This window comes from Streptomyces sp. LUP47B (assembly GCF_001746295.1).
Taxonomy (GTDB): domain Bacteria; phylum Actinomycetota; class Actinomycetes; order Streptomycetales; family Streptomycetaceae; genus Streptomyces.
On the sequence record NZ_MJAH01000015.1, the window covers coordinates 303217 to 360569 of the forward strand.

47 protein-coding genes and 1 tRNA gene (1 of these 48 running past the window's edge) are annotated in these 57353 nt (G+C 70.7%); 22 read left to right on the forward strand and 26 right to left on the reverse strand.

Going from position 1 to position 57353, the window contains the following annotated elements:
- Positions 1 to 1360: the 3' portion of a prolyl oligopeptidase family serine peptidase gene (locus BFN33_RS36865; protein WP_069764540.1), read on the forward strand. 464 nt of this gene lie to the left of the window's left edge; only the last 1360 of its 1824 coding nucleotides appear in the window; its start codon lies off the left edge, out of view; its stop codon occupies positions 1358 to 1360.
- 187 nt (positions 1361 to 1547) lie between these two features.
- On the opposite strand, the gene BFN33_RS36870 is transcribed toward BFN33_RS36865, so the two are convergent.
- Entirely contained in the window at positions 1548 to 3407 is a 1860-nt protein-coding gene (locus BFN33_RS36870) for an NAD(P)-binding protein (RefSeq protein WP_069764541.1), read from the reverse strand.
- Positions 3408 to 3642: 235 nt separating this feature from the next.
- On the opposite strand from BFN33_RS36870, the gene BFN33_RS36875 reads away from it, so the two are divergent.
- Both BFN33_RS36875 and BFN33_RS36880 read left to right on the forward strand, forming a co-directional pair.
- On the forward strand, positions 3643 to 4665 hold the full coding sequence (locus BFN33_RS36875; RefSeq protein ID WP_069764542.1) for a permease: 1023 nt from the start codon (positions 3643 to 3645) through the stop codon (positions 4663 to 4665).
- Complete coding sequence (locus BFN33_RS36880; protein ID WP_069764543.1) at positions 4662 to 5372, forward strand: TIGR03943 family protein; 711 nt, start codon at positions 4662 to 4664, stop codon at positions 5370 to 5372. The genes BFN33_RS36875 and BFN33_RS36880 overlap by 4 nt, the downstream gene beginning before the upstream one ends.
- A gap of 3 nt (positions 5373 to 5375) precedes the next feature.
- Here BFN33_RS36880 and BFN33_RS53395 read toward each other — a convergent pair whose 3' ends face one another.
- The gene (locus BFN33_RS53395; protein ID WP_176742544.1) at positions 5376 to 5819 is read right to left on the reverse strand and encodes a hypothetical protein; all 444 of its coding nucleotides are present in this window, start codon (positions 5817 to 5819) and stop codon (positions 5376 to 5378) included.
- Positions 5820 to 6127: 308 nt separating this feature from the next.
- Here BFN33_RS53395 and BFN33_RS36885 point away from each other — a divergent pair, with 308 nt between their 5' ends.
- The gene (locus BFN33_RS36885) at positions 6128 to 7345 is read left to right on the forward strand and encodes an amidohydrolase family protein (RefSeq protein WP_069764544.1); all 1218 of its coding nucleotides are present in this window, start codon (positions 6128 to 6130) and stop codon (positions 7343 to 7345) included.
- A gap of 196 nt (positions 7346 to 7541) precedes the next feature.
- On the opposite strand, the gene BFN33_RS55630 is transcribed toward BFN33_RS36885, so the two are convergent.
- Both BFN33_RS55630 and BFN33_RS36890 read right to left on the reverse strand, forming a co-directional pair.
- Positions 7542 to 7703, reverse strand: coding sequence for a hypothetical protein (locus BFN33_RS55630; protein ID WP_176742545.1), 162 nt, complete (start codon positions 7701 to 7703; stop codon positions 7542 to 7544).
- A gap of 273 nt (positions 7704 to 7976) precedes the next feature.
- On the reverse strand, positions 7977 to 11993 hold the full coding sequence (locus BFN33_RS36890; RefSeq protein ID WP_069764545.1) for an AAA family ATPase: 4017 nt from the start codon (positions 11991 to 11993) through the stop codon (positions 7977 to 7979).
- Positions 11994 to 12345: 352 nt separating this feature from the next.
- Here BFN33_RS36890 and BFN33_RS36895 point away from each other — a divergent pair, with 352 nt between their 5' ends.
- A complete protein-coding gene (locus BFN33_RS36895) occupies positions 12346 to 12705 on the forward strand; it encodes a metalloregulator ArsR/SmtB family transcription factor (protein WP_069764546.1) in 360 nt (119 codons plus the stop codon).
- Positions 12706 to 14074: 1369 nt separating this feature from the next.
- Positions 14075 to 16654 (forward strand): magnesium-translocating P-type ATPase, encoded by a 2580-nt coding sequence (mgtA, locus tag BFN33_RS36900; RefSeq protein WP_069764547.1) that lies wholly within the window; start codon positions 14075 to 14077, stop codon positions 16652 to 16654.
- 12 nt (positions 16655 to 16666) lie between these two features.
- Here the strand turns inward: mgtA and BFN33_RS36905 are convergent, their stop codons facing one another.
- Positions 16667 to 16897: a hypothetical protein gene (locus tag BFN33_RS36905; protein WP_176742554.1), complete on the reverse strand. Its 231-nt coding sequence runs from the start codon at positions 16895 to 16897 to the stop codon at positions 16667 to 16669.
- Between the two features lie 120 nt (positions 16898 to 17017).
- Between BFN33_RS36905 and BFN33_RS36910 the strand changes: the two genes are divergently transcribed.
- Genes BFN33_RS36910 through BFN33_RS36920 form a run of 3 tightly spaced genes read left to right on the forward strand, consistent with a single transcriptional unit; the run spans position 17018 to position 19094 of the window.
- Positions 17018 to 17344 (forward strand): hypothetical protein, encoded by a 327-nt coding sequence (locus BFN33_RS36910; RefSeq protein ID WP_069764548.1) that lies wholly within the window; start codon positions 17018 to 17020, stop codon positions 17342 to 17344.
- Positions 17344 to 18594: a putative T7SS-secreted protein gene (locus tag BFN33_RS36915; protein ID WP_069764549.1), complete on the forward strand. Its 1251-nt coding sequence runs from the start codon at positions 17344 to 17346 to the stop codon at positions 18592 to 18594. Before BFN33_RS36910 ends, BFN33_RS36915 begins: the two co-directional genes overlap by 1 nt.
- The gene (locus tag BFN33_RS36920; protein ID WP_069764550.1) at positions 18591 to 19094 is read left to right on the forward strand and encodes a hypothetical protein; all 504 of its coding nucleotides are present in this window, start codon (positions 18591 to 18593) and stop codon (positions 19092 to 19094) included. The genes BFN33_RS36915 and BFN33_RS36920 overlap by 4 nt, the downstream gene beginning before the upstream one ends.
- Positions 19095 to 19103: 9 nt before the next feature.
- On the opposite strand, the gene BFN33_RS36925 is transcribed toward BFN33_RS36920, so the two are convergent.
- The 4 genes from BFN33_RS36925 to BFN33_RS36940 form a co-directional block, all read right to left on the reverse strand.
- A complete protein-coding gene (locus BFN33_RS36925) occupies positions 19104 to 19376 on the reverse strand; it encodes a hypothetical protein (RefSeq protein WP_069764551.1) in 273 nt (90 codons plus the stop codon).
- 10 nt (positions 19377 to 19386) lie between these two features.
- Positions 19387 to 20091 (reverse strand): DUF5994 family protein, encoded by a 705-nt coding sequence (locus tag BFN33_RS36930; protein ID WP_069764552.1) that lies wholly within the window; start codon positions 20089 to 20091, stop codon positions 19387 to 19389.
- Positions 20092 to 20130: 39 nt separating this feature from the next.
- A complete protein-coding gene (locus BFN33_RS36935; RefSeq protein ID WP_069764553.1) occupies positions 20131 to 20478 on the reverse strand; it encodes a hypothetical protein in 348 nt (115 codons plus the stop codon).
- A gap of 199 nt (positions 20479 to 20677) precedes the next feature.
- Positions 20678 to 20938, reverse strand: a complete 261-nt coding sequence (locus BFN33_RS36940; protein ID WP_057612314.1) for a hypothetical protein — start codon at positions 20936 to 20938, stop codon at positions 20678 to 20680.
- A 1058-nt stretch (positions 20939 to 21996) separates the two neighbouring features.
- On the opposite strand from BFN33_RS36940, the gene BFN33_RS36945 reads away from it, so the two are divergent.
- Both BFN33_RS36945 and BFN33_RS36950 read left to right on the forward strand, forming a co-directional pair.
- Positions 21997 to 22329 (forward strand): helix-turn-helix domain-containing protein, encoded by a 333-nt coding sequence (locus tag BFN33_RS36945; RefSeq protein WP_069764554.1) that lies wholly within the window; start codon positions 21997 to 21999, stop codon positions 22327 to 22329.
- A 59-nt stretch (positions 22330 to 22388) separates the two neighbouring features.
- Entirely contained in the window at positions 22389 to 23177 is a 789-nt protein-coding gene (locus BFN33_RS36950) for a hemolysin III family protein (RefSeq protein ID WP_176742546.1), read from the forward strand.
- A 238-nt stretch (positions 23178 to 23415) separates the two neighbouring features.
- Here the strand turns inward: BFN33_RS36950 and BFN33_RS36955 are convergent, their stop codons facing one another.
- From BFN33_RS36955 to BFN33_RS36970, 4 genes are all read right to left on the reverse strand, one after another.
- Positions 23416 to 24657: a PP2C family protein-serine/threonine phosphatase gene (locus BFN33_RS36955; protein ID WP_069764556.1), complete on the reverse strand. Its 1242-nt coding sequence runs from the start codon at positions 24655 to 24657 to the stop codon at positions 23416 to 23418.
- 934 nt (positions 24658 to 25591) lie between these two features.
- A tRNA-Pro gene (locus BFN33_RS36960) sits at positions 25592 to 25665 on the reverse strand.
- A 34-nt stretch (positions 25666 to 25699) separates the two neighbouring features.
- The gene (locus BFN33_RS36965; protein WP_069764557.1) at positions 25700 to 26485 is read right to left on the reverse strand and encodes a Pr6Pr family membrane protein; all 786 of its coding nucleotides are present in this window, start codon (positions 26483 to 26485) and stop codon (positions 25700 to 25702) included.
- Between the two features lie 95 nt (positions 26486 to 26580).
- The gene (locus BFN33_RS36970) at positions 26581 to 27507 is read right to left on the reverse strand and encodes a metallophosphoesterase (RefSeq protein ID WP_069764558.1); all 927 of its coding nucleotides are present in this window, start codon (positions 27505 to 27507) and stop codon (positions 26581 to 26583) included.
- A 349-nt stretch (positions 27508 to 27856) separates the two neighbouring features.
- Between BFN33_RS36970 and BFN33_RS36975 the strand changes: the two genes are divergently transcribed.
- On the forward strand, positions 27857 to 28321 hold the full coding sequence (locus BFN33_RS36975) for a GatB/YqeY domain-containing protein (RefSeq protein ID WP_059209103.1): 465 nt from the start codon (positions 27857 to 27859) through the stop codon (positions 28319 to 28321).
- Between the two features lie 93 nt (positions 28322 to 28414).
- Here the strand turns inward: BFN33_RS36975 and BFN33_RS36980 are convergent, their stop codons facing one another.
- Positions 28415 to 30682, reverse strand: coding sequence for a transglycosylase domain-containing protein (locus tag BFN33_RS36980; RefSeq protein WP_069764559.1), 2268 nt, complete (start codon positions 30680 to 30682; stop codon positions 28415 to 28417).
- 506 nt (positions 30683 to 31188) lie between these two features.
- Between BFN33_RS36980 and wblA the strand changes: the two genes are divergently transcribed.
- On the forward strand, positions 31189 to 31527 hold the full coding sequence (wblA, locus tag BFN33_RS36985; RefSeq protein WP_020118772.1) for a transcriptional regulator WblA: 339 nt from the start codon (positions 31189 to 31191) through the stop codon (positions 31525 to 31527).
- A gap of 17 nt (positions 31528 to 31544) precedes the next feature.
- On the opposite strand, the gene BFN33_RS36990 is transcribed toward wblA, so the two are convergent.
- Positions 31545 to 32960 carry an ArsA family ATPase gene (locus BFN33_RS36990; protein ID WP_069764560.1) on the reverse strand — a complete coding sequence of 472 codons (1416 nt, stop codon included), beginning with the start codon at positions 32958 to 32960 and terminating at the stop codon, positions 31545 to 31547.
- Entirely contained in the window at positions 32957 to 33934 is a 978-nt protein-coding gene (locus tag BFN33_RS36995; RefSeq protein WP_069764561.1) for an ArsA-related P-loop ATPase, read from the reverse strand. The genes BFN33_RS36990 and BFN33_RS36995 overlap by 4 nt, the downstream gene beginning before the upstream one ends.
- Positions 33935 to 34052: 118 nt before the next feature.
- On the opposite strand from BFN33_RS36995, the gene BFN33_RS51490 reads away from it, so the two are divergent.
- The 4 genes from BFN33_RS51490 to BFN33_RS37010 all read left to right on the forward strand — a co-directional run bounded on the left by BFN33_RS51490 (position 34053) and on the right by BFN33_RS37010 (position 36932).
- Positions 34053 to 34217, forward strand: coding sequence for a DUF4177 domain-containing protein (locus BFN33_RS51490; protein WP_086724107.1), 165 nt, complete (start codon positions 34053 to 34055; stop codon positions 34215 to 34217).
- A complete protein-coding gene (locus tag BFN33_RS37000; protein ID WP_069764562.1) occupies positions 34214 to 34684 on the forward strand; it encodes a RidA family protein in 471 nt (156 codons plus the stop codon). Before BFN33_RS51490 ends, BFN33_RS37000 begins: the two co-directional genes overlap by 4 nt.
- 551 nt (positions 34685 to 35235) lie before the next feature.
- Positions 35236 to 36105, forward strand: coding sequence for an NUDIX hydrolase (locus BFN33_RS37005; protein WP_069764563.1), 870 nt, complete (start codon positions 35236 to 35238; stop codon positions 36103 to 36105).
- On the forward strand, positions 36102 to 36932 hold the full coding sequence (locus tag BFN33_RS37010) for an MBL fold metallo-hydrolase (protein WP_069764564.1): 831 nt from the start codon (positions 36102 to 36104) through the stop codon (positions 36930 to 36932). Before BFN33_RS37005 ends, BFN33_RS37010 begins: the two co-directional genes overlap by 4 nt.
- On the opposite strand, the gene BFN33_RS37015 is transcribed toward BFN33_RS37010, so the two are convergent.
- On the reverse strand, positions 36925 to 37749 hold the full coding sequence (locus BFN33_RS37015; protein WP_069764565.1) for a nucleotidyltransferase domain-containing protein: 825 nt from the start codon (positions 37747 to 37749) through the stop codon (positions 36925 to 36927). The two genes, BFN33_RS37010 and BFN33_RS37015, sit on opposite strands and share 8 nt — an antisense overlap.
- A 777-nt stretch (positions 37750 to 38526) precedes the next feature.
- On the reverse strand, positions 38527 to 39201 hold the full coding sequence (locus tag BFN33_RS37020) for a Crp/Fnr family transcriptional regulator (RefSeq protein WP_069764566.1): 675 nt from the start codon (positions 39199 to 39201) through the stop codon (positions 38527 to 38529).
- A 336-nt stretch (positions 39202 to 39537) separates the two neighbouring features.
- Between BFN33_RS37020 and nth the strand changes: the two genes are divergently transcribed.
- From nth to BFN33_RS37035, 3 genes are all read left to right on the forward strand, one after another.
- The gene (nth, locus tag BFN33_RS37025) at positions 39538 to 40458 is read left to right on the forward strand and encodes an endonuclease III (protein ID WP_069764567.1); all 921 of its coding nucleotides are present in this window, start codon (positions 39538 to 39540) and stop codon (positions 40456 to 40458) included.
- Between the two features lie 211 nt (positions 40459 to 40669).
- Positions 40670 to 41359, forward strand: a complete 690-nt coding sequence (locus BFN33_RS37030; protein ID WP_069764719.1) for a CoA pyrophosphatase — start codon at positions 40670 to 40672, stop codon at positions 41357 to 41359.
- A 119-nt stretch (positions 41360 to 41478) separates the two neighbouring features.
- A complete protein-coding gene (locus BFN33_RS37035; protein WP_069764568.1) occupies positions 41479 to 42678 on the forward strand; it encodes a MarP family serine protease in 1200 nt (399 codons plus the stop codon).
- A gap of 22 nt (positions 42679 to 42700) precedes the next feature.
- Here the strand turns inward: BFN33_RS37035 and BFN33_RS54745 are convergent, their stop codons facing one another.
- From BFN33_RS54745 to BFN33_RS50510, 7 genes are all read right to left on the reverse strand, one after another.
- Entirely contained in the window at positions 42701 to 42886 is a 186-nt protein-coding gene (locus tag BFN33_RS54745) for a hypothetical protein (protein ID WP_079141194.1), read from the reverse strand.
- Positions 42887 to 43013: 127 nt separating this feature from the next.
- On the reverse strand, positions 43014 to 43955 hold the full coding sequence (locus tag BFN33_RS37040; protein ID WP_069764569.1) for an alpha/beta fold hydrolase: 942 nt from the start codon (positions 43953 to 43955) through the stop codon (positions 43014 to 43016).
- Positions 43952 to 44455, reverse strand: coding sequence for a phage holin family protein (locus tag BFN33_RS37045; protein WP_069764570.1), 504 nt, complete (start codon positions 44453 to 44455; stop codon positions 43952 to 43954). The genes BFN33_RS37040 and BFN33_RS37045 overlap by 4 nt, the downstream gene beginning before the upstream one ends.
- Positions 44456 to 44517: 62 nt before the next feature.
- Positions 44518 to 45936 carry a Na+/H+ antiporter NhaA gene (gene nhaA, locus BFN33_RS37050; protein ID WP_069764571.1) on the reverse strand — a complete coding sequence of 473 codons (1419 nt, stop codon included), beginning with the start codon at positions 45934 to 45936 and terminating at the stop codon, positions 44518 to 44520.
- A gap of 180 nt (positions 45937 to 46116) precedes the next feature.
- On the reverse strand, positions 46117 to 48075 hold the full coding sequence (gene acs / locus BFN33_RS37055; protein ID WP_069764720.1) for an acetate--CoA ligase: 1959 nt from the start codon (positions 48073 to 48075) through the stop codon (positions 46117 to 46119).
- Between the two features lie 422 nt (positions 48076 to 48497).
- A complete protein-coding gene (locus BFN33_RS37060) occupies positions 48498 to 50909 on the reverse strand; it encodes a SulP family inorganic anion transporter (RefSeq protein WP_069764572.1) in 2412 nt (803 codons plus the stop codon).
- Between the two features lie 1337 nt (positions 50910 to 52246).
- Complete coding sequence (locus tag BFN33_RS50510; protein ID WP_256122959.1) at positions 52247 to 53380, reverse strand: ATP-binding protein; 1134 nt, start codon at positions 53378 to 53380, stop codon at positions 52247 to 52249.
- A gap of 101 nt (positions 53381 to 53481) precedes the next feature.
- On the opposite strand from BFN33_RS50510, the gene BFN33_RS37075 reads away from it, so the two are divergent.
- Complete coding sequence (locus BFN33_RS37075) at positions 53482 to 54306, forward strand: oxidoreductase (protein WP_069764575.1); 825 nt, start codon at positions 53482 to 53484, stop codon at positions 54304 to 54306.
- Between the two features lie 335 nt (positions 54307 to 54641).
- Here BFN33_RS37075 and BFN33_RS37080 read toward each other — a convergent pair whose 3' ends face one another.
- Complete coding sequence (locus tag BFN33_RS37080; RefSeq protein ID WP_069764576.1) at positions 54642 to 55475, reverse strand: HAD family phosphatase; 834 nt, start codon at positions 55473 to 55475, stop codon at positions 54642 to 54644.
- A 611-nt stretch (positions 55476 to 56086) separates the two neighbouring features.
- Between BFN33_RS37080 and ssd the strand changes: the two genes are divergently transcribed.
- Positions 56087 to 57199, forward strand: coding sequence for a septum site-determining protein Ssd (gene ssd, locus BFN33_RS37085; RefSeq protein ID WP_069764577.1), 1113 nt, complete (start codon positions 56087 to 56089; stop codon positions 57197 to 57199).
- Positions 57200 to 57353 lie beyond the last annotated feature (154 nt).

The window sequence follows — 57353 nt, forward strand, 5'->3', positions numbered from 1 at the left end:
GGTGGAGATCTACCGGCACCGCGAGTCGGCGGGCGTCGGCGACCTCTCCCACGACGGCTCGCTGATCGCGGTCGAGCACACCGAGCACGGCGACGCCATGCACTCGGCGTTGCGCGTGCTGCGCCCCGACGGCACTGCGGTCGCCGAGCTCGACGACACCAAGGGCGGCGCCGAGGAACTGGGCCTGGAGGTCCTGGGCTTCGCTCCGGTCGACGGCGACACCCGGCTGCTCATCGGCCATCAGCGGCGCGGCCGTTGGGAGCCGCTGGTGTGGGACGTGGCCACGTGCGAGGAGACCGACCTCGACCTGGACCTGCCCGGAGACGTGGGCGCCGAGTGGTATCCGGACGGCACAGGCCTGCTCATCGCGCACAGCTTCGAGGCGCGCAGCGAGCTCTTCCGGTACGACCTGGCGAGCGGCAAGCTCGAGAAGGTCCCGACCCCGCCCGGTTCGGTGTCCGGGGCGACGGCCCGCCCCGACGGCAGCGTGGAGTACCTGTGGTCCTCGGCCGCCGAGCCGTCGGCGGTGCGCTCGACGACGGGTGAGGTGGTTCTGGACCCGCCAGGTCTGAAGTCGCCTGGCTCGGTGCCGGTGGAGGACGTATGGGTGGACGGCCCCGGGGGCCGCATCCACGCCTTGGTCCAGAAGCCCGCCGGCACGACGGGGCCACTGCCGACGGTCTTCGACATCCACGGCGGTCCGACCTGGCACGACAGCGACTCGTTCGCGGCGGCTCCGGCGGCGTGGGTGGACCACGGGTACGCGGTCGTCCGGGTCAACTACCGCGGCTCCACGGGGTACGGGCGGGCGTGGACCGACGCGCTCAAGCACCGGGTCGGACTGATCGAGCTGGAGGACATCGCGGCGGTCAGGGAATGGGCGATCGGCTCCGGTCTCGCCGACCCCGAGCGGCTGATCCTCACCGGGGGTTCCTGGGGCGGCTACCTCACGCTCCTCGGCCTGGGCACCCAGCCTGAGGCGTGGGCCCTGGGAATCGCGGCGGTGCCGGTCGCGGACTATGTCACGGCGTTCCACGACGAGATGGAAGCGCTGAAGGCGATGGACCGTACGTTGCTGGGCGGCACGCCGGAGGAGGTGCCGGAGCGCTTCGAGGCGTCGTCTCCGTTGACGTACGTGGACCAGGTCAAGGCTCCGGTGTACATCTCGGCGGGCGTCAACGACCCGCGGTGCCCGATCCGTCAGGTCGACAACTATGTGAAGCGGCTGGAGTCGAGGGGGGCGGTGCACGAGGTGTACCGGTACGACGCGGGTCACGGGTCCCTGGTGGTGGACGAACGGATCAAGCAGGTGAAGCTGGAACTGGACTTCGCGGAAAGGCATTTGGGGTCGCGGCGGTAGGTATTTGGTCTGCGGGTTCGTTGTGGCTGGTCGCGCCCGCGCGGCGGGGCCGCTGATGTCACAGCCCCGCGCCCCTGGGTGGGTACAGCTCGGCCGACTTCGAGTGCACCCACTCAGGGGCGCGGGGAACTGCGCGACCAGCCCCCACCGCCCCGCAGCCGCGTAACAACCTGACCCGGCGGTATGGCTACGTACCCGCCCGGCCCCTGCGCCCCAGCAACTCCGCCAGCCCCCGCCGGGTCGCCGCCAGCACCACCCGGTCCGCCGCCTGCAGCACATACGTGTCCGGCAGGTCCCACGCCAGTCCCGGAGCGTCCCCGGACTCCTCCCGCGCCAGCACCCGCCAGGATCCCGCCCGGAACGCCTCGCCGACCGTCCGACCCTCCAACTGGGGATGGCCGCCCACATCCACCGCCGCGAACAGCAGCACCCGCCGCTCGACCGGGAACGCCCCCAGGATCTGGCGCCCCATCATCGCCCCGGCGAAGGCGGGAGCCGCCAGATGGGAGACACTCCGGCTCCGGGTGGAGGCCCGGGGGTGGGCGGCCCGCAGCGTCCGGTACACGGCCGTCGCGAAGTCGTCGTCGTACAGCCGCAGCACCACCCGCAGATCGGGCCGCACGGCCCGTGCGTACAGCACGGCCTCGAGATTCGTCGTGTCCGCGCTGGTCACCGCGAGCAGCGCATGGGCCCGGTGGATCTTGGCGGCCTCCAGGACCCCTTCCTGGGTGACGTCACCGAGCACCACCGGCACCCGCAGCCGTCGGGCCGTGGCGAGTCCCCGGGCCTCGGGGTCGGACTCGACGCAGACCACGGGGATGTTCAGCTCCCGCAGCCGCGTCAGCACCCGGGTGCCGATCTTGCCGAGCCCGAGCAGCACGACATGTCCGCCGAGGCCACGGGGCGGTTTGCGCAGGGAGGACGCGGTGCGGAAGGTGCCGAGCGCTTCCAGGACCGCCGCGAGGAGCACCGGAAGGAGCAGCAACCCGGCGAGTCCGGACAGCAGTTGCAGGATCTGCCGCCCGACGGACTCCCCGATCGCGGGGTCGTCGATCGCGAACAGATCGAGCAGGGTCAGATAAAAGGCGCGCAGCGGATGGATCCCGGTCACCAGCCAGAGCGCGACGGCGAGCGCGAGCACGCATCCCACCATCCCCGCCAGCGACCACCGCAGCCGCCGCGAGAACAGCGAGGCGAACCACGGCATCACACCCCGCCCGTCAGGTAAGGAGGGTCCGGCGTAGGACACCTGCTCCAGCACGACGGTCGCGCGCCCGCCGCCGGCCCGTACCGCCGCCGCGTCCGGCAGCAGCGTCGGCCCCTGGTCGACGCCGGGCCCGGCACTGTCGGTCGGTGAGAGCAGGGCGAGCGTGGCAAGACCCGGGTCGGCGCTCGTCCCGTCCCCGGACGGCGGCCTTTCGACCGCCCGCAGCAGCAGGCCGCCGGTCTGGAGCACCTTGCTGGTGCCGGTCAGGGCGGTGGCGGCCAGCGCGGGCGCGGCCGTGTCGGCGTCGGAGAGCACGGTCGTGGACGCGTCGAAGCCGGTGCCGTCGGCCGAGCCGCCCGCCCCCTCGCCGGAGGCCAGCGCGGCGGCCTGGTCGAGGAGTTCCTCGATGTGCTGGCCGAGGCGCCGGTTGTACAGCCGCAGCACGAGCCGCAGCCGGGGGTTGAGGCGGCGGGCGGTGAGGGCGGCACGGATGTTGGTCTCGTCGTCGTCGTACACGAGCGCGAGCGCGTGCGCCCGCTCCACGCCGGCCTCGGCGAGCGCGGCCTCGGTCGGCTCGGCGGCCTCCATCAGCCGTACGCCGCCCGGCGGTTCGGCAGCAGGGACCGTACCGGCGTTGCCGCCGCCCCCGTTGCCGGTCAGGCCGGCGGCCGCCGTCACCACCCGGTCGAGCAGCGCGGACGCGGCTCGGGCCCGCACGACCACCGGTGGCCGCACGGACCGTTCGGAGGCCGGCACGACGAGCGTGACCTGCTCGCCGTAGACCCCTCTGAGCTCGGCCGCCAGCCGGTGCGCGAGCCCGTCGTCCCCGCACACCACCATGTGCGCGGCCGTGTCGCCCGGCAGCCCTGGACTCTGGTTCGGAACGCTCCCCACAAGGGAGAAGAGTGCCTCACCGTGACGCGTGGTGCCACGGCCGGGGCCCCGGGTGATGTCATGTGATGGCCAACCTTCCCCAAGGAATCCCCAAACCCCCGCGCACACTGAACAAACGGACCTGCACCGCCGTACGCACCAGCAGGGGAACCAGCACCTCACCACCGGAGGGATCCCGGCCGTGGCCGTCACCAAAGCACCCCCGCGCACGCGGGACACCGGCGAGGACCCGCGCCCGGCACCGGACCCGGAGGCGCGGCGCCTCAGCTCCCCCCTCCTGCTGACCCTGCTGATGCTTCTGGTGGTGCTGGGCCAGGGCCCGATCCGCGAGGCGCTGGGCGCGCCGGTCATGCAGAGCTGGATGACGGTGTTCGTCGCCGTGCTCGTCCAGGCGCTGCCCTTCCTGGTGCTCGGGGTGCTGCTGTCGGCGGCGATCGCGGTGTTCGTGCCGCCGTCCTTCTTCGCCCGCGCTCTGCCGAAGAACCCCACCCTCGCGGTGCCGGTGGCCGGGATGGCGGGCGTGGTGCTGCCGGGCTGCGAGTGCGCGTCCGTGCCGGTGGCCGGAGCGCTGGTGCGCAGGGGCGTCACCCCGGCCGCGGCGCTCGCCTTCCTGCTCTCCGCCCCGGCGATCAACCCGATCGTGCTGACGGCGACCGCCGTCGCCTTCCCCCGCAACCCCGAGATGGTCGTGGCCCGGCTCGTCGCGAGCCTGCTGGTGGCCTGCGTGATGGGCTGGCTCTGGCTGCGCCTCGGCCGCACCGACCTGTTGAAGACGCCGGCCCGTCACGACTACGAGGGGCAGGGCAAGGGCGCCGCCTTCTGGGGCTCGGTGCGGCACGACGTGATGCACGCGGGCGGCTTCCTGGTCGTCGGCGCGATGGCGGCGGCGACCCTGAAGGCCGTGGTCCCGCAGACGTGGCTGCGTACGGCTGCGGAGAACCCGGTGATCGCCGTGCTGGCCCTGGCGGCCCTCGCCGTGGTGCTGTCGATCTGCTCGGAGGCGGACGCGTTCGTGGCGGCCTCGCTCACCCAGTTCTCGCTCACCGCGAAGCTGACCTTCCTGGTCGTCGGCCCGATGATCGACCTCAAGCTGTTCGCCATGCAGACGGGCACCTTCGGCCGCGCCTTCGCCCTGCGCTTCGCCCCCGCCACCCTCGCGCTGGCGATCGTCGTGTCGGTCCTGACCGGGCTGGTGATGCTGTGAACCGGCAGGCACAGTCGGCGGTCCTGTTCGTCCTCGGCGCGGCCCTTCTGCACGCGGGCGCCACCGACCTCTACCTCCGCTACGTCAAGGCGGGTCTGCGCCCGCTGGTCCTCGCGGCCGGTGTCGTCCTCATCGCGACGGCGCTGGCGACGGCCTGGTACGAGTGGCGGGCCAGAGCCAAGGAGGAGGAACACGCCCACCGTGAACCCCGGGTCTCCTGGCTGCTGGTCCTGCCCCTCTTCGCCCTGATCCTCGTCGCCCCGCCGGCCCTCGGCTCCTACAGCGCGATGCGCACGGGTACGGCCCTGCAGCAGTCGTACGGCTACACGAAGCTCCCGAAGAGCGGACCGGTGCCGCTCAGCCTCGCCGACTACGCGGGCCGGGCCGTCTACGAGCACGGCCGGGGTCTCGACGGACGGCAGATCGTCGTCACCGGGTTCGTCGCCCTGGACCACTCCGGCGCGCCCTACCTGGTCCGCATGGCCCTCAACTGCTGTGCGGCGGACGCCCAGCCGGTCAAGATCGGCCTCACCGGGAAGATCCCGCCGGTCCTCAAGCCGGACGGCTGGCTCCAGGTCACCGGCACCTACACGGCCAAGCGGACCAAGGACACGGTGAACGGCGGTCCGATCCCGTACCTCGAGATCACGCAGGCCAAGCCGGTCCCGACGCCGCACGACCCGTACGACGAGACCTGGAACAACTGACGCTCAGCCCTTCAGCGAGGCGAACGCCTCGTCCAGCAGCGCGACGAGGTCGAGGCGTCCGTCGGAGGCCGTCCAGTACTCCAGGGCGATGTTCAGGCAGTTCAGCGCGGCGCCGGCGCGAGCGGCCAGGGCGGGCCGCCAGCTGTGCTGTTTCTCCAGGTGGCGGGCGCGCAGGGACGGCGTGTCGTAGACGAGCCGGGTGGTGGCCAGGGCGCCGGCCGGGTCCTCGTGGTAGCGCCCGATGGGAGATCCCCGGCCGCCAGCGAACCCAGGAACACCCCGACCTCGCCCAGCACCGCCGCATCCGCCGCAGACGCCCGCAGCCGGTCCCGGATCGCCACTCCGGACGGGTCGGGCACCACGAACGACGCCGCCAACTCCCGCAGCCCGCCCACCCGCTCCCCTCCCGCCAGGCCGAAGACCCCTCTCACGGCAGTCAACGAGCAACCTCGGAAAAGGTCACCCGTTCGCCCCCAGTACTCCCGTTCCCCTCAGGGCCTCGAGCCCAGACACCCCCTGGCGGCAGCGAAGATCCCCGGCGCACCGCAGACGACCGGCCCACCCATCCGGCCCCGTCACTCACTCAAGCCTGACTCCCGCTCACTACGTCGCCAGCAGTTCCGAACCCCTCCGAGCGCGGGGCGCTGCCGCGGAGGCGTCGGCGTCACGCCCACCCGCCCGGCCCTTGCCCCTGCGGGAACCTCCCCCTAGCCTGCAATCTGACGATCCATCAGATACCGGCTAGGGGGCAGGCAATGGCCGTCACCACCGAGAGCGGAACCCGGGACATCCCCAAAGTCATCAGCGTGGACGATCACGTGATCGAGCCCGCGCACCTCTTCGAGACCTGGCTTCCGGCGAAGTACCGGGACAGGGGGCCGAAGCCGCTCACCGCCGGCATCGGGGACCTCGCGTACGTCGGCGGGAAGTACCGGTTCACCACCGACCCCGAGGGTCAGATGACGGACTGGTGGGAGTACGAGGGCGACCTCTTCCCGTACAAGCGGATCATCGCGGCCGTCGGCTTCTCGCGGGACGAGATGACCCTCGACGGGATCACCCGCGAACAGATGCGGCGGGGCTGCTGGGATCCGAAGGCCCGCGTGGCGGACATGGAGATGAACCATGTCGAGGCATCCCTCTGCTTCCCCACCTTCCCCCGCTTCTGCGGGCAGACCTTCGCCGAGGCCAAGGACAAGGAGGTCGGGCTCGCCTGTGTGCGCGCCTACAACGACTGGATGGTCGAGGAGTGGTGCGGGGACAGCGGGGGCCGGCTGATCCCGCTGTGCCTCATCCCGCTGTGGGACATCGACCTCGCGGTCACCGAGATCCACCGCAACGCCGCACGGGGCGTACGGGCCGTCACCTTCAGCGAGATCCCGACCCACCTGGGGCTGCCGTCGATCCACTCCGGCTACTGGGACCCGTTCTTCGCGGCCTGCGAGGAGACCGGGACGGTCGTCAACATGCACATCGGCAGCAGCTCCCAGATGCCGGCCGCGTCCCCCGACGCCCCGCCGGCCGTGCAGGCCTCCCTCTCCTTCAACAACGCCATGGCCTCGATGATGGACTTCCTCTTCTCCGGGGTCCTGGTGAAGTTCCCGCGGCTCAAACTGGCGTACAGCGAGGGCCAGATGGGCTGGATCCCGTACGCCCTGGAACGCGCCGACGACGTCTGGGAGGAGCACCGGGCGTGGGGCGGCGTCAAGGACCTGATCCCGGAGCCGCCGTCGACGTACTACTACCGGCAGATCTTCTGCTGCTTCTTCCGCGACAAGCACGGCATCGAGGCCATCGAGACCGTCGGCGTGGACAACGCGACCTTCGAGACCGACTACCCACACGTCGACTCGACCTGGCCGCACACCAAGAAGGTCGCGTGGGAGCACGTGGCCGGGCTGTCCGAGGAAGTGACCTACAAGCTGCTGCGGGGGAACGCGATCCGGATGCTGGGGCTCGGCTTCGACAAGTGAGCCAGGAGGCCCACCGCGAGGCGTCCGGCGCCCGTGTCCACGTGGGCCGCCTGGCTTTCCTGCTTGCGGTACAGAGGCCGGCGGTCTCGGAGGCCGGCAGGGGTACCAGGCGGACGCGGAGGGTCGCCGGGTGCACCCGCGTGAGCAAGTCGTTCGCCGCCCAGTGGTCGAGTACGGCGCCCCGATCGGCCCAGCCCTACTCGGGGTCCACGGGGAAGCCGTCCGGCGGCCGGTCCAGCGCCCGTGAGGTCGCCCGGCCGAGTGTGGGATCCGCCTCCAGCGCGGCCAGGTCCGGGCGACCGCGCCCCGGGGTGAGCAGGTCGCCGGCGTGCAGGACCTTCACGTACGGCCCCGTCACGTGCGTGGGCGCGATGGTGCGGGCGATATGGCCCGCCGGGGCGGGGGCTGATGGAGGGTCATCCGCGGGCGTCAGGGACGTGCGGGCGCACCTCGTCCGTCCGGACGTGAGGCGTAGGCAGTCGGCAGGGAAGGGCATGAAAAGACCCGACCGCTGGCGACGGGGGATGCACCAGCGGTCGGGCTGTGGCCAAGACTAACAAGGCCGCAGGAACAGCGGGAGCGGACTGCTCGGCTGCGGGGAGGAGTTGTGATCGGGATCACGTGATGCGCCTCAGTCGCACGGAGGATCGTACGAGAGCCGCGGCAGGTACTCCTCCCAGGCCCGGCGGGTCAGAACGTTCGACGTCGTGGCGCAGATACGGCTGATCGCGTCGTCGACGTCCAGGTCCCACAGCCGGATGGTGTCCCCGCCGCTGGAGACCCCGAGCATGCGGCTGTCGGGGCTGAAGGAGAGGAAGCTGCCGGTCTTGGCGCTGGGGCTCATCGACTGCCCGATGGGGCCGGCCTCGGACGGGTCGGCCACGTCCCAGAGCCGGACCGTGTTGTCGTTGCCGCCGCTCGCCAGCGTGGTGCCGTCACGGCTGTACGTCAGCGACGCGACCGCCTCGGTGTGCCCGGTGAGTGCCGCGCCCGTCTGCTCGGCGTGCGCGGGGTCGGTCACGTCCCACAGCCGGACCGTGTCGTCGTTGCCGCCGCTGGCCAGGGTGTGCCCGTCCGGGCTGAAGGCGAGCACGTTGACGGGCCCGGTGTGCCCGGTGAGCGGCTCGCGGAGCGAGGTCGGCCGGGCCGGGTCCGTCACCTTCCACAGCCGGATCGTGCCGTCGGCGCTGCCACTGGCCAGGGTCCGGCCGTCCGGGCTGAAGGCAAGGCCGTCGATGTACCCCTTGTGGCCGGCGATCGGGCCGTGGGAGACCGGGTGGGCCGGGTCGGTGACGTCCCACAGCTGAAGGTTGCGGCTGTCGTAAGCGGTGGCCAGGGTGCGTCCGTCCGGGCTGAACGCGAGTGCGTCCGGACCCATGAAACGGGAGCGCAGGACGAGTGCCGGACCGTAGGGGACGGGGTGGGCCGGGTCGGTGACGTTCCACAGGTGGACCCGGCCGGTGGTGAGCACCGCGAGGGTGCGGCCGTCGGGGGAGAAGAGCACCTGGGAGTCCGGATCGCGCGCCACGGGTGTGAACGGCTTGCCCAGGGCCACCGGCCGGGCCGGGTCCGTCACGTTCCACAGCCGGATCCGCCCGTCCCGCCCGGACGTGGCGAGCACCTCGCCGTCCCGCCGGAACGCCCCGCTGCTGCCCACCAGGTCTCCGGCCGGGATCGACCACAGGCGCACCTTGCTGTCGCCGCTGCCGGTGGCGAGGGTCCGGCCGTCGGGGCTGAAGCCCAGCGCGTACATCTCCCCGCTGCTGCCGGCGAGGGGCTCCCCGATCTGCGAGGGGTACGCCGGATCGGTGATGTTCCACAAGCTCGCCGTGCTGTCCGCGCTGGCGGCGGCGAGCATGCTCCCGTTCGGGCTGAAGGCCACGGACCAGATGGGACCGGTGTGCCCGGTGAGCGGCGAGCCGACAGGACGCGGATCGGCCGGTTCGCTCACGTCCCACAGCCGGACGCTGTTGTCCGCGCTGCCGCTGGCGAGCACGGTGCCGTCCGGGCTGAAGGCGACCGAGTGCACCAGGCCGGTGTGACCGGACAGGACCCGTTCGTACGGCCGTGGCCTGCGCGGATCGGTGGTGTTCCACAGCCGGATCGTCTGGTCGTCGCCCCCGGCTGCCAGCATGTGTCCGTCCGGGCTCCACGCCACGGACCGTACGGCGGCCCCGGCCCCGGTGAGCTCCGCGGGAGGCTGTTTCCCGTCACGCATGTTCCACAGCCGTACGGTCCTGTCCTCACCGGCGGAGGCCAGGGTGCGCCCGTCCGGACTGAAGGCGATCAGGTAGATCGTGCCGAGGTGACCGGTCAGGGGAGCGCCGAGCGGCTTCGGCGAGCGCGGGTCGCCGATGTCCCACCGCCGGATCGTCCCGTCGTCGCCTGCGCTCGCCAGCGTCCTGCCGTCGGGGCTGAAGACCGCGCTGCTCACCCAGCTCGTGCCGCCGGAGAGGGGCTTGCCCAGCGCCTTGGGGCGGGACCGGTCGCTGACGTCCCACAGCCGCACGGTCCGGTCGTAGCCGGCGGTGGCGAGGAGCTTGCCGTCCGGGCTGAACGAGGTGAGGTAGACGGCCCCGGTGTGGCCGGTGAGCGGGGTGGCCAGCGGGGCGTTGACGATGGAGATGAGCCGGGTGTTGGTGCCCTCGTCGGCGGGCCTGAGGCCGTGTGCGACCAGGTCGATCCGGGCGGACAGCGACGGATCCGTGTACTGGACGCGGTCCGCCTCCGCGACGACCTGCTCGAACACGGCGTCGTTGCGCTGCTGCCAGGCGACCACCGCCGAACCGACGGCCACCATCGCGAGGACCACCAGGGCCGACACCGCGCTCCGGGCGATCAGGACCGTACGCCGGCGCAGCCGGACCGAGGCGGCCAGGAACTCCACACCACTGCGGGTCAGGTAGGTGTCCCCGGCGGACTTCGCCCAGGTCCGCGCCTGTTCGAGCCGCGACCCCCGGTACAGCAGCGACGAGTCGCGGTTGGAGCCCTCCCAGGAGCGGCCGTCCTCCTCGATGCGCTGGCGCAGCAGATGGTCGCTGCGGTCGTCGTCGATCCACTCGCGCAGCCGCGGCCAGGCCGTCAGCAGGGCCTCGTGGGTGATCTCCACGGTCTCCGCGTCCAGCGTCACCAGCCGGGCCCGCACCAGCGCTTCGAGGGACTCCTCCGTCTTGCCGGGGTCCGTCGACTCCGCGGTCAGCCGGCGCCGGGTGCCGCGCCTGCGGGTGGCCTGGGTGTCCTCGCCCAGGCGTACGAGGCGGAGCAGCAGCAGCCGGGCCGCCGTACGCGCCGCCGGGTCCAGAGCGGACCAGGCCCGCTCGGCGGTCGCCGCGACCGCGCCCTGGATGCCACCGGCCGCGCGATAGCCGGCCAGGGTCAGCCGGCCCGCCTTGCGGCGCTGCCAGGTGGAGAGCAGGGCGTGCGAGAGCAGCGGCAGCATGCCCGCGCCGTGCTCGCCCACGGCCCGGAAGGCGTGGGAGGTGCCCCCACCGCGCGGACCATCGGCGCCCACCTCGCGGATGATCAGCTCCGCGAGCCCCGGTTCCAGCTCCAGGCCCACGGCCCGGGCCGGACCGGTCACCGCCTCGCGCAGCTCCCCGCCGGTCAGCGGTCCGAGCACCATGTGGCGGTGCTGGAGCGCGTCGGCCAGCTCGGGATGGTCGAGGCAGCGCTCGTAGAAGTCGGCGCGGATGCCGAGGAGCACGAGGGCGGGCGCGGCCTCGTCCGGGCCGGCGGGCGTGCAGGCGGCGTGCAGGACCTGGACGAACGTACGCCTGGCCGTCTCGTCCGAGCAGAGCGTGAACGCCTCCTCGAACTGATCCACGATCACCACCGGCCGGGCGTTGGCGGCCTCGCGCTGAGCCCACGAGGCGACCGCTTTCCGGACGGCGGGCGCGAATTCAGGAGGATGGTCGGGTCCGTGAGCTTCCGCGCCGTCCGCGCCGTCTGCGTCGTCTGTGCCGGTCACAACGGCTTCCAGCCCGGGTATACGGCGGGTCAGTTCCGCGAGCGGGTCGGCGCCCGGCACGAGCTGGAGGATGGGGCGGTCGCCGGACTCGCCGTCGCCGTCGAGCGCGCCCTCCTCCAGGGCCGTCACCAGACCGGCGTTGAGCAGGGAGGACTTGCCCGCGCCCGAGGCGCCCACGAGCATCACCAGACCGCCCGTGCCGGTCTCGGCCGCCGAGGCCAGAAGCTTGACGAGTGCCTGCGTGCTCCGCTCCCGGCCGAAGAACCAGCGGGCGTCCTCCTGCCGGTAGGAGGCCAGACCCCGGTACGGGCAGACCCCGGCGGGGGCCTCCGGCTGGGGCCCCTCGTCCTCGTCCGGAGCCAGCGCGCGCTCCCACAGCCGCTGCCACTGGCCGAGGTCGTACAGACCGGCGGAGACGGGGGTGGGACTGATACGCCGTGCTTCGGGAATGAGGATGTGCAGCACGGCCGCGAGGGCGGTGAACTGAGCGGGCACGTTCCGGGCCCGCCGCCAGTCGCTGATCCGCTGCGCGGACACCCGGACGGGGCGCCCCCGCTCGTCCACACGCTGGAGCCGGCCGACGCCTTCCGACACCCGCTTGAGGGGCGGATTTCCCGCCTCTCGGTACAGCAGGGCGAGACGTTCCGCGAAGGCCGTGCGTGCCCCTGAGTCGGAACTCAAGGTTCCACCCCTTACTTCCCTCGCGGTTGAATCCGGACCGGAAAAGTCACTTTATACGGCTGACCTGCGGTAACGCACCGCTTCCGGCACCGGAACCTCCTCTGTGGGCCCCCTGGCTGGCAGGATCATGACCTGCGGCTCAACCATCGGGCGACGCCAGGACAGGCCACCAGCCCGGTGCCCCGCATTCCACCCAGCGCGCCGTACGTTCTCGGTCAATTTCCGTCCACAGGTCACTCGCTTCCTCCGGTACCGGTCCCCACGAGGGGAGGGACCGGTACCGGACGAAGCGGGACGATCACTGCGCCGCCCCTACACTTGGGCGAACGTTTCCATGTGACGGGAGAGGGCTGTGGCGAAGATCGTCGGCGGTTTCCAGGACCCGTCGTCGGAGGTGCTCGCCGAGGCGGCCGCGGTGTTCGGACTCCTCGCGTCCGCCGCCCGGCTGCACATCATGTGGGCGCTGTCCCAGGGCGAGAGCGATGTCACCCACCTCGCCGACCGGGTCGGCGGCGCGCTGCCCGCGGTCAGCCAGCACCTGGCCAAGCTGAAACTCGCCGGGCTCGTCCGCTCCCGCCGTGAGGGCCGACGGCAGGTCTACTACGTCGACGACCCCGACATCGTGACGGTGGTCCGCGTCATGGTCGGCCAGCTCACGGCCCGGGAAACCTCCTCGGGAGTCCCGGACCGACTGCGCGAGGCCGGTGTCTGAGGAGCCGGAGGCGCGAGGGGAGGACGGAGGCCCGCCGTCGACCGCGCCTGCTGCGTCGGACGGGGCGGTGACTGGGGGTGCCGTTCCGGGTGGGCCGATATCCGAAGCCGACGGTTCTTCTGCGTCTGTGTCTGCGTCTGCGTCCGTTGTTCCGGGTGACTCGAGGTCTGGGCGTGGCGGGGCGGCTTCTGTTGCTGACGGGCGGTCGTCGTCCGGGTCTGTTGGTCGCGCTGGGCGGGCGTCTGTTGGTGGGGGGCGGTCGTCGCCTGGGGCCGCCGGCTCGGTTGGGCGGGTGTCGGCGAGTGGTGTGGAGGGTGGGCCGGCGTCTGCTGCTGAGGGGCGGCTGTCGCCTGGGGCCGCTGGTTCCGCTGGGCGGCTGTCGGAGAGTGGTGGGCCGGGCGGGGCGTCGTCTGTTGGTGAGGGGCGGCTGTCGTCCGGGTCCGAAGGTTCCGCGGGGCGGGCGTCTGTGCCCGGTGCGGTGGACGGGCCGTTGTCTACGTCTGCTGTTCCAGGTCGGGCGACGACTGGCCCGGCTGACCCGGCTGCGCCTGCGGGTCCGACCGGACCGACACCGGGAGCCTTCGCTCCAGGCCCGCCTACGCCTGCGCCTGTGCTTGGGGTCGGGCTGACGGGTGATCCTGCTGCCGCCGATCCTCCGACCCGCGCGCGTGGTCTTGGGGTCGTGCTGAGGGGTGACCCGGTGGCCGTCGACGCTGCGACGCCCGCGCGTGTTCTTGATGGCGGGTCGTCGCGTGATGGCGCTGCTGCCGACCCTCCGCCTCCTGCGCCTGTGCTTGGGGTCGGGCCGTCGGGTGACCCTGTTGCTCCCGATCTTCCGCCTCGCGCGCGTGGTCTTGGGGTGGGGCTGAGGGGTGGCCCGGTTGCCGCCGATGCTCCGACGCCCGCGAGTGTTCTTGGTGGCGGGCCGTCGCGTGATCCTGCTGGGGTCGGGCTGACGGGTGATCCCGCTGCTGCCGATCCTCCGCCCCCTGTGCCTGTGCTTGAGGTCGGGCTGTCGGGTGACCCTGTTGCTCCCGATCCTCCGCCCTCCGCGCCTGATCTTGAGGTCGGGCTGTCGGATGACCCTGCTCCCGATCCTCCGCCCCCCGCGCCTGCTCTGTGGGGCGGATCGACGGGCACCCCCGCTGCCGCCGGCTCTTCGCCCCCCGTGCCTGTTCTTCGGACGTTCCCGACGGGCGACCCCGCTGCTCCCGACCCTTCACCCCGCGCACCCGCGGCCCCCGCACTTCCGGTGGCCCCTGGCACCACTGCCGCGTCCCCCTCGCCCGCCCCTCCCGTCCTTCGCGCCGTCCCTCCTGTTGACAGCGCGGACGCGGACGACGGCGGCCCAGCCGACCCCGATTCCCGCATGGGCCCCCGCACTGGCCCCGGCCCCGCCGCTCCCCCCGCCGGCCTCCTCGAAGTCTTCCGCCGACTCGACACCGGACCGCGAGGGCTGACCGAGGCGCAGGCGGCGGAGCGGCTGACGCGGTTCGGGGAGAACACGGTTCCGGACACCCGGGACCTGTCCTGGCCCCGCCTGTTCGTCCGCAGCGTGCGTGACCCGTTCACCGCGGTGCTGCTCTGTCTGGGACTGGTGTCGGCCGCCGTCTTCGCCTGGGGCACCGCCTCGGTGATCCTCCTGCTCGTCGTCGTGAGCTGCGTCCTGCGCGCCTCCGGCGAACACCGGGCCGCCCGCTCCACGGCAGGACTCCGCCGCCTGGTGGCGACCACCGTCACGGTCCAGCGCCGGGTGTACGAGGACGCGGCCCCGGTCACCCGCGAGATCCCGGTCGAGGAACTCGTCCTCGGCGACGTCGTACGGCTCGGCCCCGGCGACCTGATCCCCGCGGACGTACGACTGCTGCGGTCGACCGGACTCACGGTCCACCAAGCCGCACTCACCGGAGAGTCCACACCGGTGGACAAGTCCGCGGTCGAGGCCCCCGGGGACGACGGCGTCTTCCAGGACCCCCGGCTCTGCTTCCAAGGCGGCAGCGTCGCGTCCGGCAGCGCCACCGCCGTGGTCACCGCGACCGGCGGCGACACCCGTTTCGCCGCCGCCCACCGCCGTACCGGAAAACCCCCGGCGACCACCTTCGAACGCTCCGTCCAGGGCGTCTCCTGGATCCTGATCCGCTTCGCCCTGCTGACCCCGCCCCTGGTGCTCATGGCCAACGCCGCCCTCCGCGGCCGCGGCCTGGAGACGCTCCCCTTCGCCGTCGCGGTGGCGGTCGGTCTGACCCCGGAGATGCTGCCGGTCCTCGTCACCACCTGCCTGGCCCGTGGCGCCGCGCTCCTCGCCCGTACCCACGGCGTCATCGTGCGCCGGCTCCCCGCCCTGCACGACATCGGCGCCATGGACGTCCTGTGCGTGGACAAGACCGGCACTCTCACCCAGGACCGCCCGGTCGTCCATCGCGCCCTGGACACCGAGGGCCACGACGACCCCGAGGTACTGCGCTGGGCGGCGGCCGCCGCCTGGTGGTCGCTCCAGCTCGCCGACCTCCCGGCCCCCGACGCCCTGGACGAGGCGCTGCTCGCGGCCGCCGACGAGGACGCCCTCACGTCGTACGACGGCATCACGGCCCGCCCCTTCGACCCGGCCCGCCGCCTGGCCACCGTGATCGTCCGCACCCCCGGCCGGCTCGGCACGCACACCCAGATCACCAAGGGCGCCGTGGAAGCCGTATTGCAACGCTGTGCCCTGCCCGACGACGAGCGCTCCCGCCTGCGCGGCCTGGCCGACGCACAGGCCGCCGACGGACTGCGCGTCCTCGCGGTCGCCGCCACCGAACGCCCCGCCGGAGACCGCCCCCAGGAACGCGGCCTCACCTTCCGCGGCCTGGTCACCCTCCGGGACGACCTCGCCCCCACCGCCGCCGAGGCCCTCGCCGGGCTCGCCGCACGGGGCGTCAACGTCAAGGTCCTCACCGGGGACCACCCGGGCACCGCGGTCCGGGCCTGCCGTGATCTGGGGGTCCCGGTGGCCGGTGTCCTTTCCGCCGACCGCCTCGACACCCTCACCGACCCCGAACTCACCGAACTGGCCCGCCGTACGACCGTCTTCGCGCGCTGCACCCCCGAGCACAAGACCCGGATCGCCCGGGCCCTCCAGGCCGGCGGCCACACGGTCGGCTTCCTCGGCGACGGCGTCAACGACCTGCCCGCCCTGCGCACCGCCGACGTGGGCATCGCCCCACGCGACGCGGCCGGGGTGACCAGGGAGAACGCGGACCTGGTCCTCGCCGGGAAGGACCTCACCGCGATCGGCCACGCGGTCGCCGCCGGCCGTCACGCGGGCGGCAACATCGCCACGTATCTGCGCATCACGCTCTCCTCCAACCTCGGCAACGTGATCGCGATGCTCTCCGCGGGCCTGCTCCTGCCCTTCCTGCCGATGCTCCCGGCCCAGGTCCTCGTCCAGAACCTGTGCTTCGACGCGGCCCAACTGGCCTTCGCCCACGACCGTCCCGCCCCGTCCGCCGTGCGCCGGCCGAGCGTTCTGGACCCCCGGGCGCTGCTCCGGTTCATCGTCGGATTCGGCGCGCTGAACGCGGTGGCGGACCTGGCGACCTTCGGTGCCCTGGCGTTCGCGCTGCGGGGCCCGGGCGACGACGAGGCGCTGTTCCACTCGGGTTGGTTCACGGAGAACCTGCTGACGCAAGCGGTGGTGATGGTCCTGCTGTCCTTCGGCAGAGGCGGCAGAGGCGGCAGAGGCGGCAAGGGTGGCAGGCGGCCGGGCCCGGTGACCTGGTCGGCCGCCGGACTGGCCGGAATCGGTCTGCTGCTCCCCGCGTCCCCTCTGGGCTCGGCCCTGGGCCTGAGTCCCCTGCCCGGGGTGTACTACGGACTGCTCGCTGCCGTACTGGCCTTGTACGCCGTAGGCCTGACGGCGGCGAGGACGCGCCACGAGCGCGTCTCGTCAGCCACAGTTGCGCAATCCTGAGACTGAGGGGCCTCAGGGACAGGCGATGTCGAACCCGTACCGCAGGGGTTCGTCCGTCACCCCGTGATCGAGCCGGTAGACGTAGACCCCCTCCACCCGCACTCCGGGCGGCGCTCCGTCGGCCCGGCAGGGATACGTCACCTGCACCACCCGCGGCCGATCGGCAACCTTGACCCGCAACCCATCGGCCGGTCCGCCCTCGAGAACGGCGACTTCCCAACCGGTCACGTCGGCCGTCTCCACTGTCTCCGTTGCTTCCACGCCGACAGTTTAAAGCTTGCGCAATCATCCGATCCGTGCCCTCTTTGGGTCACGGGGCCCGTTGCTACCCTCCAAGCACTGAGCGAGGAGAGGGTGTTGAGCATGGCGGACGGGTTCTCCGTGGACCTCGACGCGCTTCGCAAGGCCGCCTCCGGGGTCAGCACCACCCTGGACGCGATGGCCACCAAGAAGGTGAGCGACATCGACGCTCCCAAGGACGCCTTCGGGCACGATGAACTGGCCGGGGCGGTCGTCGACTTCACCGACCGGTGGAACATCGGCGTCTCCCACCTCGCCACCGACGGCGCGGAGGTCTCCGACCGGCTGAACCACTGCGTCCAGAGCTACGAGGCGGCCGAGCAGCACATCCAGCTCTCGGCCGAGGGCATTCTGAAGTCCTCGTCCGGAACCGACCCGGGGGCGTCCTGATGGCGGCCGGGCTCGGCGAGACGTCGGACCCCCGCGAGCTCGTCCCCGGCGCACCGGACGCCCTGACCGCCACCGCGCAGTCCCTGCTCGCCTACGGCGACGTCCTCATCGAGGCCGGCGAAGGACTAGCGAAGATCGACACGGAGAACGGCTGGAGCGGCGAGGCCGGTGACGCCTTCCGTGACCGTTTCCACGGTCAGCCGGCCCGATGGGTCGAGGCGGGTAACAACTTCCACGCCGCCGCGAACGCCGTCTACGACTACATCGCCGCCCTGCGCGCGGGCCAGCAGCGTGCGGGCGAGGCCATCTCCCAGTACGCGCGCGGGCAGTCGGCCACCGCGACCGCCAAGAACGCCCACGACCAGCAGGTCGACGAGGCGCGCGGCAAGGGGGACACCACCGAGATCCCCTTCCACGATCCCGGCGAGGCCGACCGTGCCGCCGCCCGCGGGACGCTCGAGACGGCTCGCGGAAACGTGGACAGCGCGGGACACACCGCGGCCGCGCTGGTGAAGAAGGCCACGGAGGCCGCCCCCGAGCGCCCGGGATTCTGGTCCAAGGTCGGCGACTTCTTCGGCGATGTGGGTGAGGACCTGCTGGACGGCGGCAAGACCGTCGTCAACGACCTCGCCTCCTTCGGGAACGCCATGGTCCAGCATCCGGGCGACAGCGCGGCGATGCTCGGCGGCATGCTGCTGGCCGGAGTCAGCGCCGGGGGCGAAGGACTCGGCGTGGCCCTGGACGCCACGGGCGTCGGAGCGGTCGCAGGCGTACCGCTCAACGTCGTCTCCGCCGCCGGGATCGCCACCGGTGTCGGCCTCGCGGGCGCCGGCGCGGTGGACCTGGCGCAGCACGCCACGAACGACTCCAAGGTCGAACCCCTCCGGATGAACAGCGAGGGCTCGGGAACCGGCGGCTCCACCCAGCAGCCCGCCTCCGACCTGATCAAGAACGGCCGGCAGTACCAGGGCACCGGCGGTCGCGCCGGGAACAACCTGCCGGTGGAGAACGGTCCCAAGGACGGCACCCTCTACAAGACGGACCCGCAGACCGGAAAAGTCACCAACTACACGACGTACGACTCCGAGGGCCGCGCGGTCAAGCGCGTGGACCTGGAGGGCCGTCCGCACGGCGGGGTGGACACACCGCACGTCGTAGAGTACGTGCGTAACACCAACCCGAAGACCGGCGAGGTCTTCGTGCGCCCCTCGAACGACGTGCGCGCCGCGTTCCCCTGGGAGATTCCGTGAGCAGCACCAGGCCGTCGTGGTCCGACCGGAAGCCGCCGGCGTTCTTCACCCGGTGGCGCGCGGACTGGAAGGACGAGGAACTCACCCCGGCCAACTACCTCGACTTCGAGGGCGGCCTGCGCTTCGTCCTGGCGGCGGCCTGGCTGTTCTGCCCCGAGACGGTCGAGTACCGGGGCTGTGTGTTCCTCAAGGACCGCTTCACCCAGGACAACATCGACAACTGGTTCACCACGCTGGACGGCGACCGCGAACGCATCGAGGCGGTGGCCAACCACGTCGAACTCTGGTCGGTGTTCAACAACACCCCCCTCACGGACGACGACCACCTCGGCGAAGAACTCCCCCAACTCGCCCTGGCCCTGGGAGAGTCCTGGCAGGGCATCCTCTCCACGCGCTACCCCGACCGCGAGATCACGGTCGAGGTGAGCGACGAGGAGGACGGCGCCTACGGTCCGACGGTGACGTTCTGGACGTCTCCGGTGCCGTCGGTGTTCGGCTAGCGCAGCCGGTCACCCGTGGTGAGCAGTACGGCTGCGGTGGCGGCGCGGCGGGAAGCGGCCACGCCCCCCGTCGCGATGGTCCCGCCGTTCGCCGGCGGTCGGCGACTCGGACCGAGGTCCCACCGGGGGCTGCGGGGTGACGCGTCCGCTGCGGCGGGGCAGGGGCGTGCTGTACCGGTGCACGGCGATTCTGCCGGCGTGCTCGATGTTGAGCCGGTGGATCACGTATGCCGCGGCCGCGATGAGGACGATGAAGGCGGCGACTGTCAGGAAGGCGTTCATGGCGGCCGCCTCACATACCGACGATCAGGCGGCTGGGCAGACCGGCCCGATCGGGCTGTCGGGGGACGGCCGTGAACGCGGCGGAGGCGCCGCCTTCGTACTCCCATGCCTCGTCCGGCTCCAGTGGCTCCTCGGCCGCGGCGACGCCGTGCCGGGCCGCCTCCGCGGCGATGAGCGCGCTCGCGGTCAGGGGCGGGCCGTCGTGGTCGGACGCGGCAGCCATCAGCCGGGCCGCCGACTCCGCCCCGGTCTCCGGCGGGATGATCAGCAGGTCCCAGCGGCCGGTGCCGTAGGAGAGCAGCAGCAGCTTGTGCGGGTCGATTTCCGGGGTGAACCAGCCGACCCTGACGACATGCCCGCCCACGGGAACCCGGCGGGGGATGACTGGCCAGTACTTCGGGTTGACGGCGATGCGCGTGATGCGGCCCCACAAGGGGTCCAACACATCGGTCAGCGCGGGCAGTTCGCTCAGCAGATCCCGGGAGCGGGGCCACCAGGCACCGTCCAGGAGCCCTCGCGATGCGCCGTCGGTCTTCAGGGCGAGACGCGCGGCCGGGGCTGCGAGGGGCCCGGGGTGCGGCAGGGCGGGATACAAGGTCGCCGACATGATGCGGACCCGTCTCCGGGCCGCCTCTGCGGCGGCCCGGGTTTCATCTCTCGCCGAGAACGACCCGGCGTGAAAGCCGATGTGCGGCATGCCCTCGGTACGTTCCACACTACTCCGCGCCCCGCCGCGACGCGGAGTAGTGGCTGCCTAGAGGTGGAGCAGGCGCTGGGTCATCTCCCGGTACTGCCTAAGCGCGTGACGGAGTTCGTCGGACTGCGTGTCGGGGTCCTGGTCCTGCCAGCCGGCCCGCAGGACACGTCGCCGTTCCGCGAGGGCGCTGACGAGCTGGGCGGTGGCTTCGTCGAAGGCGCTCTCGGCCTCTTCCAGCGCCTCGAGCGGGGTGTCGGCGAAAGTGTTGAGGGCGTGCCCGAGGCGTACGGCGATCGTGTCCCGTTCGGCCGACGGGAGCAGCGGCTCCGGGCCCGCGGCGCGGCGTTCGGCGCGACCCCGGGGTTGGTCCTCAGGCTGCTGGGCGCGTGTCTGGTCGTACATCATCGAGGGCCGCTTCCGTTCCGCCTGAAGGTGTCCTTGGTCCTCTGGACAGCCTGCTTCAGGCTTCCGGAGACTTCCGTGATCCCGCTCGTCATCGTCTGCGCCTGGTTTCTGATGGTCCGTGAAACGGTCATGGCAGGCCTCACTGTCGGAGTTCGCCTCACGGTAATGCTGCTGCTTGTGCGGTGTCAGGGGCATCTCCTCACATGTCGTCCGGCTGCGTGTGATCGTCCCGGGAGGACTGGCTGGTCAACAGCCAGGAGCGCACCGGCTCCGCGATGCGCGTGGTGTCCACGGTGAGCTGGAGACGTGTTCCGCCGTCAGCGCCCGCGGGGTAGCTGCGCGCTTCGGTGGTGGCGAAACAACCGCGGAGAATCTCCGCGACATGACGAGCCGCCTCAGGATCCGCGGCGACGATACGAACCTCCGCGTGCCCGGCCGACGGCAGTTCCGGTGACTTCATGGCGACCCCTTGCAGCTCTGTTGACCATGGGCAGCCGGCCCGGGGCCGATGGCAGGTGCTCTTCGATCATCGATCATCGTAGGTTCGACGGTCGCGGTCATGACGCGGACCTGTCCCGACGTGGGCGGCGGTATGCGAAGTACTCCCGGCTCGTTTCACTCTACGCCGCTCGGCGGCCCCGGGAGAGCCGGTCCGTGCTTGTGAGCAGGCCTTTTATCGAGAGACCACGAGCCCGGCACCGTCGGCGGGCCTGGCCGGTGCGACCAGGACCCCACGGTGTCCGCAGCCTCGACTGCAGTCGCCGGTACGAGACCTTCGAGGAAGTGCCGGGCGCTACCGCGCACACCCGCGACGGAAGGAGCGGAGCGGGCGGTCGGGACGGTGCCGCTCATCATCGCGTCCATCGCGTCCATCGCCGTTCGAGGCGGATTACCTCACCGTAGAGCGCGCGAAAATCTATGCTGGCTGGAGTAGACATTGAGTGCCGCCATGGTTATGGTTTCTCTCGTAGCCCAGAGAGACAGAAGGGCCCGGCAGACACGAACTGCCGGGCAGCGGTATGTAGTTGCAGTGCGCAGGACGGTGCGGTGGTGGAGTTCCGAAGCCAGGGTTGCTGCAGGACGGCGACGGGGCTGACGACCGGACCGGGTGGCCCGCGGTGATCAGGGGCCGCCATTCGCAGTACGCAGCAGTGAAGTCAGCGGTACCTCGGTGAAGGCGTCGGCTGTGGGCGCGCGCATCGGGAAGCAGTACCAGCAGTGCAGCAGTACGCAGTACCCGTTTGGCAAGTGATTGGTTCAGAGGGAAGAACGGAGGAGCCGAGCGCCATCAGGATCGCCCGGGCGGAAGTCTTGAGTCCGGGTACCGCAGGACATCGACAGTGAGGTGGTCTCCGGTCAGGCAACAGCGATCCCAGCAGCCCCGACAGCATCTCGGTCGGGTCCGCGGAAACAGAAGGCCGGCGCAGTACCAGGGCCGGCAGATGGTGTAGCAGTTCCTTCGGGGTCCTGGTGCCGTACGGCACCAGGACCCCTCCACGCGTTCCGCAGAGAGGTGAGATGACAGCAGACGATTCCTTCGGCCGTCTCGACGACGACGATTACCCCGCCTACACCATGGGCCGAGCTGCCGAGATGCTCGGCACCACCCCCAGCTTCCTCCGCGCCCTCGGCGAAGCCCGCCTCATCACCCCGCTCCGCTCCGAGGGCGGACATCGCCGCTACTCCCGCTATCAGCTGCGGATCGCCGCCCGCGCCCGGGAACTCGTCGACCACGGCACCCCCATCGAGGCTGCCTGCCGCATCATCATCCTCGAAGACCAGCTCGAAGAAGCCCAGCGCATCAACGCCGAGTACCGCCGCGCCGCCTCCCAGCACGCGGTCGGCATCTGACCCGCAGCCCGCAGCGAGTGGCAGGCCGCGCTGATCCGTCAATTTCAGAATACGAGTGCATGACCGCCGAAGACACTCAGCCGCCGGCACACGGGCGCGATCCCCAGCCTCGCCCCGGCACCACTCCCGACGACCTGCGGCCCGCGGTCGATGGGCCCGCCGGCCTAACCGGCCGGGCGGCTGCCGCCGGCCTGCAAGGCGGGGCGGAGCGTGTGGCGGCTGCGCTGAAGCCGAGGATGCGGGGCTGGCTGCACGCCGGCGTGTTCCCCCTGGCTCTGGTCGGCGGCATCGTCCTGATCGCTGTCTCGCGCTCGGCGGCGGCAGTGGCGGCCTGCTCGGTGTACGCCCTGTCGGCCTGTCTGCTGTTCGGCACCAGCGGGGTCTACCACCGCGGAACCTGGGGCCCGCGCGGGGAGGCGGTCCTGCGGCGGCTGGACCACGCGAACATCTTCCTGATCATCGCCGGCACCTACACCCCGCTGGCGGTACTGCTGCTGCCCGCGGGCCAGCAGCGGGTGCTGCTGGCCGTGGTGTGGGCGGGTGCCCTGGCCGGCATCGCCTTCCGCATCCTGTGGATCGGGGCTCCCCGGTGGCTGTACACCCCGTCCTACATCGCGCTGGGCTGGGTCGCCGTCTTCAACCTGCCCGACTTCGCACGCACCGGCGGCACCGCGGTCGTCGTACTCGTCATCGCCGGCGGTCTGCTCTACACCGCGGGCGCCGTCGTCTACGGACTCAAGCGCCCCGACCCCTCGCCCGCCTGGTTCGGCTTCCACGAGGTCTTCCACGCCCTGACCATCGCGGCATTCACCGCGCACTACGCGGCCATCCTCCTGGCATCCACATGACCGCGTGCGGAGGCAGGTCCACCTCTCCGGCACAGATGCCACGGGCCTGACCCGTTCCTCACGTCACTGGCGGGCCTCGAACGGTTCGACGACCATAAAGTCCTGCCCGGTCACGGCTGCCGACCGCGGCCCGACAAGGCCAGGGTGCGTCTCATCGGCCGCCACCCCCTTTCCAATGCATTTCCGCACCCATTTCCGCACCCATTTCCTCAGTGAGGGAGCCGGTGCATCGTCGCGCTCAGTCGAGGGTGGCGAGGTGATCGGCGTCGCCGCCTCGCCACTCGACGAGGAAGATGGTCGCGTCGTCGGTCGTGGTGCCGCCGCGTTGGTGTTTCAGGGCGTGGGAGAGCGCTCGCACGACCGCCCGTACCTCCGTACGCTCGCGGAGGATCCGGTTGGTCCATTCGACGAGCTGATCCTCGCCGAACTGTTCCCCGCCGGTGTAGTGCTCCTCGATGAGGCCGTCGGTGAAGCACAGCAACCGGTCGCCGGGGCGCAGCATCCGCTCGCTGACCACCGGCTCCTCACCGCCGAAGCCGACCGGCAACGTTGTCGGGCTCTCCAGCCGGTCCACCACGGTGCGGTCCCGGATCAGAAACGGGGCCGGGTGGCCTGCGTTGACCCACTGCAGTCGGCCGGTGGTGATGTCCAGAATCATCATCTGAGCGGTGACGAAGTGGTCGGGGCCGAACTGCTCGTTGATGGCCCTGTCCATGAACGCGTACACCTGGGACAGATCGGTGTGGGCCCGCCGCGTGTGGCGATAGGCGCCGATGGCCACCGTCGCCATGGTCGCCGCGTCCAGCCCGTGGCCCATCGCGTCGATCATGGCCATGTGCAGGATGTCGCCGTTGAGGGCGTAGTCGAAACTGTCGCCGGCCACGTCGTAGGCGGGCTCCAGGATCCCGGCCACCTCGACCTGCGGAATCGTCATCGACAGCGGGGGCAGCAACGACCACTGGATCTCCGCGGCCACGCTCATCGGGGCGCTGCGGCGGGCCTGGAAGAACTGGTCGGTATAGGCGTCCTTGGTGACGATCATGTCCGCGACCAGACCGGCGAGTCTGCGCAGCAGTCGCCGGTCGTGGTCATCGACGCGGTCCAGGGTGACGGCCATCACCCCGATCTGGTCGCTTCCGTCCAGCAGCGGCAGGTACATCCGCACACTGCCGTCCTTCGGCACCTCCACCGGTCTGCGGCTCAGGAACGCCTCGCCGGCGGGGGAGCCCTCGACCGGCTCGGGGCCGCCGACCTTCAGCCGCCGGCCCGGCAGCGGCACCAGCAGCACCTGTTCGTAGTCCTGCAGGAGGATGGAGACCTCCCGCCCCCCGACCCTGGCCACCTCTTCCGCGACGAGCGGGGCGATCAACTCCGGCGGCATCTCGTGTGCGCGGTCCAGCAGCACCCCGAGCAGCCGTTCGCCGAACCCCTCGGACCGGTCCACCCCGACCCTGTCCGGCCTACGCCCACGGTCCGTCATAGCTTCTGCTTCCCTTCGTCCTCTGACATGGGACTCGGCGGGCTGACTGCTTCCACGCGGCGTTCGCCGGGTGGCCCGGTGCCCCGGACTCGTTTCACCACAGCCGATGCGCGGCGGTGGCGGCCGGAACGGCGCCGCCGGCACCCCGACGATGTGTCCCGACGACGTATCCCGGCGCGTTGCCCGTAGCAACGCACACCCTGCCCCTCTCGGATCCACCAGCAGGCAACCGCGATCAGCGTGCGACGACGCCGTCGACCGGCACAGGCTCGCATCGCCGACCGGTCCAACGAGCCGATTGCGCCATGGGCAGCATGTCGCCCCCGAATTCCGTTCACCACAAGGGGCTTGGGCCGACGGAGACAGGGGGAAGCCGACCGGCCAGCGGGCCAGGTCCGGGCCACCGGACGTGGCCGTGGTCGGGTGGTCGGTCGCGGTTGTTCGCGCAGACCGTTTCCAGAATGCCGACCCTGCGCCATGTCGGGTCCACGACGCCGTGGCCGCACCACTCCGGACATCGGCGCAACGATCACGCCCTGCTGGGCGGGCCGCGTCCGCCATGCTTCAACGACCCCGGCCTATGCACACCGGGGTCGCACTTCCGGACCGGTCGCACGCGAGAGGGCGCCGACCCGCTTTGATGCTATGCCTGTTGCACACTTCGGGCATCCGGTGTCTCGCGGTTCTCGCGGAGCGGTGCACGCATCACGGCCTCCACCACGGCCGGCCCTGTGCCCCAGCGCGGGGGAGGGGAGCAGGGGCGAGGGCTGACATTTGTTGGATGCCGATCGCGAAGGGGCTCACACCCCACGGGCTACGCCACACGCACAAGCCGCGCATGGAGGGTCCCAGATTTCTCCCAAGGGGCCCCTGAAACCACTCAAGGGCCGGATCCGCTTTCACGGATCAGGCCCCTGACCTGGTGTTTCAGCTGTCGGGGTGGCGGGATTTGAACCCACGACCTCTTCGTCCCGAACGAAGCGCGCTGCCAAGCTGCGCTACACCCCGATCGTCGCTGCTCGTCGCGGCGACGTCGTTTACTTTAGCCCACCGGTGGCTTGAGACGAAATCCGGTTTTGCCGCGGTGGCGGATGGGGTTCGGGCGGGCGTGGTCGAGGGCGATCAGCAGGATCGCGAGGGCGTAGAAGGAGAGGCCGAGGAGGAGGGCGTTGCCGAGGACGTTCTTGTAACCGTGGAGGTCCACGTCCAGGAAGGGGTACAGGTAGCGGCCGCCCGTGCCCGGAGGGATCAGTTCGCCTCGGGTGAAGGAGAACAGCAGGTACGCCAGGGGGTACAGCAGCCACGTGGCCGCCTGGCGCAGGTGCAGGCGGCCGGGGGCCGTCAGCAGGAGCCAGTCCGCCAGTGCCGCCGCGGGGATCACGGTGTTGAGGACGTGGGTGGTCACCGCGTGCCAGCCCGTCGGGTTCGCCGCCGCGCCCGTCAGGGGGAAGGGGCTCGACGCGTTCGCCAGCAGCAGGTGGTACACCAGGGCCGTGATCGTGACGTAGAGGAGGGCCGCGCCTGTCACGGATGACGGCAGGGGGCGGCGGGCGGTCCACGCCCTGCGGGCCGACAGCAGGAGCACTACCGCCAGCAGGATCGTGCTCTGGATCGAGAAGTGGCTCAGCGTGCGGACAAGGCTGCTCAGGAGCACTTCGATGGTCACGGCCGCCGCGGCCGTCAAGGCCACCAGTACGCGGTAGACGGCGGCCACGGGATGGCGTACGGGAGCCACCACCGCCCTGGCGGGGACGGGGGAGCGCAGGAATGCGGGCATGCCCGGGACTGCGGGGAGGTCCGGCATGTCCCTCGGTATCGGCGCGGTCATGCCCTCACGTTAGGCAGAACCGGCAAAAGGGGCGATACGGGCGAGCCGTGCGGGTTAATCTCCCCGCACGGCCTCAGTCGTACGGCCGCCGGCCCCTACTCCCGGCCCACCAGCGTCAGCAGCGTCACCTCGGGCGGGCAGGCGAACCGCACCGGCGTATAGCGGCTCGTCCCGCATCCCGCCGACACGTGCAGGTACGACCTGCGGCCCTCCGCCTCGTGCGTGGACAGACCCTTCACGCGGTCCGTGTCCAGGTCGCAGTTGGTGACGAAGGCGCCGTAGAAGGGGAGGCAGAGCTGGCCGCCGTGAGTGTGGCCGGCGAGGATCAGCGGGTAGCCGTCGGCCGTGAAGGCGTCCAGGGCGCGGAGATACGGGGCGTGTACGACCCCCATGGAGAAGTCGGCCGCGTCCGACGGGCCGCCGGCCACCTCCGCGTAACGGTCCCGCTTGATGTGCGGGTCGTCCAGGCCCGTCAGCTCCACCGACACGCCCTCGATCTTCAGCATGCCGCGCGTGTTCGTGAGGTTCTGCCAGCCCGCCGCCTCGAAACCGTCCCGCAGGTTCTCCCACGGGTTGTGGATGACCCCTACGGCGGCCGCGTTGCCGTTCAGGCCGTGGCGGCCCTGGGCCTTCTCGTACAGGTAGCGGGCAGGGTTACGGAACGTGGGGCCGTAGTAGTCGTTGGAGCCGAAGACGTACGCGCCCGGGAACTCCATCAGCGGGCCCAGCGCGTCCAGGACCTCGGGTACGCCCTCCGGGTCGGACAGGTTGTCGCCCGTGTTGATCACGAAGTCCGGGCGCAGGCCCGCCAGCGAGCGCAGCCAGCGCTGCTTCTTGCGCTGGCCGCCCACCATGTGGATGTCGGAGACCTGGAGCACCCGCAACGGGCGCATGCCGGGCGGCAGGACGGGGACCGTCACTCGTCGCAGCCGGAAGGAACGGGTTTCGAAACCAGCCGAGTAGACGAGACCGGCGGCGCCAACCGCCGCGATCCCCAAAGGAACTCCGTATCGCGCGCGCATGTCTCCATCGTGTCAGATCACCAAGGCATCCTTGACCGGGCGCCCCGCCGCCCCGTAGCGCCGGGGCGTCCGCCGTTCCAWAGAGCCGGGTGCCCGCCAACCCGTAGCGCGGGGGCGCCCGCCGTCCATAGAGCCAGGTGCCCGCCGCCCCGTAGAGCCCCGGCCGCCCGCCGCCCCGGTAGAGCCCCGAGTGCCCCCGGCCTCCCTACAAGCCGCCCGCTCACCCCCGCCGTGGAGCCGAGCACCCGCCCCCCCAAAGCCGCCGTCCCCCTTCCCCCATGGCCCGGGGCGCCCGCCGTCCAGTAAATGCGCGGGCACCCCCCACCCCGCACCTGCGACAATCAAACGCATGACCACGCTCAAGTCGAAGCTGCAGGAAGACCTCACCGCCGCCGTGAAGGAGCGCGACGAGCTCCGCTCCTCGACGCTCCGGCTGACGCTCGCCGCGATCACCAAGGAGGAGGTCGCGGGCAAGACGAAGCGCGAGCTCTCCGACGACGAGGTCCTGAAGGTGATCACCAAGGAGGCGAAGAAGCGCCGCGAGGCCGCGGACGCCTTCGCCCAGGGTGGTCGCGCCGAGTCCGCCGAGCGGGAGAAGGCGGAGGGCGAGGTCCTCGCCGGGTACCTGCCCAAGCAGCTCGGCGACGACGAGCTGAACGACATCGTCGCCCAGGCGGTCCAGGAGGCCAGGGCGGCGGGCGCCGAGGGGCCCCGGGCCATGGGCGCCGTCATGAAGATCGTGAACCCGAAGGTGGCCGGTCTGGCCGAGGGCGGCCGGGTCGCCGCGGTCGTGAAGAAGCTCCTGGCCGGCTGAGACGAGCTCCTGGCAGTCGTACGAGAGCCCGGTCCCGCGCAGTCAGCGGGACCGGGCTCTCATCCGTTCGTACGCCCCCGGGCGTCGGCCGCGTCAGCCGCGCCCGCCCCCATTACCGTTGCCGTTCCCGTTGCTCGTGCCCTGGATGAAGTTCTCCGGGATGGAGAAGGTCGGCGTCGGGAAGGTGGTGTTGCCGTTGTCCCCGCCGTCGTTCCCGCCGTTGTCGTTGCCGCCGTTGTCTCCGCCCTTGTCACCGCCGTCGCCCTTGCCGTCGCCCTTTTCCTTCGGAGGGTCCGGGATGTAGACGAGGTTGAAGCCGGGGGCCTCCTTGCCCTCCAGTGCGCCGCTCATCATGTCGCGCCAGATCGGGCCGGGGACCTTGCCACCGAACACCTTTTCGTTGTACACGCCGCCGATGGTGATGTTCTGCATCTTGCGCTTGTGCGCGGGGTCGCCGACCCAGACCGCGCCGGCCATGTTCGGCGTGTAGCCCACGAACCAGGCCGCGTAGCGCTCGTCGGTCGTACCGGTCTTGCCGGCGCTGGCACGGCCGCCGCCGAGGCCCGCCTCCGAACCGGTGCCGTCCTCGACCACGCCCTTGAGGAGCGTGTTGATGGTGTCCGCGGTCTTCTCCGACATCGCCCGCGAGCAGGTCGACTTCGGCACCTGGAGCGACTTCGACTTCTCGCCGGCCCGCTGGGTGATCGACTCGATGGCGACCGGGGTGCAGTACATCCCGCGCGAGGCGAAGGTCGCGTACGCGTTCGCCATGGTCAGCGGCGACATCTCCTGCGTGCCCAGGGCGATCGACGGGGCCTGCTGGATCTTGCCGCCGTCGGCGCGTGCCACACCCATCTTCGCGGCCATCTCCGTCACCGGGCAGATGCCGATGTCGCTGATGAGCTGCACGTAGTAGGTGTTGACCGACTTCGCGGTTGCGGTCTTCATGTCGTACGGGCCCACCTCGGACTCGTTCTCGTTGGAGACCTTGACGCCCTTCTCGTTCCAGACCTTGCCGCTGCACTCCTGGACCGGGGCCGGGTAGTCCATCTCGTACGGCGAGGGGTACATCTTCGTCGCCGGCATACCGCCCTCTATGGCGGCCGCGGCCACGATCGGCTTGAACGTCGAACCGGGCTGGTAGCCGGCCCCGCCGCCCATGGCCGCGTTGACCGAGAGGTTGAGCGTCGTCTCGTTCTTCTTGTTGCTGATGCCGTACGGCCGTGACTGGCCCATCGCCAGGATCTTGCCGGTGCCGGGCTGGACGATGGTCGCGGCGGTGGCCACGTCGTCGTCCTGGTAGACGTGCTCCTTGATGGACTTCTGCGCCGACTCCTGGGCCTGCGGGTCCATCGTGGTCTTGATCGTCAGACCGCCCTGGTTCCAGACCTTGGCCCGGGCCTCCTTGGTCTTGCCGAAGACCGGATCGGTCAGGAAGACCTCACGGACGTAGTCGCAGAAGAAGCCCGCGCCCTTGACCGCCGTGATGCAGCCGTTCTTGGACTTGCTGACCTTGAGGCCCAGCGGCTGCTCCTTGGCCTTGTCGGCCTCCGCCTGGGAGACGTCACCGACCTCGGCCATGCGCTGGAGCACGGTGTTGCGCCGCTTGGTCGCCTCGGCCTCGTCGTTGACGGGGTCGTAGCGGCTCGGGGACTGGACGATGCCCGCGAGCAGCGCCGACTGCTCGAGGCTGAGGTCCTTGGCGTGCTTGGAGAAGTAGCGCTGGGAGGCGGCCTCGACGCCGTAGGCCTGCTGGCCGAAGAAGGTGATGTTGAGGTAGTTCTCGAGGATCTTCTTCTTGCCGAGTTCCTCTTCGAGCTGGATCGCGTACTTCAGCTCGCGGATCTTGCGGCCGATGGTCTGCTGGGTGGCCTGGGCGACCTTCGTGGGGTCGTCACCGGCCTCCTCCACCGCGACGTTCTTCACGAGCTGCTGCGTCAGAGTGGAGGCGCCCTGGGAGACACCGCCGCTCTGGGCGTTCTTGTTGAGTGCGCGCAGGACGCCCTTCAGGTCGACCGCGCCGTGCTGGTAGAAGCGCGAGTCCTCGATCGCCACGATCGCCTTCTGCATGTACGGCGAGATGCTCTTGAGGTCGACCACCGTGCGGTCGCGCGAGTACACCGTGGCGATGGTGCCGCCCTCGCTGTCGAGGATCGTGGTGCGCTGGCTCAGCGGCGGGGTCTTCAGGTTCGTCGGGAGTTCGTCGAAACTCTCCACCGACCCCTTGGCCGCGAGCCCCAGTGCGCCGGCCGCGGGCAGCGCGATGCCGGCCATCACCGCTCCCGCGAGAACACTGACACCGAGGAACTTGGCGGCCTGCTGCGTGGGCGACAGACCGCCACCCGAGCGCTTCTTCGACATAGAGGGCAGCCTAATCCGTACTCATGAGCGTTCAGAGGGAGCCCATGTCACGGCATGGCGACGGAAGCGGGCACGACCGCGTCGGAGCGGGCATGGCGACAGGAGCGCCTACCTTCTCATTCGCCGGACACGCGCACAGGCCTTGGCCTAAGCTGCTCTCAACTGTCACAGCAGTAGGGCCACGTATCAATACGTCCGGCGACCCCGAATCGTTCCGGAGGTTCCCCAACTTTTTTGGTGGGGCGTGTCCGAATCCGCCTCGTGTGTCATCAGGTGCCCGTTGTGACGCAAGACAAGTGTCCTGGTTTGCCGGGATAGTCATGTATGTCGCGGGCTCACTCCCCCGGGTGATCTGCCGCTTACGCATAGTCCGTTCGGGCCATTCAAGATTGGGCCCGAAGGGGGTGTTGCGCTGTGCCTCCCTTCCGTAACGTCCTCAACTGGCGGCGGTGAATATGCCGCTGCCGCCGTGGGGGAGCCTCGATTCGGGAGAGGACGGCGCCGGTATGGGCTGGGTAGTCGACTGGAGTGCGCAGGCGGCCTGCCGCACTACCGATCCGGATGAACTGTTCGTTCAAGGAGCAGCGCAGAACCGGGCGAAGGCGGTGTGCACCGGATGTCCGGTGCGCACGGAGTGCCTCGCCGACGCGCTGGACAACCGCGTCGAGTTCGGCGTGTGGGGAGGCATGACAGAGCGCGAGCGTCGCGCCCTGCTGCGCCGGCGGCCGACGGTCACGTCGTGGCGCAGGCTGCTGGAGACGGCGCGCGTCGAGTACGAGCGAGGGGTCGGCATCCTGCCCCTCGAAGACGACGAGATCTACGAGAACTACGCGGCGGTGGGCTGAGGGCGGCACCCCTCGGGTCAGTCGACGGCAGTCTCGGGCAGCTCCGGCTGCGCGGCCGCGAGCCGGTTTCCGATGTTCCGCAGCCCCGCGAGGTCGTGTACGTCGCCGGGCAGCGCGGCCACTTCGGCCACCGCCACCTCGGGGTGGCGCGCCGTGAAGCGGTCACGTGTGCGCTGCTCGCGGGAGAGCAGCTGCATACGGTCGGCATGCAGCCTCAACAGGCCTGCGGTGAGCTGGTCGACGGATCGGTCGGCGGAGTCGGCGGACAGCCTCTTCTCCGTGCGCTCCGAGCTGGGGTTCTTCGAGTCGGCGGGGGAGCCTTCGTCAGGAGCCGGTGCCTCGGAAGCGGGAGATGCTGAACTGCCGTACGTGTCGGGAGAGTTACGAAGTCCAGCTTTCCCGCCCTCCTGATCGACAATGCGGGGCTCTTCAAGATTTTCCTCGGCCTCGGGATTCTCGGCGGTCTCGAGGTTTTCAGCGGCGGCGAGCGCTCGCTCGGCCGAGAGCCGGTCGGCGCCGCTGCCGTGGACTCGGTTGAGCACCAGGCCGGCGAGCGGCATGTCCTCCGCGGCCAGCCGCTCCACGAAGTACGCGGCCTCGCGCAGCGCGTCCCGCTCCGGGGCCGCGACCACCAGGAACGCCGTCCCGGGAGCCTGGAGCAGCTTGTACGTGGCGTCCGCGCGCGTGCGGAACCCGCCGAAGGTCGTGTCCATCGCGGCCACGAACGTCTGGACGTCCTTGAGGAGTTGACCGCCCAGAAGTTTGCCGAGGGTGCCGGTCATCATCGACATCCCGACGTTCAGGAACTTCATCCCCGCCCGTCCGCCGAGCTTGGCCGGGGCGGTGAGCAGCCGGATGAGCCTTCCGTCGAGGAAGGAACCGAGCCTCTTGGGCGCGTCCAGGAAGTCGAGGGCGGAGCGGGACGGGGGAGTGTCGACGACGATCAGATCCCACTCGTCCCGGGCCCGCAACTGCCCCAGCTTCTCCATCGCCATGTACTCCTGCGTGCCCGCGAAGCCCGCCGAGAGCGACTGGTAGAAGGGGTTGTTCAGAATCGTGGCCGCCCGCTCGGCGTCCGCGTGCGCCTCGACGATCTCGTCGAAGGTGCGCTTCATGTCGAGCATCATCGCGTGCAACTCGCCGCTGGCGGAGTCGTCGAGGCCCTTCACCCGGCGTGGGACGTTGTCCAGCGAGTCGATGCCCATCGACTGGGCGAGCCGGCGGGCCGGGTCGATGGTGAGCACGACGACCTTGCGGCCCCGCTCGGCGGCCCGCAGACCGAGAGCCGCCGCGGTCGTGGTCTTTCCGACGCCTCCCGAGCCGCAGCAGACCACGATGCGGGTGCCCGGATCGTCGATCAGCGGATCGAGATCGAGCACGGGGGCGGGAGAAAGACGGCGGTGCCGGTCGTGCGCGTCGGCGTCCGGACTCATGACATCCCCTGCTTCCGCAGCTCGGTGGCCAGTTCGTACAGACCCGCCAGGTCCATGCCCTCGGTCAGCAAGGGCAGTTCGTGCAACGGCAGACCCAGTTCGCCGAGAACCGAGCGCTGTTCGTGCTCCAGGTCGTACCGCTCGGCGTACTCCTCGGCCTGCTGGATCAGCGGGTCGACCAGCTTCTCGGCGTTGCCCCCGCGACGGGCGCCGCCGAGTCCGGCCGAGGACAGCGCCTTAGCCACAGCTGAACGCGGTGTGGTCCGTACGAGTTCCAGGTCGGTGGCGTCCAACACCTCCGGACGCACCATGTTCACGACGATCCGGCCCACGGGGAGGTGGGCCGCCCTCAACTCGGCGATGCCGTCCGCGGTCTCCTGGACCGGCATCTCCTCCAGGAGCGTCACCAGGTGGACGGCCGTCTCCTTGGACTTCAGCACCCGCATCACGGCCTGCGCCTGATTGTGTATCGGGCCGATCTTGGCGAGCCCGGCGACCTCGTCGTTGACGTTCAGGAAGCGGGTGATGCGGCCGGTGGGGGGCGCGTCCATCACGACGTAGTCGTAGGCGAAGCGGCCGGACTTGTCCTTGCGGCGGACCGCCTCGCACGCCTTGCCCGTCAGGAGGACGTCTCTGAGGCCGGGCGCGATGGTGGTGGCGAAGTCGATCGCGCCGAGCTTCTTCAGGGCGCGTCCCGCTCCGCCGAGTTTGTAGAACATCTGGAGGTAGTCCAGAAGGGCCAGTTCGGGGTCGATGGCCAGTGCGTACACCTCCCCGCCCCCCGGAGCGACGGCGATCTTCCGCTCCTCATAGGGCAACGCCTCCGTTTCGAAGAGCTGCGCGATTCCCTGGCGGCCCTCTACCTCGACGAGAAGCGTCCGCTTCCCCTCGGTGGCGAGGGCCAGCGCGAGGGCTGCGGCGACCGTGGTCTTTCCGGTCCCGCCCTTGCCGCTGACGACCTGGAGCCTGCTCACGTATTCGAGCGTAACCAGTCGGCGGCGAAGCTAAGCAGGAGGCTGTGGATAACGCGGCACGGGCCGTGGGTGAGCAGCGGCTGAAAGCCGGCGGTGAGCAGCGGCTAAAGTCGCCCGCATGACCAAGAAGTGGGAATACGCGACCGTGCCGCTGCTCGTCCACGCCACGAAGCAGATTCTGGACACCTGGGGCGAGGACGGGTGGGAGCTCGTGCAGGTCGTGCCCGGGCCGAACAACCCCGAGCAGCTGGTGGCGTACCTGAAGCGGGAGAAGACGGCGTGAGCGGGGCGGTCGAGGCACGGCTCGCGGAGCTGGGGCTGACGCTGCCGTCGGTGGTGCCGCCGCTGGCCGCGTATCAGCCGGCCGTGCAGTCGGGTGTGTACGTGTACACCTCGGGGCAGCTGCCCATGGTCGAGGGCAAGCTTCCGGTCACCGGGAAGGTGGGCGCGGAGGTCACGGCCGAGGAGGCGAAGGAGCTGGCCCGGACCTGCGCGCTGAACGCGCTGGCGGCGGTGAAGTCGGTCGCGGGTGACCTCGACCGGATCGCGCGCGTGGTGAAGGTCGTGGGGTTCGTGGCGTCGGCCTCGGACTTCACGGGGCAGCCGGGTGTGATCAACGGCGCGAGTGAGCTGCTGGGTGAGGTGCTGGGGGACAAGGGCGTGCACGCGCGCAGTGCGGTGGGTGTGGCTGTGCTGCCGTTGGACGCGCCGGTTGAGGTTGAGGTGCAGGTGGAGCTCGTCTCTGCGTAGTGCCGGGCGGCGGCTTGTGCGGGTGCGGGTGCGGGTGTTTGTGTGGGGTCGGTGGGGGCGGGCGTTTTGCGCAGTTCCCCGCGCCCCTGGGTGCCTGCGGCGGCCTGTTTCTGTCCGGTGGGGGCCTTTGTAGCGCGTGCGGGTGTGTTGTGGGTCGGGGCCGGGGTGGGGGGTGTCCGTCCTCGGTCCGGCGGCTCGGCTGCTTCAACAGTGCTCGGTGACGGACGCCGGCCGCTGCGGGCGGACACCCCCCACCCCGGCCCCTTCTCGCCGTACGCGGCGAACGGTCCGTCGTGGCGCGCCGTGCGGCGAATGGTCCGTCGTGGCGCGCCGTGGGGCGAATGGTCCGTCGTGGCGCGCCGTGGGGCGAATGGTCCGTCGTGGCGCGCCGTGCGGTGAACGGTCCGTCGTGGCGGGGGTGACTGCAACTCCTCAGGGGCGCGGGGAACTGCGCGACCAGCCCCCACCGGCCCGCACTCGCCGTACGACAGCATCCGGCACCCCCGTAGGCGCCCCTCGAACATCCGCTCACCCAGAGGTAGCCTCCGCCCATGGCAAACGGGCAGTGGTACCCAGCGGAATGGCCGGACCGCATCCGCGCGCTCGCGGACGGCTTGCTTCAGCCGGCCGTGCCCAGACGCGCCGCCACGGTGATGCTGCTGAAGGACGGGCCGAGCGGAACCGTGGTGCACATGTTGCGCAGGCGGGCCTCCATGGCCTTCGCGGGAGGCGCTTACGCCTATCCCGGCGGCGGAGTCGATCCCCGTGACGACGAGCACCACATCCACTGGGCGGGCCCCACGCGCGCGTGGTGGGCTGCTCGGCTCGGGGTGGACGAGACGACGGCCCAGGCGATCGTCTGCGCGGCCGTGCGGGAGACGTACGAGGAGGCGGGTGTCCTGCTCGCCGGGCCGACGTCCGAGTCGGTGGTCGGTGACACCACCGGCGCCGAGTGGGAGGCGGACCGTGCCGCTCTGGTGGCCCGGGATCTCTCCTTCGCCGAGTTCCTGGAGCGCCGGGGGCTGGTCCTGCGGTCGGATCTGCTCGGGGCCTGGACCCGCTGGATCACCCCCGAGTTCGAACCCCGGCGTTACGACACGTGGTTCTTCGTCGCAGCCCTCCCCGAGGGGCAGCGCACGCGCAACGCCTCCACGGAGGCCGACCGCACGGTGTGGATCCGTCCTCAGGACGCGGCGGACGGCTACGACAAGGGCGAGTTGCTCATGATGCCGCCCACCATCGCCACGCTGCGCCAGCTCACCGCGTACGGCACGGCCGCCGACGCGCTCGCCGGCGCGCCCGACCGTGACCTGACGCCGGTGCTGGCGCAGGCCCGGCTGGTGGACGGCGAGATCGTGCTCTCCTGGCCGGGGCACGACGAGTTCACCAAGCACATCCCGACCGGTGGAGCCTCCGCATGACCGACGCCGCAGCCCTCCCGGGCCAGCCGCGTGGCGGGGTCCTCTCGGGCCCCGCCACCCCGCGGGCCGTCAACGTCCTCGCGCCCAACGCCTCCGCGATGACCCTGGACGGGACCAACACCTGGATCCTGTCGGAGCCGGATTCGGAGCTGGCGGTCGTCGTCGACCCCGGGCCGCTCGACGAGGGGCATCTCCGCGCGGTCGTCGACACGGCCGAGGCCGCCGGCAGGCGTGTCGCCCTCACCCTGCTCACCCACGGCCATCCCGACCACGCCGAAGGTGCCGCCCGCTTCGCCGGGCTGACCGGCTCCAAGGTGCGGGCCCTCGATCCGGCGCTGCGCCTGGGCGACGAGGGGCTCGGCGCCGGGGACGTGGTGCGCGTCGGTGGGCTGGAGCTCAGGGTCGTGCCCACTCCCGGGCACACCGCCGACTCGCTGTGCTTCCATCTCCCGGCCGATCAGGCGGTCCTGACCGGTGACACCGTCCTGGGGCGCGGCACGACCGTCGTGGCCCATCCCGACGGCCGTCTGGGCGACTATCTGGACTCGCTGCGGCGGCTGAGGTCTCTGACGGTCGACGACGGCGTCCACACCGTCCTTCCGGGCCACGGGCCCGTCCTGGAGGATGCCCAGGGTGTCGTCGAGTTCTATCTCGCCCACCGGGCCCATCGGCTCGCCCAGGTCGAGACGGCCGTGGAGAACGGATACCGCACGCCCGGTGCCGTCGTAGAACGTGTGTACGCGGATGTGAACCGGGCACTCTGGCCCGCCGCCGAGCTGTCGGTGCGGGCTCAGATGGAGTACCTGGAGGAGCACGGGCTCATCTAGGGGTCTTCGTGCCGTGCACGCGCGTGTACTCGTCCGCAAGCCAGGGGCCCAGGTCGTCGACGTACGTCCGCAGTACGGCCGTGTCGGCGGTCGGGGTGAGTCCCAGGGCGGCTGCCGCCCGTAGCTGCTCGGCGCGCTGGGGGTAGTACGCGCCGAAGGCCTCCGCCATCTGTCCCAGGTCGCTCGTCCAGCCGTTCCAGCAGGGCATGACCAGGGTGAACGCGGTGCGGACCAGGTGGCGGGACATGAAGCGGACGAGGCGAGTCCGGGGCTCGTCGGAGTCCGCCGCCTCGATCCGTTCGCGCCAGCGGGGGAGCAGGAGGGCGAGGTCGCCGTTCGTCTCGCGGGCCAGGAGGGCGTCGGGGCGGTAGCGGGGGAGGTACTCCGCCAGGTCGTCCCCGAGCAGCGGGGTGCACAAACAGGCCACGAACCAGCCCATGTCGTGCCGCTCCAGCTCGCTCAGCAGGAGATCCCGGCTGTACAGCAGCGGTCCGACGCCGTCGATCTGCGGGAACTCCTTGTCGAGCGCCTCCCCGAGTTCCCGTACGCCCTCCCGGTCCGCGTCGGTCGGTTCGTCCCGAAGGGCCAGCAGGAGGTCGAGATCGCTGCGGCCCACGCGCGCGGTGCCGCGCGGAATCGAGCCGTAGAGGTATGCGCTGTGCAGCCTCGGCCCGAACAGGTCCAGCACCCGGTCGCGGGCGGCGGCGACGACCGGGCGGAAGGCCTGCGGGATCCGTCCGAGGGAGCCCTCGCGCTCGATGTAGCCCTGGGCGTCGAGCCCCTTGCGGGCGATGGAGGGCACTGTTTCGGCGGTCATGGGATCACTGTGCCCGGGGGCGGTCCCTGGGACAGCTCATTTACGGCCCTGAGCGGACCGTGTGGGGCCGAACGTGGCCAGCGCTGGTGGGCGATGCGCGGGGGGCGTGAGGCGCCGTGGGGGTGGCAGGTGGTGGCGATCTCGTCGCCGGACGCGGCGGGTCGGCAGGCCGGGTCCGACGCGGCCCTTGGCGGAGTGTGGGGCCGAACGTGGTCAGCGTCGGAGGACGCTGGTGGGCGACGCGCAGGGGGCGTGAGGCGCCGTGAGGGTGGCAGGTGGTGGCGATCTCGTCGCCGGACGCGGCGGGTCGGCAGGCCGGGTCCGACGCGGCCCTTGGCGGAGTGTGGGGCCGAACGTGGTCAGCGTCGGAGGACGCTGGTGGGCGATGCGCGGGGGGCGTGAGGCGCCGTGGGGGTGGCAGGTGGTGGCGATCTCGTCGCCGGACGCGGTGGTCGGCAGGTCGGGTCCGGGCCACGTCCGGCCGGACGTGGCGGTCAGGGGGAGCAGGAGGGGATCGTGCCTCCTCGTCTGAGGGGTAAGTCGGTCCCCTGTTGGGTCCGGTTCAGGCGACCGTGCCCGGGGCCAGGCCCTGGGAGCCGCCCCGGACGTCGGCAGCGCCACCGTGACCACGTCAGGGCCGGCGGCTTGACGTGGAGGCTGCTCTCCGCCAGCGATGTCCGGCTGCGGGGCGCTGTCCTTGTGGACGCCCACGCCCGGCGACACGAGAAGGGCCCCGCCGTGCGGCAGGGCCCTTCGGAGTCGTACGGCGATCCGCGCTCAGCGCGAGCGCTTGGCCAGCCTCTCGACGTCCAGGAGGATCACCGCGCGGGCCTCCAGGCGCAGCCAGCCACGCTGGGCGAAGTCCGCGAGGGCCTTGTTGACCGTCTCGCGCGAGGCGCCGACCAGTTGGGCGAGCTCCTCCTGCGTGAGGTCGTGGACGACGTGGATGCCCTCCTCGGACTGCACGCCGAAGCGGCGGGAGAGGTCGAGCAGCGCGCGGGCCACGCGGCCGGGGACGTCCGAGAAGACCAGGTCGGACATCGCGTCGTTGGTGCGGCGCAGACGGCGGGCGACGGCGCGCAGCAACGCGGTGGCCACCTCGGGGCGGGCGTTCAGCCAGGGCTGGAGGTCGGGGTGGCCGAGGCCCAGCAGCTTGACCTCGGTCAGCGCGGTGGCGGTCGCCGTGCGCGGGCCCGGGTCGAACAGGGACAGTTCGCCGATGAGTTCGCCGGGGCCGACTACGGCCAGCATGTTCTCGCGGCCGTCGGGGGAGGTGCGGTGGAGCTTGACCTTGCCCTCGGTGACGACGTAGAGCCGGTCTCCCGGGTCGCCCTCGTGGAACAGCGAGTCGCCGCGCGCGAGGGTCACCTCACTCATGGAGGCGCGGAGCTCCGCGGACTGCTCGTCGTCGAGTGCCGCGAAGAGCGGGTTGCGCCGGAGGACGTCGTCCACGAGTTCTCTCCTTGTCGACCTGCTCAGGGGATCTTGTTCCCCCTTGGTACCAGGGGAACCCGGTGCCCATTTTGCCGGACGGTCCAAACAGTGTGATCTGTCACAAGGATGCCGCACACATGTCCCGGGGTAAGCGGCAGGGGTCCAATTGGGGGCCGGTCTTCGAGGTCCGGGGCGGATGTCAGTGCCGGGCCCTAGGCTGGCCGGGTGTCCAAAACGCCGGTGAGAGCACAGGCCAAGGGGGCTGGACGGGTGGTTGTACGTCGAGATTCCGCTGTGGGCGAACAGGGCGTCGGCGGCGGAAAGAAAACGGCAAAAGCGGCAGGGAAGGCTCCGGTGGAGAAGAGGGCTTCGGCGAAGAAGGCGGCTCCCGTGAGGAAGGCCGCCGCCGTGAAGAAGGCAACTGTCGCTCCCAGGAAGGCAGCGGCTCCGGTCAAGAAGGCCTCGGCCACGAAGACGGTCGCGACGAAGTCCCCGCGGAACGAGTCGCGGACCGCCCTCGTCCGCCGCGCCCGGCGCATCAACCGCGAGCTCGCGGAGGTGTTTCCGTACGCCCACCCCGAGTTGGACTTCGAGAACCCCTTCCAGCTGATCGTGGCGACGGTCCTGTCCGCGCAGACCACCGACCTGAGGGTCAATCAGACGACCCCCGCGCTGTTCGCCAAGTACCCGACCCCCGAGGATCTGGCCGCGGCCAACCCCGAGGAGGTCGAGGAGATCCTCCGGCCGACCGGGTTCTTCCGGGCGAAGACCAAGTCGGTTATAGGGCTGTCCAAGGCCCTCGTGGAGAACTTCGGCGGTGAGGTCCCGGAGCGGCTCGAAGACCTCGTCACACTGCCCGGTGTGGGCCGCAAGACCGCCTTCGTCGTTCTCGGCAACGCCTTCGGGCGGCCCGGCGTCACCGTCGACACGCACTTCATGCGGCTGGTTCGGCGCTGGCAGTGGACCGACGAGACCGACCCCGACAAGATCGAGGCGGCCGTCACCGCGCTCTTCCCGAAGAGCGACTGGACGGACCTGTCCCACCACGTCATCTGGCACGGCCGCCGCATCTGCCACGCCCGCAAGCCCGCCTGCGGTGCCTGCCCCATCACCCCGCTCTGCCCGGCCTACGGCGAGGGCGAGACGGACCCGGAGAAGGCGAAGAAGCTCCTGAAGTACGAGAAGGGCGGCTTCCCGGGACAGCGGCTGAATCCGCCGCAGGCCTATCTCGACGCCGGCGGCAAGGCCGCACCGCCGCTGGGAGTCACCGAGTGAGGATGCGGACGGCGCGGCAGGGAGGCCCTGCGCGGCGGGGCGGCGGGCCGGATCGGGAGGCCGGGGCTGCCCGCGCGGTGCGGCCGGTCGGGCAACCCCGGCACCACCGTTCCGTGCGGACGGTCGGGCAACCCCGGCACCCTGGTGCCGTGCCGTCGGAACGATCTAGGGCCCGTCGGGCGTTGAGTGATGCAGGACGACGGGGGTGGCGATGACACGGGCGAGCCATACGACGGGCGTGACGCTCAGCAAGGACGGCCTGCCGAGCTGGCTGGACCCGGTGGTGCACGCCGTGGAGACGGTCGAGCCGCGGCAGCTGAGCCGCTTCCTGCCGCCGGCGAACGGCGCGGGCCGGCAGTCGGCCGTCCTGATCCTGTTCGGCGAGGGCGAGCGCGGCCCCGAGCTGCTGCTGATGGAGCGGGCGAGCTCGCTCAGGTCGCACGCCGGGCAGCCGTCGTTCCCCGGCGGCGCGCTCGATCCGGAGGACGGCGATCCGCATGGCGACGGGCCGCTGCGGGCCGCCCTGCGCGAGGCCGAGGAGGAGACCGGCCTCGACCCCTCAGGCGTCCAGCTGTTCGGCGTGCTGCCCAAGCTGTACATCCCGGTCAGCGGCTTCGTGGTGACCCCGGTGCTGGGCTGGTGGCGCGAGCCGACCCCGGTCGGGGTCGTCGATCCGAATGAAACCGCCCGCGTCTTCACCGTTCCCGTGGCGGATCTCACGGACCCGGACAACCGAGCGACGACCGTCCACCCCAGCGGCCACCGAGGTCCGGCATTCCTGGTCGAATCGGCCCTTGTCTGGGGCTTCACCGCCGGAATCATCGACCGACTCCTGCACTACGCGAGCTGGGAGCGCCCCTGGGACCGCGAGAAGCAGGTCCCGCTCGACTGGCGCGCATGACAGGGTGAGCTCCGTGTTGTGTCTTTTCGGGGGCGCTGTATCCGATTGCCGCTTCGCGGCGGGCCGGACCCCCGGCCGACCTGTGGTGAACGCGAAGTGATGAGGCGAGGCTCGAACCGGTGAACGTGCTGGACATCCTGTTGCTGGTCGCCGCCGTGTGGTTCGCGATCGTCGGCTATCGCCAGGGCTTCGTCGTCGGCATCCTGTCGGTGATCGGGTTCCTGGGCGGTGGTCTCGTCGCCGTCTACACCCTGCCCGTCGTCTGGGACGCGCTGACCGACCACGCGGAGGTCGGCACGGTCGCCGCCGTCGTCGGCGTCGTCATCGTGATCGTCTGCGCCTCCGTCGGCCAGGCCCTGACCACCCATCTCGGCAACAAGCTGCGCCGGTACATCACCTGGTCGCCCGCCCGTGCCGTCGACGCCACCGGCGGCGCCCTCGTGAACGTCGTGGCGATGCTCCTGGTCGCCTGGCTGATCGGCGCCATGCTCGCGCAGACCACGATGTCCACGGTCGGCAAGGAGGTGCGCGGTTCCAAGGTGCTCCTCGGCGTCCAGGAGGTGCTGCCCTCCGACGCGGACACCTGGTTCAAGGACTTCACCTCGGTCCTCGCGGACAACGGCTTCCCGCAGGTCTTCAGCCCGTTCTCCAACGAGCCCATCAAGGCGGTCCAGCCCCCCGACCCCAAGCTCGCGAACAGCGCGGTCGCCACCCGCGCCCAGCGCTCCATCGTCAAGGTCATGGGCACCGCGCAGAGCTGCGGCAAGGTCCTGGAGGGCTCCGGCTTCGTGTTCGGCGACCGCCGCGTCATGACCAACGCCCATGTCGTCGGCGGCGTCGACGAGCCCACGGTCCAGATAGGCGGCGAGGGCCGCAAGTACGACGCCACGGTCGTCCTCTACGACTGGCAGCGCGACATCGCCGTACTGGACGTCCCCGACCTGGACGCGCCGGCGCTGCGGTTCACGTCCGAGGACGCCGCCAGCGGGGACAGCGCGATCGTCGCGGGCTTCCCGGAGAACGGCTCGTACGATGTCCGCTCCGCGCGGGTGCGCGGGCGCATCGACGCCCACGGACCGGACATCTACCACCGCGGCACCGTCAGCCGTGACGTCTACTCCCTCTACGCGACCGTCCGCCAGGGCAACTCCGGCGGCCCGCTGCTGACCCCCGACGGCAGGGTGTACGGCGTGGTGTTCGCCAAGTCGCTCGACGACGCCGACACCGGGTACGCGCTCACCGCGGACGAGATCCAGGAGGACATCGCCAAGGGGCGCACCGCGAACCAGCAGGTGGACAGCGACAGCTGCGCGCTGTGAGGGGTGTCAGGACGAGGACACGTCAGCCTCGGGGATGACGCAGGCGTACCGAGACCCAGCGGGCCCGGCGACGCAGGATGCGCGGGATGCCCACCCTCAGGTCCGTGCCGCCCGCCAGTTGCGGGGCACCGCCCTGATGATGGGTGCTCAGGGCAGCGCCCGAGCGTCGATTGCGTGCTGCGTCACCGTAGTCGTGCGTCCAGCCCATACCCGGACGTGTGCCCCCGCCCCAAGGTCGATAACCGCCCCCACGCCCCCCAATTGGCCTATGCGCCGGGCAAGTGGCCGTTCGTAGGACAGGTGTTCAGCTCCCTGTACCGGAAGCGACGAAACGGTCACCGGTCGGGTTCGGGATCCTTCAGCCAATTGATCAGTTCCGTCGAGAAGGCGACCGGGTCCTCTTCGTGCGGGAAGTGCCCCAGACCGTCGAACAGCCGCCAGCGGTACGGCGCTTCGACGTACTCCCCGGACCCGGCGGCGCTGCGCGTGCGCATCACCGGGTCGAGCGAGCCGTGCAGGTGAAGCGTCGGCACGCGGACGGGCCGCTTCATGCGCCGGTTGAACTGGATCCCGTCGGGACGGGCCATCGAACGCACCATCCAGCGGTACGGCTCGATCGAACAGTGCGCCGTCGAGGGGATGCAGATCGCTCTGCGGTACGTCTCCACCGCCTTGTCGTCCGGCTGGCGCGGGCCGGACCAGTCCCGGATCAGCTCGGCGACCAGCGCGCCGTCGTCGGCGGTCAGCTGCCGCTCCGGGACCCAGGGCCGCTGGAACCCCCAGATGTAGGAGCCGGCGCGGGTCTGCTTGACGTCCGCCAGCATCGCCGAGCGCCAGCGCCGGGGATGCGGCATCGAGGCGACCGCGAGCCGTCGTACGAGCTTGGGACGCATCGCGGCCGCCGTCCATGCCAGATAGCCGCCCAGGTCATGGCCGACCAGGGCGGCGTCCGGCTCGCCGAGCGAGCGGATCACGCCGGTGACGTCGAGGGCCAGGTTGGCGGGGTCGTAGCCGCGCGGGGTGCGGTCGCTGCCGCCGACGCCGCGCAGATCCATGGCCACGGCCCGGAAGCCGGCGTCGGCGAGCGCCTCCAGCTGGTGGCGCCAGGTCCACCAGAACTGGGGGAAGCCGTGCAGGAACATCACGAGTGGTCCGTCGCCCAGTTCGGCGATGTGGAAGCGCGCGCCGTTGGCGGCCACGTCCCGGTGCGTCCAGGGACCGTCGGGCCGTACGAGAGAGGCGGGCTGCTGCGCCGAAGGACTGGCGGGATCGGTCATGACGACGAGCGTGCCACAGCCTCGATGGCCTTCGTGTTGCGGACCCGCTCCTCAAGGACCTTGGTGTCGTCGGGTCGCGGGTGCGGCTTGGCGTTCTGGAGGACGCCCGCCGTCTCCTTCATCGACGCGGCGACCTTCTGCGGGCCCTTGCTCTTCTGTGCCTTCTTCGCGAAGACGACGCCGATCAGCGCGAGGACGAGCGCGACGAGGACGTTGGCCGCGAAGGACAGCAGGAAGCAGACCGCGAGGTTCCAGTCGCTCCAGCTGCGGATGCCGTACGCCAGGGCGAAGTTCAGCATCGGCAGGGAGAACAGCAGGACCGCGCCGGCCACGCTGAACGCGCCGCCGCTCGCCGCGCCCCGTTTGACGTCCTGCTTGAGCTGGGCCTTCGCCAGCGCGATCTCGTCGTGCACCAGCGCAGACATCTCGGTCGTCGCCGAGGCGAACAGCTGGCCGATGCTGCGTTCGGCGCCGACCGGGCTGCCGTCGGGTGCGCTCATCGCGGTCTCCCTATTCACTGGGACTCTTTTGTGTGGCGTGTCTTTTGTACCGTCCCGTCAGATCATGCCCGACGGCCGTCCTCCTCGCCTGCCCCGCCCGTTACTTCGGCAAGCCGCTCGGCGCTCTTGAGCTCGGCGATCCGGCGGTGCTCGGCGGCCTTTCGCTCATGGATGGCCGCCATGCGCAGGTGGTACGCCGGGTCGTCCTCCTCGTAGATGTCCGGGATGCCGGACTGGTCCTCGTCGCGCTCCTCGGCCTCGTACAGCCTGCGGTACTCGGCGTTGCGCAGCTTCAGCAGCACGGTCGCGAGGGTGGCCGCGATGAGCGAGCCGAGGAGTACGGCGGCCTTGACCTCGTCGGTCAGTGTGGCGTCGTCGGCGAAGGCGAGCTCCCCGATGAGCAGCGACACGGTGAAGCCGATGCCGGCCAGGGTCGCCACCGCGAACACGTCGGCCCATGCGAGGTCGTCGCTGAGTGAGGCCCGGGTGAAGCGAGCCGTGAGCCATGTCCCGCCGAAGATGCCGAGCGCCTTGCCGACGACCAGCCCGAGCACCACGCCGAGCGTCTCCGGCTGGGTGAAGACGTCGCCGACCGCGCCGCCGGAGACGGAGACACCCGCGCTGAAGAGGGCGAACAGGGGGACGGCCAGGCCCGCCGAGAGCGGCCGTACGAGATGCTCGATGTGCTCGCCCGGGGAGTGCTTCTCGTCCTCCCGCGTGCTGCAGCGCAGCATCAGGCCCATCGCTACACCCGCGATCGTGGCGTGGACGCCGCTGTTGTACATCAGCGCCCAGATCACCAGCGCGAGCGGGACATAGACGTACCACCCGCGCACGCCCTTGCGCAGCAGGAACCAGAAGACCGCGAGGCCGAGGGCCGCGCCGCCGAGCGCGGCGAAGTCGATGTCGGCGGTGAAGAAGACCGCGATGATCAGGATCGCGAAGAGGTCGTCGACGACGGCGAGGGTCAGCAGGAAGGCGCGCAGCGCGCTCGGCAGCCAGGTGCCGATGACGGCGAGCACGGCGAGCGCGAAGGCGATGTCGGTGGCGGTGGGCACGGCCCAGCCGGCCAGGGAGCCGCCGCCGGTGAGGTTGGTGAGCGTGTAGACGAGCGCCGGTACGGCCATGCCGCACAGGGCGGCCACCACGGGCAGTGCGGCCGCCTTGGGGTCCTTCAGGTCACCGGCGACCAGTTCGCGCTTGAGCTCGATGCCGGCCACGAAGAAGAAGATCGCGAGGAGACCGTCGGCGGCCCAGTGTTCGACCGACAGATCGAGTCCGAGGGCCGCGGGACCCAGATGGTAGTGGCTGACGCTCTCGTAACTGCTTTGCAGCGCGGGAACGTTCGCCCAGATCAGAGCGGTGACCGCGGCGACGAGCAGCAGCACACCGCCGACCGTCTCGGTGCGCAGTGCGTCCGCGAGGAAGGTCCGCTCGGGGAGGGAGAGGCGTCCGAGGACCTTGCGAGGGGGCGCGGACATGGGGGAGACCTCCGGTCGGTGGGCAGGGCTGAGCTGTTCGCCGACCAGACTTCCCGGCACACCTGAGGGTCACGCTGTTGTTTAGTTTAGCTAAAAGGGGCGCCCGGCGCGTTCTCGCGCCGGGCGCCCCTTTCTGGCGCCGGGCGCCCCTTTCTGAAGGAGTCGGTCAGTAGGAGTCGGTCAGTCCTCGCTGGGCGCTGCCGGCAGCTTGGCCTGGATGAGGTCCATGACCGTCGAGTCGGTCAGCGTGGTCACGTCACCGAGCTGGCGGTTCTCGGCCACGTCCCGCAGCAGACGGCGCATGATCTTGCCGGAACGGGTCTTGGGCAGCTCGGCCACCGGCAGGACCCGCTTGGGCTTGGCGATCGGGCCGAGGGTGGCACCGACGTGATTGCGCAGGTCGGCGATGAGGTTCTCGTCCTCGGCGTTCGCCGTGCCGCGCAGGATCACGAACGCGACGATGGCCTGGCCGGTCGTCTCGTCCGCGGCACCGACGACGGCCGCCTCGGCGACCGACGGGTGGGAGACGAGCGCCGACTCGACCTCGGTGGTCGAAATGTTGTGGCCGGAGACCAGCATGACGTCGTCGACGCGTCCGAGCAGCCAGATGTCGCCGTCGTCGTCCTTCTTCGCGCCGTCGCCGGCGAAGTACCGGCCCTCGAAGCGCGACCAGTACGTGTCGAGGAAGCGCTGGTCGTCGCCCCAGATGGTGCGCAGCATCGACGGCCACGGCTCGGTCAGGACGAGGTAGCCGCCACCGCCGTTGGGGACCTCCTGAGCGTCGTCGTCCACCACGGTGGCCGAGATGCCGGGCAGTGGCGTCTGCGCGGAACCGGGCTTGGTCGCGGTCACACCCGGCAGCGGGGAGATCATCATCGCGCCGGTCTCGGTCTGCCACCAGGTGTCCACGATCGGCGTCCGGTCGGCGCCGATGTGCTTGCGGTACCAGATCCACGCCTCGGGGTTGATCGGCTCACCCACGGACCCCAGCACCCGCAGGCTGCTGAGATCGAACTTCGCGGGGATGTCGTCGCCCCACTTCATGAACGTACGAATGGCGGTGGGCGCCGTGTAGAGGATCGTCACTCCGTACTTCTGCACGATCTCCCAGAAGCGGCCCTGGTGCGGGGTGTCCGGGGTGCCCTCGTACATCACCTGGGTGGCGCCGTTGGCGAGCGGGCCGTAGACGATGTACGAGTGCCCGGTGACCCAGCCGACGTCGGCCGTGCACCAGTAGACGTCGGTCTCCGGCTTGAGGTCGAAGACGGCGTGGTGGGTGTACGCGGTCTGGGTGAGATAACCGCCGGAGGTGTGCAGGATGCCCTTGGGCTTACCCGTCGTGCCGGACGTGTAGAGGATGAAGAGCGGCTGCTCGGCGCCGAAGGGCTCGGGGGTGTGCTCGGCCGGCTGCCGCTCGACGATCTCGTGCCACCACACGTCACGGCTGTCGTCCCAGGCGACCTCCTGGCCGGTACGGCGTACGACCAGCACGTGCTCGACGTTGTCGACCTTGCCGACCGCCTCGTCGACGGCGGGCTTGAGCGCGGACGGCTTGCCGCGCCGGTAGCCGCCGTCGGTGGTGATGACCACCTTGGCGTCGGCGTCCTGGATGCGGGTCGCGAGCGCGTCCGCCGAGAAGCCGCCGAAGACCACGGAGTGCGCGGCGCCGATCCGGGCGCACGCGAGCATCGCGACGGCGGTCTCGGGGATCATCGGCATGTAGACGGCGACCCGGTCGCCCTTGCGTACTCCCAGCTCCAGCAGGGCGTTCGCGGCCTTGGAGACCTCGTCCTTGAGCTCGGCGTAGGTGATCGCGCGGCTGTCGCCGGGCTCGCCCTCGAAGTGGATGGCGACCCGGTCACCGTTGCCCGCTTCGACATGCCGGTCGACGCAGTTGTACGCCACATTGAGCTCGCCGTCCTTGAACCACTTGGCGAACGGCGGGTTCGACCAGTCCAGGGTCTCGGTCGGCTCCTTGGCCCAGCTCAGTCGGCGGGCCTGCTCGGCCCAGAAACCGAGCCGGTCAGCCTTGGCCTGCTCATACGCCTCCGCCGTGACGTTGGCGTTTGCGGCCAGGTCGGCGGGGGGTGCGAACCTGCGCTCTTCCTTGAGCAGGTTGGCCAGGCTTTCGTTGCTCACGGCATCTGCCTTTCCCAGGGTGTCCGTTGTGTCCCAGGCCACAGCTCATCACCCCGGGGGCGTGATGACAAGGGTCGACCTGAAATTGGTTTAGACCTGTTGGACGTCGAGTCCGGCGGCCCGGGTCATCCGTACCCACGTACGCCGACCAGGCGGAGTTCAGCGCTTGTAACGCCTTTCACACTCCCGCCGCCGACCGCGCCCTGTGGCCGACCTGACGACCGGGAGCGGTCCTGGACTCCGCCCACACCAACGGCCGGGCGGGACACAGGGTTCCCCTGGAGGTTGCCTCCCCGGGGCACTGAATCACCGGCGAAGCCGACGCCCCGACGGGGTCCAGCGTTCTTGGTGCCCGTCGGTGGGTGTGCGGCCACGCCAGGACGGCAGCTGAGGCCGGTGTCGACGCCGCACACCCCCGAGGCTCACGCCGGCAGGTCCGCCGCCGCCTTCACATGGTCGAACAGCCCGTCTCCGTCCGACCCGGTGAGCAGATACGCCTGCGCCTCGCCCACGTGGAAGTACATCCCGTGCAGCTCCAGCTCCCCCTTCCGCAGGGCCCGGGCGACCGTTTCATGGGCGCTCAGATGCTCCAACTGCTGCACCACGTTGGTCAGACAGAGCTGCTCGACCGCGTCGGCGGGTGCCCGCCCGGCGAGTCTCGCCGGCGGCCGGATGTCGTCGGCCATCCGCTCCAGGCTGGGCAGTCCGTGTCGCAGCCACCGCTGCAGCGGGGTCCGGGCGCCACCCGGCTCGGAGTTGAGCAGTGCCTGCATGGCCCCGCAACCGGAGTGCCCGCACACCGTGATGGAACGCACCTTCAGCACATCCACCGCGTACTCGATCGCCGCCGCCACCGAGTCGTCCCCGCTCTCCTTGCCGGGCAGCGGGACGAGGTTGCCCACGTTGCGCACCACGAAGAGGTCGCCCGGGCCACTGGAGGTGATCATCGAGGTGACCAGCCGTGAGTCGGCACAGGTGAGGAAGAGCTGGTCCGGCTGCTGGCCCTCGCGCGCCAGCCGGGCCAGCTCGCCCCGCACGATGGGTGCGGTGTTGCGCTGGAACGCGCTGATGCCGCGCGCCAGTTCGTGTCCGCTCGACTCGCGGCCCGCGCTCGGGCCCTGACCCGCACCGGGCTCGCCGGGCGCATCGGGATGTCCGGCGGCCGGCGCGGTGTACGGGCGCTCACACTGGTGGTTGCGCCAGGGCGTCCAGGGGCGGCAGCGGCAGTGGGCGGAATCGGACGGCTCGGCGATGCGCGTGCCTGGTCTGCGCCCGGTCAGTTCGACGGAGCCGCCCTGCGCGGTGTGTGTCTTCTGCCAGTCCTGCAGCGACTCGTACGCCGCGTGGTCCATGAACGACCCGTCCAACTCCACGACGGCTTCCGCTCCGTGGGGGATGAGATGCAGGGCCCGGCTCAGCCGGGGTACCGCGAGGAACGTCAACTGTCCTCGCACATGGACGTGATGGACTCCTTCCCTCTCGTGGTGCGTGATGCGGGTGCGGGTGAGGCGGTGCAGGGCGACCGCGACGGCGACGGCGACGCCAAGCGTCACACCCTCCAGGACGCCGAACAGGACCACGCCGAGGGTGGTGACGGCGTAGACCGGAACCTCTCGGTGCCGGGTCACCGTGCGGATGTGGTGCAGGGACACCATCTGGATGCCGACGGCCATCACCAGGGCGGCGAGCGAGGCGAGCGGGATGAACTCCAGGACCGGGACCATCAGCAGTGCGGCGATCACTACGAGAACGCCGTGCAGCACGGTGGAGTTCCGGCTGACGGCACCGGCTTGGACGTTGGCCGAACTCCGCACCGCCACACCGGCGACGGGCAGTCCGCCGAGCGTGCCGGAGACGATGTTGGCGGCCCCCTGACCGAGCAGTTCGCGGTTCAGATCGGAGCGGCCGACGCGGGCACCGCGGCCGGATCCGGGGGCGCCGGAGATCAGGTCGGGGCGTCCGGCCACCAGCTTGTCGACCGCGACCGCGCCGAGCAGCGACTGCACACTGCACACCAGCGTGGTGGTGAGCACGGCGGCGACGAGCCCGAGCACGGGACCCTCGGGCAGCCCGGCCAGGGCGTGGCTGCTCCAGGACGGCAGATCGACCATGGGCAGGGTCAGCCCGGCGAACGAGGCGGCGGCGGTGGCTCCGGCGACGGCCACGAGCGCGGCCGGGACCTTGCGCAGGAGTTGCCCTGCCCGGCCGGGGACGCGCGGCCAGAGGAGGAGCAGCGCCAGGGTCAGCACGCTCACCGACACCGCGGCGGGCTGCAGGCGGGCCAACTGTGCGGGCAGGCCCCGGAGGTTGTCGAGGACGGAGCTCTGCGGGGTGCCGCCGAGGACGATGTGCACCTGGGCGACGGCGATGGTCAAGCCGATACCGGCGAGCATGCCGTGCACGATCGCCGGGCTGACGGCGAGCGCGGTACGGGCCACGCGCACGCAGCCGAGGCCGAGTTGGACCACTCCGGCAAGGACGGTGATGGCGCAGGTGGTACGCCAGCCGTAGCGGTGGATCAGGTCGGCGGTGACCACGGTGAGTCCGGCGGCGGGCCCACTGACCTGGAGCGGGGATCCGCCGAGTCGGCCGGCGACGATCCCTCCGACGGCGGCGGCCACGAGGCCCGCCTGGAGGGGCGCGCCGGTGGCGAGGGCGATGCCGAGGGACAGGGGCAGGGCGATCAGGAAGACCGCGATCGAGGCCGACACGTCGGCGCCCGCGATGCGGAAGCGGCGGGGCGGGGTCGGCGGGGGGCTGTGAGGTCGGTGGTTGCGCCTCGTGGGGTTCGAGTCGCTCGGGTCGGTGGCGCGGGTGGGAACACAGGCTGACATTTTCCCGTCTCCTCCGGGGCAGCGCGGTCGCGGAACAGGTGGTCCCCCGTCGGTGGCGGGGGTCGGGTCGCGGCCGTGGGTCACGGCGTGCAGCGGCGGGATGATGCAACGCTTTGTAAATGGATCGTAATGCAGAGTAAAGGGCAGGCATAGACTTTCCGGGCAAATGGGTGAACAACTCACCTAGATGGGTGAAGTGGCAATTTCATCGGCTTGTCGTACTAATTCCTTCTCGGGTCCATGCGACCTTGGCGGCGCTGTCGTTGGCCCCGAGAGAAGGAAGAAGGTGGGCGGAACATGGCCGCCACCCACAGGATTGCCGCGGGAGCCGTGGTCGCCGCGGTCTGCGCCGCCTCGCTCGCCGGTTGCGGGACCGGGACCGACGTCTCCGACGGAGGAGCCGCCGGCCCGCAGAAGGTGAAGCCCGGACAGGCCCCGCCCAAGCGGGTGTTGCGCCTGATCGGCGACGGCTCCACCGCGTACACCGGAGCGCAGCCGCACCTGCCCAGAGCCGAACGCCTCAAGCCCGGCGAGAAGCCCCCGCAGTTCGTGGTGTTCTCCTGGGACGGCGCAGGCGAGGACAGCCAGAAGCTGTTCTCCCGCTTCCGTGAGGTCGCCAAGGCGAACCACGCGACGATGACGTACTTCCTGAGCGGCGTGTACATGCTGCCGGAGGGCAAGCGCGACGAGTACAAGCCGCCGCAGCACTCCCCGGGCCGCTCCGACATCGGCTTCAACGACGAGCAGGGCATCGCCGACACCGTCAAGCAGTTGCGCCTCGCGTGGCTGGAGGGCAACGAGATCGGGACCCACTTCAACGGCCACTTCTGCGGCAGCGGCGGCGGGGTGGGCCAGTGGTCGGTCGCGGAGTGGAAGGACGAGATCGCCCAGGCGAAGAAGTTCGTGAAGTCCTGGAAGACCAACACCGGGATGACGAAGGCCTCCCCGCTGCCCTTCGACTACGACAAGGAGCTCGTCGGCGCCCGCACCCCCTGCCTGGAGGGCCAGAAGAACTTCATGCAGGCCGCCCGCGAACTGGGCTTCCGCTATGACACCAGCGGTGTCAACGACCAGGTCTGGCCGAAGAAGAAGCAGGGTCTGTGGGACCTGTCGATGCAGCTCGTGCCCTTCCCCGGGCACTCCTACGAGCAGCTCACGATGGACTACAACTTCATGGTCAACCAGTCCGGCACCGCGACCCAGGGTGACCCGGACAAGTTCGAGTTCTGGGGCGACCAGATGCGTGACGGCCTGCTCAAGGGCTTCCACCGGGCCTACGACGGCAACCGTGCGCCTCTGGTCATCGGCAACCACTTCGAGTCCTGGAACGGCGGCACCTATATGCGGGCCGTGAAGGAGACCATCGAGCAGGTGTGCAACAAGCCCGACGTGCGCTGTGTCTCCTTCCGGCAGCTGGCCGACTGGCTGGACGCCCAGGACCCGAAGACCCTGGAGAAGCTGGGCACCCTGGGCGTCGGCGAGGCACCGAAGCAGGGCTGGCCGGCCTTCATGTCGGGCCGACCGGCCCCGGCACCGAAGGGTGTGCCGGGGGCACCGGCTGCCAAGCGGCAGTAGTCGTCGGCCGGTTGCCGCCGCTTCAGACGGACCATCTGCCGGGTGTAGCGCTCCGCGTCACGCAGCTCGTACGTCGCGTCGACGGCCGTCCGCAGCCGGTGCAGGGCGCGGCGGTTGACGTCCTCCAGGAGCGCGAACCGGGGCGGTCGGCCCTTCTCCAGGGCACGCACCCAGTCGGAGTGCCCGACCGTCACCAGCAGGTCGTCCCCGACTTCGGCGCGGAGGAAGTCGAGGTCGTCCCGGCCCTGCACCTTGTTGCCGACGACCTTCAGGACCACACCGAAGTCGCGGGCGTACTCCTTGTACTGGCGATAGACCGAGATCCCCTTCCGGGTCGGCTCGGCGACGACGAACGTGATGTCGAAGCGGGTGAACATGCCGGAGGCGAAGGAGTCGGAGCCCGCCGTCATGTCCACCACGACGTACTCGCCCCGCCCGTCCACGAGGTGGTTCAGGAAGAGCTCCACCGCTCCCGTCTTGGAGTGGTAGCAGGCGACCCCCAGGTCGGCGTCCGTGAAGGGGCCGGTGACCATCAGACGGACGATGTCGCCGTCGAGTTCCACCGCCCGTGCGCAGGCCCCGTAAACCGGGTTGTCCTCGCGCACCCGCAGCAGCCGCGAACCCTCGCCCGGCGGAGTGGTCTTGATCATCTCCGCGGCCGAGGCGATCAGCGGATTCGTGCCGCGCAGATACTCCTTGATCAGCGGCAACCGCTCGCCCAGGGCGGGCAGCGCGGCCGCCTGGCTCTCGTCCAGGCCGAGCGCCGGCCCCAGGTGCTGGTTGATGTCGGCATCGACGGCGATCACCGGTGCTCCGGTGGCCGCGAGATGGCGGATGAACAGGGAGGACAGGGTGGTCTTGCCGCTGCCGCCCTTCCCGACGAAAGCAATTTTCATGTTCACGAAGAGTAGTCAATTGATAGCTGTATGTGGCAGGCAGGCGTGAAGAAGACCACTCCATCGAGGGGCACGCGGCTGGGTTGCGTAGGGTCGTACTCATGAGTACGACAGGCGCGAACGCCGATCCGCTCGCGGCCCTGGGCTCGCTGCCCGGCGTGGCCGAGTCCGTGGAGTCCGTGCGCAAGTCCGTGGACCGGGTTTACGGACACCGTGTCATGCGGCGCCGCAGCAATGAGATCACCTCCGAGGCGGCCCTGCGCGGCGCCCGCGGCTCGGCGGCACTGTCCGGCGCGGACTGGGCCCTGGAAGAGGTGCGCCGGCGCTCCGACTTCGGCGTCGACGGCGAGTCGCGGGTCATGGGCGCGGCGCTGCGGCTGACCGCCGAGGCCGGCCAGCTGCTGTCCATCTGGCGGCAGTCGCCCCTGCGTGTGCTGGCCCGGCTGCACCTGGTCGCCGCGGCGAGCGACGAGGACGAGATCGGGCGTCCCCGTCAGGCCGGCGAGACCGTCGACGAGCCGCTCATCGAGCTGCCCCTGCCGGACGCGGCCGAGGTCTCGGGCCGGTTGGAGGGGCTGTCCCAGCTGATCATCGCCGGCAGCTCGGCCCCCGCTCTGGTCTCGGCCGCCGTCGTACAGGGAGAACTCCTCGCCCTCAGGCCCTTCGTGTCCCACAACGGCCTGGTCGCCCGCGCGGCCGCGCGGATCGTCCTGGTCGGCAGCGGCCTCGACCCGAAGTCGGTCTGCCCGGCGGAGGTCGGTCACGCCGAACTGGGCCGGGCGGCCTATCTGGCGGCGCTCGACGGATACGTCTCCGGGACCCCCGAGGGCATGGCCGCCTGGATCGCCCACTGTGGCAGCGCGATCGAATTGGGTGCGCGCGAGTCGACGGCGGTGTGCGAGGCACTCCAGCGCGGGGCGGCGTAAAACCCCCTGGAACAGAGTTGCGGCGGTACGAGGACTCGTACCGCCGCTGGCATGTTCACCGGGTTACCAAGCGTCCTCGATGTATTGCCCATCAGGTCGGGACTTTGCCCGTCACCTGGTGCGGCTGGCCCGTAATCGACGGGTCGACGTCGCGTGGGTGCTCGATGTCCATGCTCGGTCCGTGGGGCCAAATGCGTTTCTAAGGTGATCCTTTCGGATGTCCTTGGTCTCGCGGGCCGTTAACCCCTTTGTACTCCTGGACCGGAGCAAGCGGAACCCCTGGCCGTCGTTCTTTACTTTTATCCGCAAATACGGGTCAAGTGGGCGGAATCACCTCAGGCCACTGTCGCCCGCCGCCGATTCGCGTACCAGACGAGGCCTGCCGTCGCCGCTGCCGCCCCTATCGCCGCGACCGCGACGAGCGCCGGGCGCTGCCGTACGCCGAAACCGGGCAGCCGTTGCTTGAGCCGGACCGGCCGGTGGAAATCAAGAATCGGCCACCCGCGCGCGAGAGCCTCGCGGCGCAGCGTCCGGTCCGGATTGACGGCGTGCGCATGGCCCACGGCCTCGAGCATCGGCAGGTCGGTCGCCGAGTCGCTGTAGGCGTAACAGCGTTCCAGGTCGTACCCCTCGGACTCCGCCAGCTCCTTGATCGCCTCGGCCTTGGTCGGGCCGTACGCGTAGTACTCCACCTCGCCGGTGAAGCAGCCGTCCTCGCCCACGACCATCCGCGTCGCCACCACCCGGTCGGCGCCCAGCAGTTCGCCGATCGGCTCGACGACCTCGGCGCCGGACGTGGAGACGATGACGACGTCGCGGCCGGCGGTGTGGTGCTCCTCGATCAGGGAGGCGGCCTCGTCGTAGATGATCGGGTCGATCAGGTCGTGGAGCGTTTCGGCCACGATCTCCTTGACGTGCTGGACGTTCCAGCCGCGCACGAGCGCGGAGAGGTACTCGCGGGTGCGTTCCATCTGGTCGTGGTCCATACCGCCGACGAGGAAGACGAACTGGGCATATGCGGTCCGCAAGGCGGCCCTGCGGTTGATCAGCCCGCCTTGGTAGAACGACTTGCTGAACGTGAGTGTGCTCGACTTCGCAATGACCGTCTTGTCCAGGTCAAAGAAGGCTGCTGTGCGAGGCAAGGAGTGGTTTTCCACGACCCCGAGCATAGGTGCAGCCCATTCGGCGTAAGGTGAGGCGCGTGGGTTTGCCTGAGAGGGCTCTCGGGTACACCATGGAAGTCACGGATCGTTCGCGACCGTGCTAACCCGGTCCGACTCCTCCCCCCCCGAGTCGGCCGTGGAGACGACCCCCACTCTCCCCCCCGGTGGGGGTCGTCGCATGTCCGGGTGGGTTTTTCCCCTTCTGTTCGCGGTCCCGCGACTGCTTCGAGGCGGCGCCGGCCGCCTCTTCCGCCTGTCCATGATCCGTCACTGTGAGTAGCTGTGGCGCTGCTCTGCGGAAGTCTTGCGCAGGCGCTGCGGGACTCACCGGTATGGGTGACGGCGATATTCACAACCGTCGAGTTGTCCACAGTTATCGACCAAGATCCACACGATTTCCGGGATCGCTGCACCGTGATTCCCACACGTCCCGCTCCAGCCGACTTCATGGCCGGTTCCGGTTAGCCGGGTGTGTTTGGCCGGTTCGTATCGGCCGTTCATATGGAGGCCACTTGCCGGTTCTTCACACGTTTGGGAATCGCGGGGCCGAAGGGGCCGCGTGAGAGAGGCGCCGCGCGGGCCCTCGTGGAGGTCCTCGCGCGGCGCGGCGAAGGGGGATGGAGACCGTGACCGCAGCCGTCACACACGAGGGACAGCCCGCCGCCGGAGGGCGACCGGGCCGGCCGTTGATCGTCACGGAGGACGAGGACCTACTCGACGACCTGCTGCGACTGTGCGCGGCGGCCGGGGCGAAAGCCGAGGTGCACCACGGAGTGCCGGAGCCCAGAGGAAGCTGGGAGGCCGCCCCGCTCGTCCTGGTCGGCGACGACGCCGCACGGCGCGTGCGCGGGGCCGCACGCCGACGTGGAGTAGTGCTCGTCGGCCGGGACCAGGACGACTCCGGGGTGTGGAAGCGGGCCGTCGAGATCGGCGCCGACCACGTCCTGATGCTGCCCGACGGTGAACAGTGGCTGGTCGACCGCATCGCCGACGTCACCGAGGGCATCGGCCGGCCCGCCCTCACCGTCGGCGTCATCGGCGGCCGCGGCGGGGCCGGAGCCTCCACGCTCGCGTGTGCCCTCGCCGTCACCTCCGCGCGTGAGGGGCTGCGCACTCTCCTCGTGGACGCCGATCCGCTGGGCGGCGGACTCGATGTACTCCTCGGCGGCGAGAGCACCGAGGGGCTGCGCTGGCCCGCGTTCGCCGCCTCCCGCGGGCGGGTCGGCGGCGGTGCCCTCGAGGAGTCGCTGCCACGGCTGCACTCACTGCGGGTGCTGAGCTGGGACCGCGGCGACCGCATCGCCGTCCCGCCCCAGGCTGTGCGAGCGGTACTCGCCGCGGCCCGGCGCCGGGGCGGAACCGTCGTCGTCGACCTGCCCCGTCGCCTCGACGACGGCGTCGCCGAGGTTCTCTCCCAGCTCGACCTCGGGATCCTCGTGGTCCCCGCCGAGCTGCGCGCCGTCGCCGCGGCCGGCCGCGTGGCCTCCGCCGTCGGCATGGTCCTGCGCGACCTGCGGGTGGCGGTACGAGGCCCGTACGCACCCGGCCTCGACGACCGTGAGGTGGCCCGACTGCTGGGACTGCCCCTGGTGGGCGAGGTGCCGGTGGAGTCGGCGCTCCAGCGGCCGCGGGGAAGCGACTCACCTCCGGGGGCGGCCGTGCGGGGGCCGCTCGCGCGCTTCTGCAAGGAGTTCTGGGAGCGGGCGTTGGCGGAGGCGGGAGCGGCATGAGCGTGTTCTCGGGGTTCGAGCGGGCGGACGGCGCGGGGGACGGTTCTGCCGAGGAGTGGTGGAGGGGTGATCCGGTAGCCGGACTCGTTGAGCGGCGGCGGTCGGGTGATCCGGCAGTGGGTTCCGTCGAGCGGTGGCGGTCGGGTGAGGTGCC

Excerpts from the sequence above, each read along its gene's own strand:
- BFN33_RS36870 (WP_069764541.1), bottom strand. The coding sequence starts at position 3,407 with ATGGTGGTGTGCGGGGACGACGGGCTCGCGCACCGGCTGGCGGCCGAG.
- BFN33_RS36885 (WP_069764544.1), top strand. The coding sequence starts at position 6,128 with ATGGCCGTCACCACCGAGAGCGGAACCCGGGACATCCCCAAAGTCATC.
- mgtA (WP_069764547.1), top strand. The coding sequence starts at position 14,075 with ATGGGCCCCCGCACTGGCCCCGGCCCCGCCGCTCCCCCCGCCGGCCTC.
- BFN33_RS36910 (WP_069764548.1), top strand. The coding sequence starts at position 17,018 with ATGGCGGACGGGTTCTCCGTGGACCTCGACGCGCTTCGCAAGGCCGCC.
- BFN33_RS36915 (WP_069764549.1), top strand. The coding sequence starts at position 17,344 with ATGGCGGCCGGGCTCGGCGAGACGTCGGACCCCCGCGAGCTCGTCCCC.
- BFN33_RS36925 (WP_069764551.1), bottom strand. The coding sequence starts at position 19,376 with ATGAACGCCTTCCTGACAGTCGCCGCCTTCATCGTCCTCATCGCGGCC.
- BFN33_RS36935 (WP_069764553.1), bottom strand. The coding sequence starts at position 20,478 with ATGATGTACGACCAGACACGCGCCCAGCAGCCTGAGGACCAACCCCGG.
- BFN33_RS36940 (WP_057612314.1), bottom strand. The coding sequence starts at position 20,938 with ATGAAGTCACCGGAACTGCCGTCGGCCGGGCACGCGGAGGTTCGTATC.
- BFN33_RS36945 (WP_069764554.1), top strand. The coding sequence starts at position 21,997 with ATGACAGCAGACGATTCCTTCGGCCGTCTCGACGACGACGATTACCCC.
- BFN33_RS36950 (WP_176742546.1), top strand. The coding sequence starts at position 22,389 with ATGACCGCCGAAGACACTCAGCCGCCGGCACACGGGCGCGATCCCCAG.
- BFN33_RS36955 (WP_069764556.1), bottom strand. The coding sequence starts at position 24,657 with ATGACGGACCGTGGGCGTAGGCCGGACAGGGTCGGGGTGGACCGGTCC.
- BFN33_RS36965 (WP_069764557.1), bottom strand. The coding sequence starts at position 26,485 with ATGACCGCGCCGATACCGAGGGACATGCCGGACCTCCCCGCAGTCCCG.
- BFN33_RS36970 (WP_069764558.1), bottom strand. The coding sequence starts at position 27,507 with ATGCGCGCGCGATACGGAGTTCCTTTGGGGATCGCGGCGGTTGGCGCC.
- BFN33_RS36975 (WP_059209103.1), top strand. The coding sequence starts at position 27,857 with ATGACCACGCTCAAGTCGAAGCTGCAGGAAGACCTCACCGCCGCCGTG.
- BFN33_RS36980 (WP_069764559.1), bottom strand. The coding sequence starts at position 30,682 with ATGTCGAAGAAGCGCTCGGGTGGCGGTCTGTCGCCCACGCAGCAGGCC.
- wblA (WP_020118772.1), top strand. The coding sequence starts at position 31,189 with ATGGGCTGGGTAGTCGACTGGAGTGCGCAGGCGGCCTGCCGCACTACC.
- BFN33_RS36990 (WP_069764560.1), bottom strand. The coding sequence starts at position 32,960 with ATGAGTCCGGACGCCGACGCGCACGACCGGCACCGCCGTCTTTCTCCC.
- BFN33_RS51490 (WP_086724107.1), top strand. The coding sequence starts at position 34,053 with ATGACCAAGAAGTGGGAATACGCGACCGTGCCGCTGCTCGTCCACGCC.
- BFN33_RS37005 (WP_069764563.1), top strand. The coding sequence starts at position 35,236 with ATGGCAAACGGGCAGTGGTACCCAGCGGAATGGCCGGACCGCATCCGC.
- BFN33_RS37010 (WP_069764564.1), top strand. The coding sequence starts at position 36,102 with ATGACCGACGCCGCAGCCCTCCCGGGCCAGCCGCGTGGCGGGGTCCTC.
- BFN33_RS37015 (WP_069764565.1), bottom strand. The coding sequence starts at position 37,749 with ATGACCGCCGAAACAGTGCCCTCCATCGCCCGCAAGGGGCTCGACGCC.
- BFN33_RS37030 (WP_069764719.1), top strand. The coding sequence starts at position 40,670 with ATGACACGGGCGAGCCATACGACGGGCGTGACGCTCAGCAAGGACGGC.
- BFN33_RS54745 (WP_079141194.1), bottom strand. The coding sequence starts at position 42,886 with ATGGGCTGGACGCACGACTACGGTGACGCAGCACGCAATCGACGCTCG.
- BFN33_RS37040 (WP_069764569.1), bottom strand. The coding sequence starts at position 43,955 with ATGACCGATCCCGCCAGTCCTTCGGCGCAGCAGCCCGCCTCTCTCGTA.
- BFN33_RS37045 (WP_069764570.1), bottom strand. The coding sequence starts at position 44,455 with ATGAGCGCACCCGACGGCAGCCCGGTCGGCGCCGAACGCAGCATCGGC.
- nhaA (WP_069764571.1), bottom strand. The coding sequence starts at position 45,936 with ATGTCCGCGCCCCCTCGCAAGGTCCTCGGACGCCTCTCCCTCCCCGAG.
- BFN33_RS37060 (WP_069764572.1), bottom strand. The coding sequence starts at position 50,909 with ATGTCAGCCTGTGTTCCCACCCGCGCCACCGACCCGAGCGACTCGAAC.
- BFN33_RS50510 (WP_256122959.1), bottom strand. The coding sequence starts at position 53,380 with ATGAAAATTGCTTTCGTCGGGAAGGGCGGCAGCGGCAAGACCACCCTG.
- BFN33_RS37075 (WP_069764575.1), top strand. The coding sequence starts at position 53,482 with ATGAGTACGACAGGCGCGAACGCCGATCCGCTCGCGGCCCTGGGCTCG.
- BFN33_RS37080 (WP_069764576.1), bottom strand. The coding sequence starts at position 55,475 with ATGCTCGGGGTCGTGGAAAACCACTCCTTGCCTCGCACAGCAGCCTTC.
- ssd (WP_069764577.1), top strand. The coding sequence starts at position 56,087 with ATGGAGACCGTGACCGCAGCCGTCACACACGAGGGACAGCCCGCCGCC.